The following is a 48,222-nucleotide window of genomic DNA, read 5'->3' as shown; positions in this document are numbered from 1 at the left end:
GCACAACCTTGCCAAGGTTGGGGTCGAGAGTTCGAATCTCTTCGCCCGCTCCAGTTTTCCGGTTAAAAGCAAACATGCGGCGCATGTTTGCCCGAAAAACTCCCGACGGCAAGGGAGGGTGGATCATCCAAATATCCCGCTGCGCTACCACCCGCGAGTTTCCCGTTCAAAAAATGGCAATCCGGCCGTTTGTCCTCCGAAAAACTTCCGCGGTGCCAGCAAGGGCGGCTTGCCCATTACAAAAAGATGTCGCATCCAGAGAGGTTTGGGCGCCGCATGCCCGGCTCGATTGCTTCGGCTCCCGCTCGCCGAGGAGCATCAAGCCAAAAAGCCGTGCGAAAATAGACTGAGCCATGATCAGTCTCCGGATAAGGCTGGGCAATTTACAGTTTTATTCATTCGCCCAGCCAAAAACAGAGTTGGCAACGGCAGCTCGAGGCTCATCGTTCAAAGCTTGGGCCCACTCCAATGTCGCGGCCCATTTATCGAGCATGGCAATCAAGTCATCCGCATCCTGCGTATCAGCATGGACATCTGCCAGATCGTAACGGAAGGAAACCGCAACGGAAGCCAGCGATCCCGCCTGTCCGTATAAATCGGCAGCAGTCGTTCGGTCGCCCGCAGCCGCACACTCGAGGGCTTGCTCGTGCAGCCGGGAGGCTTCGGCAATAAGGCCGGAAACATGATCAACCATAAGATAGCCGGATTCGGCGCTCAATTTCACTGAATAAGCCATGAGACCCCCCAGATTACCGCTATATCTCTCCTTGCATCAATAGCCCGTTGTCGGGGCGATATAGACCTGGTGATTATTGCGCCCGCGGTGAAAATTGCAACCGATTCGATTCTCAGCGTGGGTCATTGCGGGAAAGTCGATATTCCAGGCCAGTTCGCGATTCGGATATATCTGCCTGCGGGCTCATCAATTTATGTTCAATTGGCTATTATATTTGATGCTTTGTGCTTCAGCCGGGCTTGGTCTCTGCGTCAGGCAAAAAGCGGGCGTGGATTGTTCCGGCAAACCGCATTTGGATCACCCCTCCCGCCGCTCCAGTATCCCGGTCACCAGTTCCAGATCGTCCGGCTTGTCCACATCGATCGCGGCTTCCGCTATCGGCAATATGATCGGCTCTGCCTTCAGGGTCATGCGCCGGCCCGCGTCCGACATCGCGCCTTTGAAGCTGATCGTCCGGCTAAGCGCCCGAAACAGCAGCCAGGGGCCAAAGCGGGCGAATATTTTCCAGCCCTTCTTGCGGTCTTTCTCGACCGAAGACCAGAAAGCCACTGCCGGTTTTGCGGCTTCATTATGCAGCGCGAACAGATTGGCGCCGCTATAGGCGCCGCCGCGGAATTTCAGCCAGGTGCGGCGGGCATCGGGATAGGCGGCCAGCATCGTCTTGCGCTCGACGACCGCGACCGCGACATCCTGCCGGTTGTGACTGCGAAAGAAACTATCGAGTATTTCTGCCGTCAGCAGCGCATTGTCGGCGGTGGTTACCAGCACCGGCCATGGCGCGATAGCGGTGCCGATAACATTGTGGACGCTGGTGGCGATACCGTCACCGGATTCGACAAAGGAGATGCCTTCATGCTCTGCCAGATCAGGAGCCAGGCCGGATTGCAGATCTTCGGGCGACTGGGCCATGATGACGATGTTACCGACATCGGGAGAGGCCAGCAACGCGCGCGTCACCCGTTCGAGCATGGTCTGGCCGTTGATCGGAATCAGCGCCTTATATTTGACGTTGCAATAAACAGCCATCGGATCGCCCTCGGGGCGCTGGCCAGCCAATATGATCGCGGTCCACAGCGGTTTTACGTCTGGGTGTAAGTCACGGGGGGATATTTCGGGTTCAGTAACAGCGGTCACGGGCGTCCTTATATGATCTATCGCTTCCTGCGAAAACCGGTTGTGCCCACGACTGTTAGCCGCAGTGGCCGCTTTTGCAAAGTGGCCGTTCGATCCGGCCCTTTCCATTTGGTCGCGGGCTGTCCCGGATCGAGACTTCGTGGACTTTCGCAAAAAAACTGTCCAAGAACCGCGAAGGGGGGGGATCAATATGGTTGAAGGCTTGAGCGCTAATGAGGCTGGACATCCGATGGGAAGGAAATGACCTCCGACCCGTCGCCCCATCCACTGCGTATCGGCTTTCTGTTCAATCATGACGAATTGCACCAGGTTGCCCATACTGCGCCGATCATCTCCGCGCTGCAACGGCGGGCGCCGGGCGCGCATGTCGAAGTCATCACTTCCAGCGACCGGCAGGCCGAGGCGGTCAGGCAGTTTCTCGACCCCGCCTTGCCGCCGCCCGCCTTTCTGTCGATCCAGCCGAATAGCGGGATTCGGCTGGTCGAGAAGATGCTGGGCAACGCGGTTCCGCTCAGCCGGCTGAATAGTTTGAGGCAAAACGCCGAATTTTTCCGGCGTTTCGACGCATTGGTGGTGCCGGAAACCACCACGACTTTTCTCAAGAAGAACGGCCACTCCGACCGGCCAAAGCTGATTTACTTTCCCCACGGGGCTGGCGACCGGTCGATCGGCTTCTCCCCGGAAATCCGGCTGTTTGACTATGTGCTGCTGCCCGGCGAGAAAACCCGCGACCGGATGCTGGCGGAGGGCGTCATCCGCCCCGACAATCACCGCATCGTCGGCTATCCCAAATTCGGGGCTTTCGCGAACCGGCCACCGGTCAAGCTGTTCGACAATGATAAACCTGTTGTTCTCTACAACCCGCATTTCGATCCGATGCTCTCGTCCTGGTTTCGTTTCGGCGAAGAGATACTCGACTATTTCGCCAGTCAGAAGGATTATAATCTGATCTTCGCGCCGCATGTCATGCTGTTCCAGCGCAAGATATTGGCATCGGTCGAGCATCGCATATTGCGCTTTCGCCAGCGTATCGACCCGCGTTTCGCCGGGCTCGACCATATCCACATCGACACCGGCAGCGACCGCAGCGTCGACATGACCTATACCGCAGCCGCCGATATCTATCTTGGCGACGTCAGCAGCCAGATTTACGAATATATCCAGAACCCGCGCCCGGCGATTTTCCTCAATTCGCACGGCGCGGAATGGCAGGGCAATGCCAATTACGAACATTGGACATTCGGTCCGGTGCTCGATGAACTTGCCGGTCTCGGTGCGGCGCTGGACGCGGTTTCCCCGCTATCGGACGCATATCGGCAGGCGCAGACGGCGGCCTTTGCTTATTCCTTTGACATGAAGGACGGCGAATCTCCGGCGCAACGCGCTGCGGCCGCGATCGCCGAATTCATGGACCTTCCGCAATAGCGCCAGCCAAAGCGCGCTAAAAGTCGACGGCGATGCCCTTATGCTCCCAGTCGCCATAGCGGGTGGGGCCTTTTTTCCCGGCAATCTCCTCCGCTTTGTCGAGCGGATCAGGCTGCGGCACCGGCTTGTTCGGGGAAAGATGCGCGGGCGCCTTTACATGGGCTGGCCGCTCACCGGCTTTTCTATCGCTATCGGTCATATTTTTGCCTGTCCGCCAAATTGAATCGTCCCGCTTCTGACCCTATATTGAAGCTAAGACCGATATAATCAAGCGAGTGCAGACGATGAACTTCATGAAGACAACCATGCTATTGGCGGCGCTGACCGCGTTGTTCATGGTTCTGGGCTATTCGCTCGGCGGCAGCGGCGGTGCAATCATCGCCCTGGTGGTCGCGGCGGGCATGAACCTGTTCACTTACTGGAACGCTGACAAGATCGTGCTCAAGATGCACAATGCTGTCGAAGTGGATGCCACCAGCCATCCCGAATTCTACAATATGGTACAAAATTTGGCGAAAAGGGCACAATTGCCGATGCCGAAAGTCTATATTGTCGATCAGGCCCAGCCCAATGCTTTTGCCACCGGCCGCGATCCCGAACATTCGGCGGTTGCCGCTACCACCGGCCTGTTAAAGGCGCTCAGCCATGACGAGATTGAAGGCGTTATGGCGCATGAACTCGGCCATGTGAAAAACCGCGATACGCTCATCATGACGATGGTCGCGACGATCGCCGGTGCTGTCTCGATGCTGGCCAATTTCGGCCTGTTCTTCCGTGACCGCAACGCCGGAATTGCTGGCCTGATGGCGGTGCTGATCGCGCCCTTTGCGGCGATGATCGTGCAAATGGCGATCAGCCGCACCCGCGAATTCGGTGCCGACGCAGCGGCGGCGCAGATTAGCGGAAAACCGCTCTCGCTGGCCTCCGCGCTGGCCAAGATTTCCGGGCAGGCGGCGCGCATTCCCAATCCGGTCGCCGAGCGCAATCCGGCCGCGTCCCAGCTCTATATCGTGCCGGGCGGTGTCCGCCAGATGTTCTCCACCCATCCCGCCACCGAAGACCGGATCGCAGCGCTGGAAGCAATGGCACACGGCGGCGGTTCCGGCTCCGGCGGCTGGTCGAGCAGGGCCGATGAAATCGGCGACATGACTCGCTTGCGCAAGCCAAGCGCGCTGGATCCGACGCGATAGAGCTGCGGGGCCTGCAGTCCTGATGCACGCTTGGAAATAAAGGTGTGAAGCAAAATCCGGCGGCATCAATCCGCCGGCACCGATCTGGCAATGGCGCTCTGCTATTCTAGCCACCGACCCGCGTAATCTCTCTCTCCGCTTCCTCGATATGCATTTTATAATATTGAACGCTGACCACCTTCACCATGAGATATTCTCCGACAATCATGATGAACCAGTCGGCGACGATCGCCGCAAGCGCTGCCGCAAAAAGCCCTGCAAAAAATCCGATGATGCCGCCCATGACGGTGGCTGATCCAAGCGTGACGACAAACGCCAGAGCAGATAGGAATGTCGCAACGACGGGTAGCATCGCCTTGCACCAGAACAGGTGTGGAAAGTCCTTGTCCGTGACCAGAGCACCCGCTTTGGCAATCTTGCGGAGTTCGTGCGCCGCCAGATGGGCGGTCCTGATCGGCATGCTGAATATCGTTCGAAGCAGGATGAGGCAGCCCGATGCGATTCCCGGATCGCTGCTTTTGCTTCTCGTTGCTGATGGTGCGGTCGCCTCGGACTTTGGCAGGGCTTCGCCGCAATTGGTGCAATGAATAGCATCCGCCTGATTCTCTGTGCCGCATGATGTGCAGATCATTTTTCACCCCCTTATGACCTCGATCATGACCGCATATCATAAAAATTGATCAATTTTCACAAATGTTGAGCGCTTATCTCACGGAGAACAGGCCATCGGAAAGCGTGTCCGCGTGCACCAGTCCATTCCCGCTTCGAATATATAGCCTGAATTCAGCAAATCGGACCGCATCCACCAAGAGAATATGCACCAGGAAAAATTTCCAGCGGGCGCGCACAAAAAAGGCCGGATCCAGGTCCAGCCCAATTCATTCCCGCATGACAGCACGGCAGAGACTGATCCCTGCCGTGCTCTCGTTTGTCGGTTCTCGTTACCTTACTCGGCGAGCATCTCGTCATAGACAGCGCAAGCTTCGGCAATTCCAAAGCTTCCGTCAGCAGCGCCTGCCTGCATCTTCTCCTGAACTTCCTGCATCTTGCTGGTCATTTTCTGCATCGCTTCCGGATCGCCGGCCAGGGCTTGCATTTTTTCACCAAGCTTCGTTGCCTTGGCCATCATGGCGTCCTGGGTACATGCCTCCGTCGTCACAGCCTCTGCAGCTTCTTCAGTCGCGGCAGTTTCCGATGTTTCATTGCTGGTACCGCATGCACCGAGTGCAAAGGCGCTGGCTAAAACTGTCAAGGTTGCAATCGATTTTTTCATAGTTGTTTCCCGTTATTTTTATTGAATGCCGCCTTTGCTGGCAATGCGCCATCATCCGGCAGCGGACGTAGTCTTTTCACCGATCATACATCGGCGAAATCACGGATTGATCCATCAATATTCCTTGCCGATAGCTTTCTCGCGTCACGATCACGGCGACGAACAGAGCAGTAGTGTGAGGCGAGATAGGCATCGTTGAAGGAACTTTGATCAATCCAGATTTCGACCTAGCGAAACTCTCGAATGTCCGAGTGATGTAGATCACAACCCCACGGCCATGGTGGATTGCGGAGCGGGCTGGCGGATCGAAGCGAATGCTGGCGGTCAGCCTCCAAATCCGCGATTGCGCTTTCTTTGCCCGGCCCGCTTCCATCCAAAAGCTTGATCGAAACGCGGGAAGGTCTATGCGGTGGGGCAGAGCGAGCCACCCGGGTTCTGCAAGCCAAATCATCGCGGAATAAAAATGAACCAACCCAATAACGCTATCCCCGGCCTCGCTACGCGCCAGTCCGCCATTCGTCTGCTTGACGCCGTCTGCCGGCGCGGAGAGACGCTGGATCAGGCGATGTCCGCTGCTACGGGCAAATTGTCCAATCCGTCCGACAAGTCACTGGCACACAATATTGCCGCCAATGTTCTGCGCTGGATGACCGCGCTCGATGCGATGATCGACAGCGCGACTCGCAACCGGCTGGCCGACGATGCCAAACCGCGGATGGCGTTGCGCATCGCCCTGGCGCAGGTGCTGATCCTGGATACGCCGCAACATGCGGCGATTTCCACCGCATTGCCGCTGGTCCACGGCGGCCCCCGCCGGTTGGTCCATGGTGTATTCTCGACCGTCATGCGCGGTGTTGAATCGGGCGAGCTGAAACTCCCCGAATTTCCCGAAATCCCGGGGGAAACGCTGGATCGCTGGACCCATAATTGGGGCGAGGATGTCGCCAATGCAGCGAGCAAGGCATGGGCCAAGCCCGCGCCGCTCGACCTCAGCTTTCAATCCGATGATGCCGGCGCGCTGGAAGGCGAGAAGCTCGCTCCGAAACATCTCAGGATGCTTCCAAATCTTCCAATTACCGGCCTCGCCGGATTTGAAGAAGGCAGCTTCTGGGTGCAGGATCTGGCCGCCTCAATCCCCGCGCGATTGTTCGGCGAAGGCGAAGGCCGGACGATATTCGACCTCTGCGCAGCCCCCGGCGGCAAGACCATGCAGCTGGCCAGTGCCGGCTGGAAAGTGGTCTCCGTCGATAACTGCGCTAAAAGAATGGAACGGTTTCAGGACAATCTGAAACGCACCAATTTGCAGGCCGAAGAAGTGATTGCCGATCTGATGGACTGGGAACCGGCGGAACCTGCCGATGCCGTCCTGCTCGACGCGCCGTGCAGCGCTACCGGTATTTTCCGGCGGCACCCCGATGTGCTCCATTGTATCGGCTCCCGCCAGATCGCCGACCGGGTGGAGGTGCAGCGCGCCTTGCTCGACCGGACCGCTCGCTGGGTCAAGCCCGGCGGAACTCTGGTCTATGCGGTCTGTTCGCTGGAGCCAGAAGAAGGCGAAGAGCAGATCGAGGCGTTTCTCGAGCGGCATGACCAGTTTGCGATCGATCCGGTCACCCATGACGAGCTGCCGACCGGTCTGGCGCCAGCCGAATCCGGTTGCGTCCGCACGCTGCCGACGACGCTGGCCGAACAGGGGCATGTCGACGGATTCTTCATCGCGCGTCTGCGCCGAAAAGACTGATTTTCTATATATTGTGAACCTGTCCCCAATCTGTCCACAAGCGACTGTGGTATGGTCAGAAACGCGCCTTGCCTGCACCGGCCAAAAATTATAGAGGCTGGCGCAGATTAAGGAAGATCCATGTCCGACAGCATCCGTATTGCCCCATCTATCCTTTCTGCCGATTTTGCCCGTTTGGGTGAAGAGGTGCAGGCCATCGACAAAGCCGGTTGCGACTGGATCCATGTCGACGTGATGGATGGCCATTTCGTCCCCAATATCACCATCGGTCCCGCCGTGGTCAAGGCGCTGCGGCCGCACAGCGCCAAGCCGTTCGACGTCCATTTGATGATTTCGCCGGTCGATCAATATCTCGAAGCCTTTGCCGAAGCAGGCGCGGATATCATCTCCTTCCACCCGGAAGCCGGCGCGCATCCGCACCGCACGGTGCAGACTATCCACTCGCTTGGCAAACAGGCCGGCCTGGTGCTCAATCCGGCGACTCCGCTCGATATACTCGACTATCTGATCGACGATCTCGACCTGATCCTGGTGATGAGCGTCAACCCGGGCTTTGGCGGGCAGAGCTTCATCGACAGCCAGCTGCGCAAGATCGAAGCGATCCGCAAGCGGATCACCGACACCGGCAAGGATATCAGGCTGGAAGTCGACGGTGGTATCGATCTTAGCACCGCGCCGAAGGCGATCGCGGCCGGTGCCGATACTCTGGTCGCCGGAACCGCGACCTTCAGGGGCGGGCCGGATCAATATGCAGCCAATATCAGCGGCCTGAGGGGTGAATGACCACCGACAAGCCTGATCGGCTTGATCTCGGCGATAGCGACCCGGACGATCCGGCCCCCCATGATGACAGTGACACGGCAGGCGAAGGACGCAGCCTGACCCTTCGCCACGACCGCGATCGCGGCCAGTCGCTCGCCGAACAGGCGACGATGCTCTACTACCGGATGACATGGCGGATGCCGCTGCACCGGTTGCGCCTCTCGGGAAAATTGCCTTTGCGCCTGCTCGCCGTACCGGTCGATCCGGTCGACGGCGACAGGGTGCAGGGCATGGCTGTGCGCGCCGGATATTTTCTGTTCCGCGGTCTCAAGAAAAAGCACGAGAATATCGATTTTTCCGAGCTCAAACTGCCACCGCAATTTGAGGATTATGTCCACCGTTTCCAGTGGCTGCGCGACCTTGACACTGCCGCGTCGCGCGATCAGGCGGTGCCGGTGGCGGAAAAGCTGATGAACCAGTGGCTCGATGCCAATGGCGGCGTCATCCGTCAGCCGGCGTGGCGTCCAGATAACTGTGCCTGGCGGCTATTGATCTGGGCCAGCCATGCGCCGCTGATCCTCTCCTCCCGTGACCTGATCTACCGCTCGAAACTGCTCAACAATATCGCCCGTACCGCGCGCCATCTCGACCGGACAGCGGACAAGGCGCACTCCAGTCTTGGCCGTCTGGTGGCGTGGAGCGGCGTTGTTGCGGCTTCATTGTTGCTGCCCGAAGGCCGGGTGCGCCAGATTATCGGCGAAGCCGGCCTCGAAAAGGCGATGGGCGAATTTTTCTTTGCCGACGGCGGCACCGTGTCGCGTTCGCCGCTCAACCAGATCGACGCGGTGATCCTGCTGTCGATGCTCAAACAGGTCTATATCGCGCGCAAGGAAGACGCTCCGCCGTTTCTCGAGGAAGCGCTGAACAAGGCGGTCCCGCCGCTCACCGCGCTCACCCATTTCGATGGAACACTCGGCAATTGGCAGGGCAGCGGCGCGACGTCGGCGGAGCAGATCGCACAGGTTGTCGAAGCCAGCGGCGTTCGCGCCAGACCGCTGCGGCAAGCGCGCGAATGGGGCTATCAGCGGGTGTCGTCCGGACGCTCGGTGCTGATACTCGATGCGGCACCGCCGCCGATCGCGCGCATGGCGGTGGCCGGTTGCGCCTCGACACTGGCCTTTGAATTTTCCAACGGCGATTGCCGGATCATCAGCAATTGTGGTGGCGCAGGGCTGGTCGGGGCGACGATACCGGCGGCTCTGGCACGCGGTCTGCGGACCACCGCCGCGCACAGCACATTGTGCATCGCCGACAGCAACAGCACCTCGATACTGGCCGATGGCAAACTTGGCCGCGGGGTCAGCGAAGTGGAGCTTTTCCGCCGCGATGTCGAAAATGCCACCCGGCTCGAGGCCAGCCATGACGGCTATGCCCGGCGCTTTGGGCTGATCCACAAGCGGCTCTTGCTGCAGCGCTCGGACGGTCTGGAATTGCGCGGCGAGGATATGTTGATCCCCGATGGCAAGAAGCGTAGGCGCCGCAAGGACGATATCCAATATGCCCTGCGATTCCATCTCGGGCCGGATATCGAAAGCGATCTTATTTCGGAAGGCAAGGGCGTGCTCTTGCGTTTGAAAGACGGAAATCTATGGCAATTCCGCTCGACCAGCGGAGAAATTCAACTGGAGGAAAGCCTCTGGGTCGACGGTATGGGCATAGGCCATGAAGTCAGACAGATGGTGATCACCGGAGCAGTGGGCAGGGGCGGCGGCGCCACCGGCTGGCTGCTCAAACATATGGGGTAGAAATGACCGAAAATATCAAAATCAAACGCGCGCTTTTGTCGGTTTCGGACAAGAGTGGCCTCGCCGATCTCGGCAAGCAGCTGGCGGCAATGGGCGTCGCGCTGATCTCGACCGGCGGCACCGCCAAGGCTCTGCGCGAAGCGGGCCTCGAGGTTGCGGATATTTCCGACGTTACCAATTTTCCCGAAATGATGGACGGCCGGGTCAAGACCCTCCACCCCAAGGTCCACGGAGGCCTGCTGGCTCGCCGCGATGATGCCGGCCATGTCGCTTCGATGGAAGAACATGATATCGCCGGAATCGATCTGGTGATCGTCAATCTCTACCCCTTCGCCCAGACCGTTGCCAAAGGCGCGGAACGCGACGAGATTATCGAGAATATCGATATCGGCGGCCCATCCATGGTGCGCAGCGCGGCCAAGAACCATGATTTCGTCACCATCGTCACCGATCCTTCCGACTATGCGACATTGCTGGCCGAGCTGCAGCAAAATGACGGCGGAACATCGCTGGCATTCCGCAAGAATATGGCCGCCAAGGCCTTTGCCGCGACCGCCAGCTATGACAGCATGATCGCGCAATGGTTCGGCTTTGCCGATCAGGGCAAGATGTTCCCCGACACGCTACCTATCACCATGAGCCGTCCGGTCGAGTTGCGCTATGGTGAGAACCCCCATCAGAGCGCTGCGCTTTATCTGCCAGACGGTCCGTCCGCGAGCGGCATCGCGCAGGCGGAGCAGCTGCAGGGCAAGGCGCTGAGCTATAATAATTATAATGACGCCGATGCCGCGCTTGAACTGGTTAGCGAATTCCGCGACGGACCGCCGACCGTGGTCATCGTCAAGCACGCCAACCCTTGCGGTGTTGCGAGCGCCGACAATATTCTCGACGCCTATAAAGCGGCTCTGGCCTGCGACAGCGTCTCGGCATTCGGCGGTATTATCGCGGTCAACCGGCCACTCGATGGCCCTGCTGCCGAAGCGATGACCGGCATCTTTGCCGAAGTCGTCTGTGCGCCAAGCGCAAATGACGAGGCCAAGGCAATCTTTGCCAAGAAGAAAAACCTGCGCCTGCTGCTCACTGGCGAGCTTCCCGATCCGAAGCGCACCGGCATGGGTTTCAAATCTATCGCCGGCGGTTTCCTGCTGCAGTCCCGCGACAATGGCCAGATCGCCCAGGCTGATCTGAAATGCGTCACCAAGCGCCAGCCGAGCGAGCAGGAATTGGCCGATTGCCTGTTCGCCTGGACGGTCGCCAAACATGTCAAATCCAACGCGATTGTCTACGCCAAGGGTGGCTCGACCGCCGGCGTCGGCGCCGGGCAGATGAACCGGATGGAATCGGCACGGATTGCCGCATGGAAAGCCAAGGATGCTGCTGAAAAAGCCGGATGGAGCGAAACCCGAACCATCGGCTCGTCGGTTGCCTCTGATGCGTTCTTCCCCTTCGCCGACGGCCTGCTGACCGCAGTCGAAGCGGGCGCGACGGCGGTCATTCAGCCGGGCGGATCGATCCGTGATGATGAAGTGATCGCGGCGGCGGACGAGGCGGGTCTTGCGATGCTGTTCACCGGAATGCGCCATTTCCGCCATTAGCAATCCGGGACAGGGCGTGACCAGCCAACCGGACGTTAGCTTCGGGAATATTGGTTGGTGACGCCGGGTCTTCTGGTCGAGGTGGGTGCTTCAAAGCCTCGCCAGACTTCGTTCTCACTGGCCTGTGGAACGAATTGTTTCTGTTTGTTTTGATTCGAGAAATTGAACAGATCGACGTCAACGGGTTCGGCGAATAATATCCCGAAATTCACGCCTTCGGTCCACCGGACTTCGCCGGAAATTCGGCCATAGCCTTTTTTGATGATGGTGATCACTTCAAATGGCCGGAGATAACCCTCGGTATGGCCACCCATTCCGTGGCTCGACAAATTGGTTACAATAGCGGGAAACGCGGGGCTGTTTTCCCCTTCGAGATCGACGTGAATCAGCTTGTGTACCCGGGCTTCGCGCTCGTCCGGAGAAATCTGCTCGTGCGATTTATCATCGTTAACATTCGTCATGCTGCCATTAACGGTAAAATCTGACGGGCTTAAGTCAGAAATTGGGACCCCGGCGTTTCCGTGAAAATGCCTTTCTTCCATTTTCCGGATAGGGAGGCGACAACCAGCGCGATCACTGTGAAACCGTTAAACTATTCCGGTACGGGCCAGGAAAAGGACAGGCGGCTTTCGCCGGTGACGGCTCCCGACGACGCGAACCGCCGCTCAAGGAAGAGTCCCCGGCCGTTATGGTCAATGGCAACCACCGTGCTGCACCGTGTCCCGTACACCGGGTCGAGCATGAAAATGGCCGAGTGCTGTGGCTCGGGTCCCGACTGCGCCACGGGCCGGGCGCGGTCTTTCGGCTCGTAGCTGTTCCGGTCGAGCAGATCGTCAAACAGCAAAGCGGGATCATCGGACTCTGTTGCAATCCACTTGCCCAATGCGTGGTTGAGATGGGGCGACTTTTGCCATGGTTGATCGACCGGGCCGTTCGATAATCCGTGAATGCCATGATCCAGGATGGTGATGGTCTTGTCGGGCCGGTTGCTGTGGACCAGCGCTTCGTCCGGGGTCACGGTGATCAGGTTGAACGGGTTGAAATCCGCATAGTCTGCAGCGCCGATATCGGCATAGGGACCGCTGCCCGACAGATAGTCCTTCAGCAAATCGCCGCGCGATGCCCGGTCTGAATCCGGCGGGCCGAAACCGTATAAATTGGTAACCACCGCAAAACGGCCCTCTTCGGAAATGCCGAGCCAGGTCCCGCCCGCGAGCTTGTCTTTACCAGCCAGCAGATGATCAGCTTCGTCCCAACGGTGCGCGCCATCGGCCGGACGGGCATGTAGTTCATCGCGATTGCCGATGGCAATCAAGGGCCATCGAGGATGGGCTTTCCAGGCAAATGCAACGATACACACGGTTGGAATATTAGCCTGTTCTATCAAACTTGCGACCGAAATCTTGTCGCTCGCCGCCATGGGGCAGATCGTTGGCTCCCGCAGCCAGTCGGGTGTCTTGACCATCATGCCTGATAGTCGAAAATCCGGCGCGGTTGCTAAAACATTGCCCGATTGCTTTAAAGACTGTACGGCTTGCCACGCTTTTCGCGAATTATCGATGTTTAAGCCACATCACCCAATCAAGGAATAATAAACTCAGATGCCGCCATTTTCAGAACCGACTTTCCAAGAACGCACTCAAATGGCGGCCAAAGCCAAGCAGGCTGCACTCAAAAAACTCAAGGCAAAGGCTCCTCTCAGCCCCGAAGTGATTGCCGAACGCAAGGCAGCCGCGCTCGCGCGTGAGGAAAAACAGGCGATCGCACGCGAAGAGAAACGCGCTGCATTCGAGCAAATGAAGGCGGACCGGAAAGCTGCGAAAGAGCAGGTAAAGCCGAAGCTCGCGCTAGGACTGACGGAAACCGAGAAAAAAGCCGCCCGCGACGAACGTTACGCGAAACGGAAAAAACGCAAGAAATAGGGTACAGACGGCTTGCGGGGAAAGGATTCAGATCCAGTCGGTTAACCGGCTCCCCGTCAGGAAATATCGCAACTGATAGACCGGGCGTGCGCGCTGAAACTGTCCGCAGGAGCATATGGCAAAGAAGAACCATTTTCCGCCCCGGGACGAGATGCTGGCCCTGGCCAGCGACGGTGAGCTGACCGTGAAGGTCACGCCCAACGCCGGAGAAAACAGCATTGCCGTACCGAGAGAAGCCGGGCCGGCCAGTATATTATTGGTTCACGTTACCGCCACGCCGGAGGATGGAAAGGCCAATGCGGCCGTATTGAAGCTGCTGTCGAAAGCGCTCGGTTTTCCCAAAACATCGCTGAATATTGTACGCGGCGCCAATAGCAGAACCAAGGTTATCGCTATTCCGGACTAATATCCGCCGACGCCGGGTCCGGCATTGGGCATGGGTTCTTCTCCCTTAAGGGAGAGGCTTCCATCCAATCAATTCGCTTGAAATATCCTGCCCCTACGGGGGGCGATCATCCGTTAATTCGGTGTAGCTGCCTGCGCATTCTGTCCGTCACCTTCGGGTGCGGCGATGATGTCGCGGGTTACGCTGCCCTTGTCGACGGTGAACGTTTCGGGATCGCCGACCGATGTGCGAATCCCGGCATCGGAGGGACCGGCCTGGCCGACAATCGCCGATTCGGTGATGCTGCGCGCTTGTGGTCCGCCGAACAGCGCTTCCAGAGTCTGTTGCTGCAAACCACCGGTCTGGGGACGAGGCTGACCCGGCTGAGGCGGGGTCAGCGTGAAATCGGGCGGGATCACCAGCGGAGGCTGGCGCGAAACTGCGAATTCATCCGGCCGCTCACGGTCAAACAGCCCGCTGGAGCCGCAGGCGGTCAGGCTGGCCAGCGAAACGAGGCTGATGGCGACGGTGGATTTACGCATGATATTATCCCTTAAAAATCTCTTACGGAGCCTGATAGCGCGCTCCTGTCACAGGTCAACTTTCGTCAAGCTGAACATCGTCTTTTGTCTCGTCCTTCTTTTCGCGGATAAGCAGCGCGCGCGCAAGCAGGATAACGACCCCGATGCTGATCGAGGCGTCGGCGAGGTTGAAAATCAGGAAAGGACGGAATTCGCCGATATGCAGATCGGCAAAATCGGCGACATAGCCGAGCCGCGCGCGGTCGACGATATTGCCCATCGCTCCACCCAGCACCATGCCGAGCGCGATAATGTCCCATTTCGCCTTTTCCTTGTTCATCCAGATGAACACGGCAACGCCGATCAGAGCGGTCAGCGTGACCAGTGCCCAGCGCTGGAAGTCGGTCGAAGCGGTGAGAAAGCCCATCGAGACGCCGTAATTCTCTGCCCAGGTCAGGTTGAAAAACGGGATCAGCTCGATCGTGCCGCGGACCGGTAGCTGCAACAGCTGCATCACGACAAATTTGCTCGCCTGATCGATGAAGAAGATCAGAAAAGCGAGGATCAGGCCGATGCGGCGGTATTTCGTGATTGGGTCGGTCATATCAGCCCCCGTTCGTGTCGAGCGAAGTCGAGACACATGGATATTGGGTAACGCGTCTCTCGACTACGCTCGAGACGAACGGAGAGCCGCTCACGCCAAAACCTCCGTGCACCGGTCACAAAGCTCGCCATCTTCTTCCACTTCCGGCAACAGCCGCCAGCAGCGGCCGCATTTATGGTTGTCGGTTTTGGTGACAGCGATTTCCGCGCCATCGGTGACCTTCGCGACAATCGCCAGTTCAGCAAATTCTTCGGTGCTGATCGGCAGGTCGGCCATCGGGTAGACAACCTCCGCTTCAAGGCTCGACCGGATGGTCTTCTCGCGCCGCAACGGTTCGATGGCTTCGGTCACCTTTTCACGAGCAGAGCGAACGAGTTCCCACTTTTGAACCTCACTGTCGTCCCAGCGTAGGCTGGGGTCCAAACCGCTCGTCGATTGGTCTGGGTCCCAGCCTTCGCCGGGATGACCTGTAGTGAGGGCCTTGAAATCAGGCCATTCCTTGAGATGGATGCTGTCCGCCTCGTCCGGGAACCGGCTCTGCCAGATCTCTTCCGCCGTAAACACCAGCACCGGCGCGATATAGCGGGTGAGGGCGTGGAACAATATGTCCATCACCGTCCGGTAGGCCATGCGCTTCGGATCATCCTGCGCATCGCAATAGAGGCAATCCTTGCGGATATCGAAGAAGAAGGCGCTGAGGTCCTCCTGCGCGAACGCGTTCAATGTCCGCATATAGGGACCGAAGGCGAAGTCGTTCACATGCTGCTTCAGCTCCGCATCGACTTCGGCCAGCCGGTGCAGGATATAGCGTTCCAGCTCCGGCATATCGGCCACCGCTACGCGCTCGGCATCAGTAAAATCACCCAGACCGCCCAGCATATAGCGGAACGTGTTGCGCAATTTGCGGTAGCTGTCCGAAATCCCTTTCAGGATTTCGTCACCGATCCGGTGATCCTCGGTATAATCGACACTCGCCGCCCACAGCCGCAAGATATCCGCGCCCTGCACGTCGATGATCTTCTTCGGATCGAGCGTATTACCCAGCGACTTCGACATTTTCTTGCCACTCTTGTCGAGCGTCATCCCGTGGGTCAGCACGGCTTCATAAGGCGCATGGCCTCTGCTGCCGCAGCTTTCGAGCAGGCTCGACTGGAACCAGCCGCGATGCTGGTCGCTGCCTTCGAGATAGAGGTCCGCCGGACGCTTGCCATCGGTGCGGAGCAGGTCGGGCCAGTTGCCGCTTTCCAGCACAAACGCATGGGTGCAGCCGCTGTCGAACCAGACGTCGAGAATATCGGTAATCACCTCATAATCGTCGAGCGCATGGTCGTTGCCGAGAAAATCCTGATGATTGGCATTGAACCAGGCATCGGCACCGCCAGCCTTGAACGCCGCGATGATCCGCGCGTTTACAGCGGGATCGTTGAGATATTCGCCGGTCTTGCGGTTGACATAAAGCGCGATCGGCACACCCCAGGCGCGCTGGCGGGAGAGCACCCAGTCGGGGCGGCCCTCGACCATTGATTCCAGACGGCGACGCCCGCGTTCCGGCACGAAGCGGACATGTTCGCGGATTTCGTCCAGCGCGATGTCCCTGAGGGTTGCCCCATTTCCTCCCTGCGCCGAAGGCGTGGGGAGGGGGACCGCCGAAGGCGGTGGAGGGGCCTTGAGGGGCTCATCCATCGGCACAAACCATTGCGGCGTGCAGCGATAAATAATCTTAGCTTTCGAGCGCCAGCTGTGCGGATAGCTATGGGTAAAATCGGCGCTGGCCGAGAGCAGCGCGCCCGCCTCGCGCAGGTCCGAACAGATCGGGCCTTCCGGGCCGTTGAAATTCTTGTTGATCACCCCGCCGGCGCGCTCGTCGCCGCGCGGCAGCCATTCCCAGTCCTCGCGATAGACGCCGTCGGCATCGACCGCGAACACCGGATTGATGCCATTGGCCTTGCACAGGTCAAAATCATCCTCGCCATGATCGGGCGACATATGGACCAGCCCGGTACCCGCATCGGTTGTGACGAAATGCGAACCATCGAGGAACGGACGCGGCTTGGTGTAGAATTCGCTATCGGGGAACTTGTCCGCCATCGGGTGTTTGGCTGTGGCACCGGCTAATTGTGAGCCTTTGAATACATAATGCTTTTTGTCAAAAGGCGGCTTGATACCAACAGGCGGATAAGACAGCTCGATGGAAGGATTAATCGCTTGGGTAGAAGATATATCTAGCTTGCTTAACTGTACGTTAAGTCGCTTTTGCAGCTCTTCGACAAGATCACGGGCAACCAAAATTTGCACATCGCCAACTGGAAGACCTCCTGCCTCGGCGGCGTCAATTGTTGCAACTGCTCCAGCGTGAGGAGGGCTATTTCCCGGTGCTACTGCGTTGTAATTTAAATCACACAGAACATACTCAACATCCGCCCCATAAGCCAACGCCTGATTAACCGGTATCGTCCACGGCGTCGTGGTCCAGATCACCGCATGCGCACCGACCAGCTCCCGCGCATTCGGCGCATCGACAATCTCGAACGCCACATCAATCTGCGTCGAGACAATATCCTCATATTCCACCTCGGCCTCGGCCAGCGCGGTTTTCTCGACAGGCGACCACATCACCGGCTTGGCGCCGCGATAGAGCTGGCCGGCTTCGGCGAATCTCAGCAATTCGGTGACAATCGCCGCTTCGGCGTCATAGTCCATCGTCAGATAGGGCTTGTCCCACTGGCCCATCACGCCGAGCCGTTTAAATTCCTCGCGCTGCACATCCACCCATTGGTCGGCATAGGTCCGGCATTCGGCGCGGAATTCGCTGGCCGGGACCTCGTCCTTGTTCAGCTTTTTCTTGCGATATTGTTCCTCGATCTTCCACTCGATCGGCAGGCCGTGGCAATCCCAGCCCGGCACATAAGGCGCGTCCTTGCCGAGCAGGCTCTGCGAACGGACGACCAGATCTTTCAGCGTCTTGTTGAGGCTGTGGCCGATATGGATATTGCCATTGGCATAAGGCGGGCCGTCATGCAGGATGAATTTCTCGCGACCGGCGCGGGCCTCGCGCAGCTTTTCATAGAGACCGATCTTCTGCCAGCGCTCCAATATTGCCGGTTCCTTCTGCGCAAGGCCGGCTTTCATGGGAAAATCGGTTTTCGGCAGGAAAACCGTGTCTTTATAATCTGCTTTGGGATCGGTCATGATCGCGGGGATTAGGGGACGCGGCGCTTGGGTGCAAGCGGGATTTGTGCCACGCGAGAGCCTTGCAATCTGCTCGTCATTGCGAGGGCTGAAAGCCCGTGGCAATCCAGTGCGGCAGGCGACGGCCTGGATTGCTTCGCTTCAGTCGCAATGACGAATATCGCCGCTTACGCCAGCAATTCCCGCGCCTTGTCGCAATCCTTTTCCATCTGCACTTTCAGCGCATCCAGATCATCAAACTTCTGTTCGCCGCGCAGGAAATGATGCAACTCCACCTCGATCGTCTGGCCATAAAGGTCTTCAGCAAAATCGAAGAAAAAAGGTTCGAGCAACTCCTTCGGCGGATCGAAGCTCGGGCGAATGCCGAGATTCGCCGCGCCCTTGAGCACCCGCCCGTCGGGCAACAGGCCCTTCACCGCGTAGATGCCATATTTCGGACGCAGATATTCGCCGATATCGATATTGGCGGTGGGATAGCCCAATATCCGGCCGTTCTTGTCGCCGTGAATGACCTCACCCCGGATCGCGAAGGGACGGGTGAGCAACCGGTTCGCTTCTTCGCAAAGGCCTTCTTTCAGCGCCTTGCGGATACGGCTGGAGGAGATGACATCATCGCTGTCGCTGATCGCGCTGACCGCTTCGCTCTTCAGCCCGTGCGCCGCGCCGACTTCGCGCAGCACATCGACATTGCCTTTCGCACCTTGACCGAAAGTGAAATCGGCACCGGTAACCACGCCCGCCGCGCCAAAACGCTCGACCAGCAGCTTGGCGACAAAATCCTCTGCCGTTGTTGCAGCCAGTCCGGCGTCAAACTCGAAGACCAGCATCGCGCTGGCCCCGGCATCGGCGAACAGCCGCTGGCGCTGGTCCAGCGACGTCAGCCGGAAGGGCGCGACATCGGGCTTGAAAAAGCGCACCGGATGCGGATCGAATGTCGCGATAATCGCCGGACGGCCTTCGTCCCGCGCCCAGCTCAGCGCCTTGCCGGCGACCGCCTGATGCCCGAAATGGAATCCGTCAAAATTGCCCAGCGCGATAATCGCGCCGCGCAGGTCGCCGTCAATCCGCTCTTTTCCGTTCAGTCTTATCATCGAATCGCTATTGCGGGATTTTGCATTTCATTCAACAAATTCGTCATGCCAGCGCAGGCTGGCACCTAACCCGCATCCGAAGTGCGAGCATCGCTATCGGATTGACCCCCAGCCTTTGTCGGGGTGACGGCCTGAGATAAAGGCACAAGCCCCTGCCGGATCACCCGCAATGCATTCAGGCCCATCACCGCGCGGATTTCCGCCTCCGTGAATCCTGCATCCATCAACGCTTGGGTAATCTGGACAATGCCGCTGGTGTCAAAGCGCGTCGTCACAGCGCCGTCAAAGTCGCTGCCCAGCGCGACATATTCTATCCCGACCAGATCGCGAACATGCTTGACCGCCTTGGCGACAGTCGCCGGATCGGTATCGCACATCGCGCCGTCCCAATAGCCAAGGCCGATGACCCCGCCGGTCGCCGCCACGCCCCTGATCTCTGCGTCGGTCAGGTTGCGATTGACCCCGCACACCGCCTGCACGCCGCCATGGCTGGAGACCACCGGCCGCTTTGCCATTTGCAATATGTCGGCAACGGTGGCGTGGCTGCTGTGGGCGATATCGACGATCATGCCCATGTCTTCCATGTCCCTGATGATCGTGCGCCCAAATTCGGTCAGTCCACCTTTTTCAATGCCGTGCATCGATCCGGCCAGTTCATTGTCGAAAAAATGGACCATCCCCGCCATGCGCATGCCCGAGGCGTACAGTTTCTTCAAATTGGCGCGATCGCCTTCCAGCGTCTGCAGGCCCTCGGCGGAAAATAGCACGCCAATGGATTTGTCCAGCCGGTCAAAATCCTCGGGCTTGCTGATCGAAGCCAGCCTGCCACCCGACACGGCAACCGCCTTGTCCAGTTTCTGCGCGTGATAAAGCTGACGCTCGAGCAAGGAAAACCATGTCCGCACCGGTTGCAGCTGGGTGATGGCGAGCAGGGTGATATTGTCGGTGTCGCCGCTGTTGCTGTCGTAATTCTGGCCCTTGGGCGTCTTGGTCACGCTGGAGAATATCTGCAGCCCGACATTGCCCGCTTCCAACCGGTCGAGGTCGATATGACCATAATCCGTACTGTCGGTAATCTTGCGCTTCCATAATAATGTGTCGCCATGCAGATCGACAATCATCAGGCTGTCATGCAGCTTCTGCGCCTCGGCTCTGATCTCCGGCAGCGGCTCGCCGTCGACCATATTGGTTTGCTTGTCGAACCATGCCGGCGCGAAAATCAGGAAGGCGGCGAGGGCGATCCCGCCGATGCCCAAAAGCGCCAGCAGGAATTTCCTCATCCGGTTTTCCTTTTCAGAGTGACGAAGCTGTAACCGGGCTTGTCATTTTTCGGCTCGTGATCCTCGCGCATCGTCTCTTCCCAGACGGCATCGTCAAAAGCCGGCATCTTGATATTGCCTTTGGGCTTGAGATGCACTTCGGTCAGTTCAATCCGGTGCGCACGGTCGAGAAAGGCCTTGTAGATTTCCGCTCCGCCGATCACCGCGATATGCGGGGAATTGGCTATTTTCAGGGCGTTATCGATGCTGTTCGCGGTCTCCGCGTCATCGGTTTCCCAGTCCGTGTCCCGGGTCAGCACGATATGACGCCGTCCGGGCAACAGGCCGGGCAGGCTGTCGAATGTCTTGCGGCCCATGATCATCGGCTTGCCCATGGTCATGGTCTTGAAACGCCGCTGATCTTCCGGCAGGCGCCAGGGAATAGTGTCACCGTCACCAATCACGCCATTGTCGGCACGGGCGAGGAAGAGAATGATTTCAGGATGGTTCATGGGCGACGCCTAGCGCAGTTCCGGCAGACTGCAAATTAGAAATGCAATTTGGTGACATGACCCATTTTTCGACCGGGCCGGCTTTCGCCCTTGCCGTAGAGATGGAGGTGGTTTGCACCGTCGGATAACAGGGCCTGCCAGTCGTCAGCCTGCGCCCCGATCAGATTGTGCATCTCGACTTTTTTCGCGGCCAGTCCGGTGTCGCCGAGCGGCAGTCCGCAAATCGCCCTGATATGATTTTCAAACTGGCTGGTGACCGCGCCTTCGATCGTCCAGTGGCCGCTATTATGCACCCGCGGGGCCATCTCGTTAAAAACCGGTCCGTCTTTTGTGGCAAAAAATTCGCAGGTGAGGACCCCGACATAATCCATCGCTTCGGCCATTTTCGCGGCTAGCGAGCGGGCGTCGTCCTGCTGTTCCAATATCGCGACAGGGGCCGGAGCAACCGAAAGGGCCAATATTCCGTCTTCATGGATATTATGCGGCGTGTTCCAGAAACGGACCTCGCCATCCTGTCCGCGCACCAATATCACCGAAAATTCATGGTCGAAGGTGACAAAGCCCTCGGCCACGCAAGGCTGATGGGCGACGGCCTCCCAATGTTGGTCGAGATCGTCTCCCGGCCGGATACGCGACTGGCCCTTGCCGTCATAGCCCATGCGGATGGTCTTGAGAATCGCCGGTGCGCCTATCTCGGCAATTGCCTTGTCCAGGGTCGACCGGTCGGTGACTTCGGCAAATGGCGCCGTGGTCCCGCCATGGTCTCGGGCGAAAATTTTCTCGGCGATTCGGTTCTGAGCAATATCCAGCGCGGCAATCGGCGGATGCAGTGGCGCGCAGGATGCGATTCGGTGCAGCGGATCGACCGGAACATTTTCAAATTCGAATGTGATCACGTCGCAGCTCTCGGCAAAGCCGGTCAGCGAGGCGATGTCGTCATCTTCCGCGCAGGTGAATTCGGCAGAGACTTCGGCGGCCACGCTGTCGGCGTTGGGCGCATAGATATGGCAGCGATAGCCGAGCTGCGCCGCAGCCATGCTCAGCATCCGGCCGAGCTGGCCGCCGCCCAATATGCCGATGGTTGAACCTGGGGGAAGTGTCTGCATGGGCTCTCTTTATTCGGGCTGGTCGGCGACGGAATCGGTTTGCGCCGCCCGCCATGCATCCAGCCGTTCGGCCAGCGCCGGATCGTTATTGGCGAGGATGGCTGCTGCAAGCAGCGCCGCATTTTTGGCGCCCGCATCTCCGATTGCCAAAGTGCCGACAGGAACGCCGCCGGGCATCTGGGCGATGGAAAGCAGACTGTCCATGCCGCTCAGCGCCTTTGACTGGATCGGCACGCCGAGTACGGGCACGCGAGTCATCGAGGCGACCATGCCGGGCAGATGCGCCGCGCCGCCGGCGCCGGCGATGATCACTTTTAATCCGCGTTCGACAGCCGATGTTGCATAATCATAAAGCCTGCCGGGCGTGCGGTGTGCGGACACGATCTTGGTCTCATGCGCCACGCCAAGCTTATCGAGAATGTCGCTCGCGAGCTTCATCGTCGCCCAGTCGGACTGGCTACCCATGATTATTCCAACCGGAGGAGGTGCTTCGACCATTTTTGCCCCTGACAAATGCTACGGAAGCAATGCGGTTTAGTCATGAAATCGCGCAGACGCAATGCCACTTATTCGCGGTTGGAAATTTCACGGCGACAAATTGCTGTCCGGCTGTTTGATGCTGGACTCTCAAACCGAAATTGCACGAATGTTTACACTTGGATAGAATAATTATCTTGTCTTATCAACTAGATAAAAATATAGGCGCGTCGAAGAGTAAGAATGGAGGGTGATATGCATAAGAATAGTGCAAGCAATGACCAGCATTGTAGAAGTTGCGATGCCCTTCAGCGTGAAATAGACGCCCTAAAGCACGAGCTCGCGAAAATGGAGCAGCATGCTTATCATGATGTGCTGACCGGACTGCCAAACCGCCGGTTCTTTCTTCAGAGCCTTGAAAGCCGGGTCGGACGATGTCAGCGATATGGTGATAATTGTGCCGTGTTGTTCCTTGATGTCGACAATCTGAAAAAGATCAATGATAGCCATGGTCATGGTGCCGGAGATATTGTGCTGGCGCGTCTGGCCGAGATATTGCGGCTACACATCCGCGCGTCGGACGTGGCAGCGCGCATCGGGGGTGATGAATTCGGTCTTCTGCTCGACAATCTGGATGCCGACGAGGTCGAGAAAAAAATAGGATTTCTCGTCAACCAGTTCGCCAAAACAAACTGCAGCTATGCGGACCAGCCAGTGTCTTTTGGCGCCACCATCGGCTATTCTTTCGTCGGCCCCAAAGATACGGTCGAAGGCCTTATGTCCCGCGCCGACGCCGCGATGTACCGGGCGAAAGACAAGCCGGCATAGTCGCTGCAGTTTATCGGTCAGCCAGATAATAGCGCTCGATCTCGCCCAGATCATCGTCCAGTTCATAGACAATCGGTTGGCCGGTCGGGATTTCCAGGCTGGTAATCTCGTCATCCGGAATCTTGGAAAGATGTTTGACCAGCGCGCGCAGGCTATTGCCATGGGCCGAGATCAATACCCGTTTGCCATTTTGCAATTCCGGAGCGATGCGGCTCTTCCAATAAGGCAATACCCGGGCGATCGTGTCTTTCAGGCTCTCGGTCGCCGGAACTTCGATACCCTTGTAGCGCGGATCGTTGGACATTTGATATTCGCTGTCCGATGCCATGGGCGGCGGCGGTGTATCAAAGCTGCGCCGCCAGATATGGACCTGTTCGTCGCCGTGCTTGTCGCGGGTTTCCTGTTTGTTGAGGCCGGTCAGGCCACCATAATGGCGCTCGTTGAGGCGATAGTTTTTCTCCACCGGTAACCACAGGCGACCCATTTCTTCCAGGGCGAGGTTGAGTGTCTTGATCGCCCGCGTCTGGACGCTGGTAAAGCAGATGTCCGGATCGATACCCCGTTCCTTCATCAGCTGTCCGGCGGCTTTGGCCTCTTCGACGCCTTTTTCGGTGACATCGACATCCCACCAGCCGGTAAAGCGGTTTTCGAGATTCCATAGCGACTGGCCGTGGCGAAGAAGGATGAGTTGGGGCATTTATTGTCCTTGAGCTTGTGTTTCTCCTTCCTCTAGCGGCGATGGCGGGGGTCGCCAAGAGCGATTTCAGCAAGAAAGATTGTGCCGCCCGTCGCTTTACACCACCAAAGCGGGCAATCTCCGGTTTCTTTTCGCTATCAAGCGTTAACCAACATCACAAAACTCCGTCTAACCCTATGCGATATCATGGTAACATTCTGGCAGCAGGCGCAACCTGGTCGGTTACGGACCGGCTTGCCTCCTGATTGAATGTCGCTGGTAAAGATATGGCAACCAAATTGACGTAATGGTGTCATGCCAACCTCTCTCAACGCAAATAGACAGTTAGGGCTGCGCCTTAACCTGGAGAATATTAGTGAACAACATCGGTAGAATGCTCGCGGCTGCGCTGTGCACCACTGCAATGGCAACGCCCGCATTTGCACAAGACGGTGTGCAGGAAGCGGAATCATTCGACGAAAATGTCATCATCGTGACGGCCACACGCCGCGCGCAGGATGTGCAGGCTATTCCTCTGGCAGTGACTGCGGTCAGTCCGGTCGAACTGGAACGTCAGGGCGTTGTCAGTGTTGGCCAGATCACCAATGTGTCTTCCAGCTTCTCCGTGTCGAACGCCCAGCTGGCATCCGGTTCGGTGGTGCTGCGGATTCGCGGTGTCGGTACCACTTCCAACAATATCGGTTTTGAATCGGCTGTCGGTATTTTTATCGACGGTGCCTATCAATCCCGTCCCGGTGTTGCCCTTTCCGAATTTGTCGACGTTGAACGGGTTGAAGTTCTCCGCGGCCCACAAGGTACGCTCTTCGGTCGCAATACCTCTGCCGGCGCTCTGAACATTACCAATAAACGCCCGAACCTGAGTGAATTTGGCGGTTTTGCCAATGCAACTTATGGCAATCGCGATCTGATGGGCGTGCAAGGCGCGGTGAACGTGCCGATCGTCGAAGGCAATCTGGCGCTGCGTGTGACAGGTGCCTATCGGGAACGTGACGGCTATGTGACCGTAGTCGATGGCAGCGGCACCAAGATTGGGGATTCCAACGGTACCGACCAGTATCTCGTTCGTGGCCAGCTCGGTTTCGAAACCGACAGTGGCATCAGAGGACGGCTGATTGCCGACCATTCCAAAAGTACCGCTGGCTGCTGCGCGGCGGTAGAAGTCCTGCAATCGCCGCTGGAAACCTCCGGTCTTCTGGCCGCCGTAGGACTGGGCGCACGCGGGGGCATGGCCGGTCCGGTTGTCGCGCTTAATCCGTTCGACACGACCACTGCGGAAATTGCAGCCGACAACCGGATTGCAACCGCCAGCTTCGCTCCGCAGACCCGCTTTGACCAGTGGGGTATCACCGGCGAGGTGGAAGTGCCGCTGGGTGACAGCACCAACCTGATCTACATCGGTTCCTATCGCGAATATGACGCCACGGAAGCCTATGATAACGACTTCTCCGCGCTCGACGTGTTCAACGTCACCGACAATCGCACGTCCATCGAAACCATGACCCACGAATTGCGCGTTCAGGGCGACTTGTTCGGCGGCGCGCTGAAATGGCTCGTCGGCGGCTATTATTCCGAGGAAGATATTGCGCAGCAATTGTCTTTTGCGCTGGGTGCGGATTATGACCAGCTCGTGGGAGCCATTCTCGCCGGAGCTACCGGCGGTGCCAGCCTCAACCCGCTCAGCCCGATTTTCTTTGGCGCAACGCCATTGCAGAATATAACCGGCGTCAATCCGGCGACGATCACCAATATCAATCAATATGCGCAGAATAGTAAAAGCTGGTCGCTCTTCACCCACAATGTTCTGGAAGTGACCGACGGTCTGGAACTGACCGCGGGGCTGCGCTATTCGGACGAAAGCAAGAACGGCAGCTTCGCCAGCGGCGGTACCAATAATGCGGTCTGTCCGGCTATCGTCGGGGCGATATCGCCCGGTGGCGGTTTGAGCGGCTTGCCCGGCGCGCTGCAAAATGCGTTTTTCGGACTGGGCTGCTTTGCCTTCACCGCTCCGGTGGATGCGCCTTATGCGGCGCTGCTGCCAACCCCGCGCACGTTCAGCAACACGTTCAGCGATTCGGAACTGATCTACACCGGTAAAGTGGCTTATGCCTTTGTCGATCCGGTCAATATCTATGCAAGTTTCACCCATGGCTACAAGTCGGGCGGCTTCAATCTGGATTCGACGGCGGCTGCCGGTGGTACCGATCCGCGCTTCCTTTCCGAAGAAGTGAACTCCTATGAAATAGGTCTGAAGGCCAAGCTTCTGGACAATGCCGTGACGCTGAACCTGGCCGCTTTCCGGGAAATATTCTCGAACTTCCAGATCATCGAATATACCGGCGTGCAATTCCGCACCTTCAATGTTGCCAAAGCGGTAACCCAGGGTCTGGAAATCGAAACGATGCTTCGTCCGAGCGATCATTTCACGGTCAACGCCGCGCTGACGATCACCGATGCCTATTATCCGGATGATTGTGCCGGCACGCAGACCACGGTCAATGTGCTCGCCCTATGTGGCAATTCGCTGACCAATGCTCCGGACTTTGTCGGCATTGCCGGCGCAACCTATGCCAATGACATCGGAACGAACCTGGCCTATTTCCTCAACGGGCAAGTCCGGTTCGAGGGCGACCGCCGGACGTCGACCCAGGCAATCGATCCCGTTAACCTGACCGCGCTGCCGTTTGTCGTTCAGGACAGCAATATCAAGATCAACCTGCGTGCGGGTATCGGCAGTCAGGACGAAGCCTGGGGTATCGAGGCTTTTGTGACCAACCTGACCAACGAGGTGACTCGTGGCGTGACCTTCGCGACAATCTTGCGGTCTGGTTCGCAATCGGTCTTCGTGCAAGAGCCGCGCAGCTACGGTTTGACTTTGCGCAGCAAATTTTAACGCTGCACTGTCGGCTTCAAGCTGATGTCATAACAATGGATCATGAAGGGGCCGGATTGTCAGGCCCCTTCTTTCGGGACAGCTAGAACAGCTCCCGGCAAAAAGGCCTGTCCGGGCAACCGGCATGGCATCCGTCATATCGTCGTTTGCGACCGTCGATTTTCATTGCGGATTTTGCAACTGTGGCCGGCCAGCCACGGACATATGTATCATTTTTGCAACGATGGGTCCGAATTCGGCCAGATCCCGCCTGTCTCCGCTTGATTTAATGGCTCAATTAAACGACTGGCGCGTCCACAGCTGTCGTGGAAAAGCCATCCCCCTTGGTATGCGGCAATCATGACAGCCTGTTCAACGGAGTATATAAATGAAAACCTTCAATAAATTCCTCATGGCAGCGCTTTGTACATCAGCCATGACCACCCCCGCCTTTGCGCAAGACGAAGCGCAGGAAACAGAAGTTTTTGACGAGAATGTTATCATCGTGACGGCAACCCGTCGCGCACAGGATGTGCAGGATATTCCTCTCGCCGTGACCGCGGTCAGCCCGGTCCAGCTGGAACGTCAGGGTGTTGTCAGTGTTGGCCAGATCACCAATGTGTCTTCCAGCTTCTCCGCTTCGAACGCCCAGCTGGCGTCCGGTTCGGTGGTCCTGCGAATTCGCGGTGTCGGCACGACGTCAAACAATATCGGTTTTGAATCGGCCGTCGGTATCTTCGTCGATGGAGCCTATCAGTCCCGCCCGGGCGTCGCGCTTTCCGAATTTGTCGACGTTGAACGCGTTGAAGTGTTGCGTGGCCCACAGGGCACACTTTTTGGTCGCAATACATCTGCCGGTGCCTTGAACATCACGAATGTTCGGCCTGACCTGAACGATTTTGGCGGTTTCGCCAATGCCACTTATGGCAATCGTGACTTGATGAGCATCCAGGGTGCGGTGAACGTTCCTCTCGTTGAAGATACTCTGGCTCTGCGCGTTACCGGTGCTTATCGGGAACGTGATGGATATGTGACCGTGGTTGACGGTAGCGGCACCGAAATCGGTGAATCGAACGGTACTGACCAATATCTCGTGCGTGGCCAGCTCGGCTTCGAAACCGATGGCGGCATCAGCGGACGTCTGATCGCCGACTATTCCAAGAGCACGGCCGGTTGCTGTGCTGCGGTTGAAGTTCTGCAATCGCCGCTTGAAACCGCTGGCCTGTTTGCAGCCGTTGGACTGGGTGCCCGCGGCGGCATGGCAGCACCGGTTGTTGCGGTAAATTCTTCCGATACGACCAGCGCCGAAGCGGCAGCAAGTAATCGCATTGCAACGGCCAACTTTGCGCCGCAGACACGCTTTGACCAATGGGGCATCACCGGCGAAATCGAAGTGCCTCTCGGTGATAGCGCGGACCTGATCTACATCGGTTCTTATCGCGAATATGACGCAGCTGAAGCCTATGACTCCGACTTCTCGGCGCTTGATGTCTTCAATGTCACCGACAACCGTACGTCGATCGAGACCATGACCCACGAATTGCGTATTCAGGGTGAAGCTTTTGGCGGCGCTCTGAACTGGCTTGTTGGCGGATATTACTCCACGGAAGATATTTCGCAGAGTGTGTCTTTTGCGCTCGGTGCGGATTATGACCAACTCGTTGGAGCCATTATCGGCGGTGCAACCGGCGGTGCCAGCCTCAACCCTGCGAGCCCGATTTTCTTTGGTGCAACGCCACTTCAGAATCTCACAGGCTTTAATCCTGACGTGATCACCAACAACAACCAATATGCGCAGAACAGCAAAAGCTGGTCGATCTTCACCCATAATACGCTGGAAGTCACTGACGGGTTGGAACTGACATTGGGTCTGCGTTATTCGGATGAAAGCAAAGACGGCAGCTTCGCCAGCGGAGCAAACAACAACCCGGTCTGTCCGGCAATTGTTGGCCAAATCTCTCCCGGCGGTGCTTTGAGCGGCTTACCCGCTGCTCTGCAAAATGCGTTTTTCGGACTGGGTTGCTTCGCTTTTACCGCACCGGCGGACGCAGCATATGCAGCCGCGTTGCCGACACCGCGGACCTTCAGCAGCAAGTTCAGCGACACGGAACTGATCTATACCGGTAAAGTGGCTTATGCTTTTGCCGATCCGGTCAATATCTATGCCAGCTTTACCCATGGTTATAAATCGGGTGGCTTCAACCTCGATTCGACCGCTGCGGCCGGCGGCGCCGATCCGCGCTTCCTTTCCGAAGAAGTCGACGCCTATGAAATTGGTCTGAAAGCCAAATTCCTGGATAATGCGGTGACCTTGAACCTGGCGGCATTCCGTGAGGAATTCTCGAACTTCCAGGTACTGGAATTTACCGGTGCCCAGTTCCAGACCTTCAACGTTCCAAAAGCGGAAACACAGGGTGTTGAAATCGAAACGACGATCCGTCCGAGCGACCATTTCACGGTCAACGCTGCTATGACGATCATCGATGCCAGCTATCCGGATGATTGTGCCGGTACGCAAACCTCGTTGAACGTTCTTGCGCTTTGCGGAAATTCGCTGACCAACGCACCGGATATCGTCGGTATTGTAGGCGCTACCTATACCAATGACATTGGTAACAACCTGAAATACTTCCTGAACGCGCAAGTGCGGCTGGAAGGCGACCAACGGACGTCAACGCAGGCCGTGGATCCTTCCGATCTTGCGTCGATGATCCCGGTTCCGTTCGACACCCAGGATGGCAACGTCAAGATCAACCTGCGCGCCGGTATCGGTAGCCAGGATGACGTTTGGGGCATTGAAGCGTTCGTGACCAACCTGACCAACGAAGTGACCCGTGGCGTGACGTTCAACACGGTGTTGCGTTCCGGTTCGCGGTCGGCTTTCGTTCAGGAGCCTCGCAGCTACGGCCTGACGCTTCGCGGCAAGTTCTAGCATCAAAACAACGGCGGTGACCTGATGTCATCTTGCCGGATTATGAGGGGGTCGGATTTTCCGGCCCCCTTTTTTTGGCTGCTTGAATCACGCGTGGCGAAGATATGAGCGTAGGATTTCCCTTCCGCCGTAACCCGATAATTTCCCGATTGCGGCTCGCTCCACTCCACGCTCGTTGCGCGTTTCAATGTGCATTGCAGTTTCTATACATATGGTCTGCCAGCGACAAACAGGTGTCGCATTTTTGCAACGATATGGTTTGAATCGGCCCATTTCTGCCCTTGACGCTTGATTAAATTGTCCCGTTCAAGGACTTATTATGTGTAGCGCAGTCGTAAAAACAAGCCAGCCCCCAGGGAAAATGGCGATGACGGCAGCGATTCCAACGGGAGAGTATAAATGAAAAGCTTCAACAAACTTCTCATGGCGGCGCTTTGCAGCACCGCTATGACCACCCCCGCTTTTGCGCAGGATGCTGCTCAGGAAGTGGAAACATTCGACAATGATGTGATCATCGTGACGGCAACCCGCCGCGCACAGGACGTCCAGGACATTCCTATCGCCGTGACCGCCGTCAGCTCGGTTCAGCTCGAGCAGCAGGGCGTGGTGAACGTGCAGAATATCGGCAGCGTATCACCAAGCTTCTCGACCTCGAACGCGCAAACAGCGTCCGGAACGGTTGTGCTTCGTATTCGCGGTGTCGGTACCACTTCCAACAACATCGGTTTTGAATCCGCTGTCGGTATTTTTGTAGACGGTGCCTATCAATCGCGCCCTGGTGTTGCGCTTGGTGAATTTGTTGACGTGGAACGCGTCGAAGTTCTGCGCGGACCGCAGGGCACTTTATTTGGACGGAATACGTCCGCGGGTGCCTTGAACATCACCAACCGGCGCCCGGATCTCAATGATTTTGGCGGTTTTGTTAACGCGACCTATGGTAATTACGACCATATGAGTGTGCAGGGTGCGATCAACGCTCCGATCATTGAAGACACATTGGCGCTTCGCGTGACCGGCGCATATCGCAAGCGTGACGGTTATGTCACCGCCATCGACGCCACCGGAGCGACGAACGGTGAATCCAACAATAGCGATCAATATCTGATCCGCGGCCAGCTTGGTTTCGAAACCGAAGGTGGCATTAGCGGACGTCTGATTGCTGATTATTCCAAAAGCACTGCCAGCTGCTGTGCGGCGGTAGAATTATATCAGTCTCCTGTCGAAACGGCCGGATTTTTCGGTCTGGTCGGCCTTGGTGCCCGGGGCGGCATGGCTGGGCCGGATGTTGCGGTAAACCCGTTTGACACGACGACGATGCAGCGTGCTGTCGACAATCGCATTGCGACACAAAGCTATCAGTCGATGAACAGCAATGATCAATGGGGCGTAACGGCCGAGGTCGAAGTTCCCGTCGGTGACGCAGCCGATTTGATCTACATCGGGTCCTATCGCGAGTTCCGGGCAGGCGAATCCTATGATTCGGACTTCTCCGGTCTGGACATCTTTAACGTCCTGCCTGGCGGCGGAACGGCCATTGACACGATGACGCACGAATTGCGTCTGCAGGGCGATGCTCTTGATGGCGCACTAAGCTGGCTGGTCGGCGGATATTATTCCGACGAGGATATCAGTCAGGTCGTCAATTTTGGTCTCGGCGAAGATTATGACGCGCTGGTGGGTGCTTTATTTGGCGGCGCCGCTGGCCCGGCTCCGCTTGCGCTCTTCTCCGGCGGTGTCGACGCTGCGACCGTTCGGGCAACTAATGCTTATGCGCAAAGCAGCAAAAGCTGGTCGATCTTCACCCATAATACACTGGAAGTGACAGAGGGACTGAAACTTACAGTTGGTCTGCGTTATTCGGATGAAAGCAAGGACGGTAGCTTTTCCCAGCCGTCGGTGAACAATGCGCTCTGCCCGGCAATCCTGAGCAACCTGTTGGGCGCTCCGCCTGCTGGCGCTGCGCCGGCTCCGCCTTTGGCAGGCGGCTCTGCCCTGGCCAATGGCCTGTTCGGAACCGGTTGTTTCGCGTTCACCGCGCCGGCTGATCTGCCCCAGGCCGTTGCTGTCCCGCTTCCGCGTACATTTAACGGGACGTTCGGCGATGAAGAGCTGATCTACACCGGTAAGATAAGCTATGATTTTGCGTCTCCGGTCACGATTTATGCCAGCTTTACGCACGGGTATAAATCCGGCGGCTTCAATCTGGACTCCACCGCGGCGGTCGGCGGCAGCGACCCGAGCTTTCTGTCGGAAGAAGTCGATGCTTATGAAATCGGTTTCAAGGGCAAGTTCCTCGACAATGCTGTGACGGTGAATATCGCCGGTTTCCACGAAGAATTCAGCAATTTCCAAGTGCTGGAATTCACCGGGGCCCAGTTTACCACATTCAACGTTCCGATGGCCAAATCCACCGGTGTCGAACTGGAAATGCTGGCGCGTCCAAGCAATCATTTCACCATCAACGGTGGTCTGACTTACACCGACGCGCGCTATCCCGAGGATTGTGCCGGTACGCAAACGTCAGCCAACGTATTGTCGCTCTGTGGCAATTCGCTGACCAACGCGCCCAAATGGGTCGGCATCATGGGCGCAACCTATGATCGTGATCTCGGCAGCAGCATGAAGTTCTTCGTGAACGGTCAGGTGCGCATGGAAAGCGATCGCCGGACGTCTACTCAGGCAATTGTCGTCCCGAGCGCGACGGATATTGCTACAGCTGGCAGCGTTCAGGCTGCTGTCGCTGCGGCCCCATTGGTTCCGTTCGATGTCCAGGACGGCAATATCAAGATCAACATGCGGGCTGGTATCGGCGATATTGACGATGCATGGGGCATCGAAGCGTGGGTCACCAATCTGACCAACGAAGTGACGCGGGGCGTGACATTCAACACCGTACTTCGCGGCTCTGGAGCTGCAGCATCACGCTCGGCCTTTGTCCAGGAGCCGCGCATGTATGGCCTGACGCTTCGCGGCAAGTTCTAGAAGCGATCTAAATCCGGTGGCTTTTCGTCACCAGGCGAGCAGGGGCCGGAATTTCCGGCCCCTTTTTATTGCGTGGCAGAACCATAGGTGCAAAAGACTTGAGCCATGAAAAACTTTATATTCCAGACCGTCCCCGTGCTCCACTTTGGCGCAGGTTGCCTCGCCCAACTTCCCGGCCAGATCGCCGCCTTGCGGGCATCCAGACCGATGATCGTCACCGACAAGGGCATTGTCGATGCGGGCCTGATCACTCCGGTTGAGCAGACCTTGCGGACTGCCGGTCTCGAGGTCGCGATATTCGACTCCGTGATTGCCGACCCGCCGGAAGCGATTGTCTTGCAAGCCATCGAAGCGGCCAAAATCGCTGGTGCCGATATCGTTATCGGGCTGGGCGGCGGCAGTTCGCTTGATACTGCCAAGGTGGTCGCTGCCCTCGCGGTTGATGGCGCCCAAAAGCTTGCGGATATTTACGGCATCGGTTTGCTGGAACGCAAAGGCCTGCCGACCATATTGATCCCGACCACCTCCGGTACGGGATCGGAAGTCACCGCCATTTCGATCCTGACCACTGGTGAAACCACCAAGGCGGGCATCATCTCGCCGCATCTTGTCGCCGATGTCGCCTTGCTCGATCCGGCCCTGACCCTTGGCCTTCCCGCCAATGTGACCGCCGCGACGGGTATCGATGCGATGGTCCATGCGATTGAATCCTACACCAGCCGCAACGGCAAGAATCCGGTCTCCGATATGCTCGCGATCGAGGCATTGAAACTGCTCACCGCCCATATCGAAACCGCCTGCTCCGACGGGCAGAATATGCAGGCGCGCGAAGCGATGCTGCGCGGTTCGATGCTCGCCGGACAGGCTTTTGCCAACAGTCCGGTCGGCGCGATCCACGCGCTCGCCTATCCGCTCGGCGGCATTTATCATATCCCGCACGGCCTCTCCAACGCGCTGGTCATGCCCTATGTCATGCAGTTCAACCTCGAAGCCGCCGCGCCGCTCTACGCCGAGCTCGCCGATGCGCTCGACCTGCCGCGCGGCAGCGAGAACAGCAGCGAAGCGCGGGCGCAGCAATTGATCGACTATCTTGAGGCGCTGGCGGTCAAGGTCAAGGCACCGCGGAAGCTGCGCGAGATCGGTATCGCACAGGATGCGACGACCGAACTGGCCGAAGCGGCGATGCTGCAAGGCCGCTTGCTGGATAATAATCCCAGAGCGGTGACGCTGGCCGACGCGCAGAGGATCTATGATGCCGCCTGGTAAAGCCGCCAGAGTCGAACCACCGGTCCGCAGCGACTATCGCACCGGCTGCACGATTACCACGCGCTGGAATGACAATGACCCTTATGGCCACGTCAATAATGCGGTCTATTATCTCTGGTTCGACACTGCGGTAAACCGCTATCTGATCGAGCAGGGCGCGCTCGACATTACCGAGGGTGACACTATCGGTCTGGTCGTCAACACCGGCTGCGACTATTTCGCCCCCATCGCTTTTCCCGACGATGTGACCGCCCGTATCCGGGTCGACCGGCTGGGCAACAGCAGCGTCACTTATGGCGTCGGCTTGTTCCGCGGGGACGAGGACGTCGCTTCGGCCGCGGGCAGTTTTACCCATGTCTATGTCGACCGCGCTACAAGGCGACCGGTTTCTCTACCATCCCCCTTGCGCTTGGCGCTGGAAGCGATAGAAGTTTAACCAGACGATTAAATCGCTGGAGAGACACAGATGCTACGCCCCTTTGACAATGACGAGCGCCGACAATTCCGCGAAACCTGCCGCCGCTTTGCCGAGACCGAATTGCAGCCTTTTGCCAATGAGTGGGACGAAGCGGGCGAAATCCCCTGGGAGGTTCACGAAAAAGCCGGCGCGCTCGGCGTCTGGGGTTTTGGCGTTGACGAAAAATATGGCGGGCTCGGCATGGACGATATTTTCATGCGCGCTGCCTGGGGTGAGGAAGCGGCACGGGCGCATAATGGTGGCACGCTGGCGGCGCTCGGCGGCCGTTCGATCTCGATCGGCCCGATCCACAAGCTGGCGTCGCAGGATATCAAGGACCGCATCCTGAAGGATATCGTGCTTGGCAAAAAGGGCTCCAGCCTTGGCATCACCGAACCCGGCGGCGGGTCGGACGTCGCCAATATGCAGACCACCGCAAGGCAGGACGGCAATCACTGGGTGATCAACGGGGCCAAGACCTTCATCACCGGCGGCATGACCGCCGACCATTATGTCATCGGCGCGCGCACTGGCGGCGAAGGCCTGAACGGCATTACGCTGTTTCTGGTCGACGCCGACGCCGAGGGCTTCTCCCGCACCGCGCTCGACAAGAAAATGGGCTGGTGGGCTTCGGATCAGGCCTCGCTCTATTTCGACGAAGTGCGCGTCCCGGCGGAGAATATGCTCGGCGAGGAAGGGCGTGGCTTCATCCAGATCATGCATAATTTCAACCACGAGCGGCTAGGGATGGTTGCCCAGTCTCTCGGCATGATGCGGGTCTTGCTCGAATATTCGATCGACTATGCGCAGCAGCGCGAAACCTTCGGCAAGCGGATGATCAAGCATCAGGTGATCCGCCACAAGATCGCCGACATGTCGGCGCGGGTTGACCGGCTCGACGGCTGGCTCAACCAGATTTGCTGGCTCGCCGATCAGGGTGAAATGCCGGTTGCGCAAATCTGCAAAGCCAAGTTCAGCGCAACCAAGGATCTCGAGTTCTGCGCCAGCGAAGCAATGCAGATTCTCGGCGGCGCCGGCTATTTGCGCGGCAATCCGGTCGAGCGTTTCTACCGCGAGGTCAAGGTCATGGCGATCGGCGGCGGCTCTGAAGAAATCATGCGCGATCTCGCGGTCCGGCAAATGGGCCTCTGATCCCGCTTGCCATTTTCGATGATCCGGCGATAAGCATCGCGTCTTGAAATTCCGTTCGTGCTGAGCTTGTCGAAGCACTGCGTCCGGCAACAGCATCAGGCTGATGGAATGAAATATGCCCGATCTAATAGCAGCCGATAGCCAGCCAGAAAATGGTCCGATCCTGCTGCCGGCGGGTTCGGTGCTTTTCGGCCTGCTGACATTCGCGATGATGGACGTGGCGATGAAAAGCCTGTCAATAGAGCTGGGCGCCTATAACGCGATCCTCTGGCGGGTGCTGCTCGCGTTCGTGATCGTCTCGGTGGTCTTCTTTGCCCGTCGCCCGAGAATGCCCGGCAAGGCCGCCCGCAAGGTTCATCTGCAGCGCGGCATCATCATCGTATTCATGTCCTATCTATTCTTCTGGGGCCTGGCGCGGGTGCCGCTGGCCGAAGCCATCGCGCTGTCGTTCATTGCACCGATTATCGCGCTCTATCTCGCGGCGGTATTCCTCGGCGAGACCATCCACCGCAACGCCATCTACGCCTCGGCTCTCGGCTTTGCCGGGGTGCTGGTGATCGCGTGGGGCAGGGCGAGCGGTACGTTTGAAAAAGAGGCGCTGCTCGGTATCGGCGCGATACTTGTGTCGGCGGTACTCTATGCCGGCAATCTGGTGATCCAGCGGCAGCAGGCGCTGCTCGCCGGTCCGATCGAGATCAGCTTCGCGCAAAATCTCGTCGTCGGCGCGTCCTTCCTGCTGCTCGCACCGTTTTTTGCGGTTGTTCCGGACATGCAGTCGCTGCCCTATATCGGTGCCGCTGCCCTGTTGTCGATCATCTCGGCGGTGTTCATCGCCTGGGGCTACGCGCGGGCCGAAGCGCAGAATCTGATCAATCTCGAATATAGCGCTTTCATCTGGGCCGCGATCTTCGGCTGGCTGTTCTTCCGCGAACCGATCACGCTGACCACCGTTTCCGGCGCGGCGATGATCGTCATCGGTTGCATATTGGCCACCCGGCGCGACCGGAAAGTCGCGCATATCGAATCCACCGCGGTCTGATCGCGTGGTGCTGCGGATCGACAACCGGAAGGCGCGCTGGCTGTGGTTGCAGGCGCAGGGGCTGGCGGAGACGCCGACCGGGCCGCTGGACCTGCCGGAGATGATCCGCCGCCTCGGCTATGTCCAGCTCGACACCATCCAGAATGTCACCCGCGCTCATCATCACATATTGTGGAGCCGCAACCAGAATTACCGCGAACCGATGCTCGACAAGATGCTGGGCGAGGACAGGGCGGTGTTCGAGCATTTTACCCACGACGCCTCGGTCCTGCCGATAGAATTTTACCCGATGTGGCAACGCCAGTTCCGGCGGCTGGGCGACAAGGTCGCGCGCTATTCCTCTTTCAAAAAAGCGACGCGGGAAATTGGCGGCGAGGAGATAAAGGCGCGGATCGCGGCGGAAGGGCCGCTGTCGACACAGGCCTTTGATACCAAGGTCAAGGGCAAGAAGCAGATGTGGGACCGTCCGCCGCACAAGAGGGTGATGGACCAGCTCTGGTATGCCGGCGAACTGGCCACCTCCCACCGGCTCAATTTCACCAAATATTACGACCTCAGCGAGCGGGTAATTTCCTCGCATCATCGTGAACCAATCCATGACGACGAGGGTCAGATCGACTGGCTCTGCCGCAACGCGCTCGACCGGCTGACCTTCGGTTCGTTAGGCGAGATCCAGCGCTTCTGGGATGCGGTCGATGCAAAGGAAACCCGCATCTGGGCGCAATCCGCAAGGGACACGGTTGCGGTCGAGTTTGAGAATCACGAAGGGCAGTGGATCAAGGCGCTCGCTCCATCCGATATCGAGCAACGACTGTCTGACGCGCCCGAGCCAAGCGCGCGGCTGCGCATCATCAACCCCTTTGACCCGGCCGTGCGCGACCGGAACCGGTTGTTGGCGCTGTTCGGCTTTCACTATCGCAACGAGATGTTCGTGCCCGCAGCGCAGCGTCTATGGGGCTATTATGTTTACCCGATACTGGAGCGGGACCGCTTTGTCGGCAGGATTGAAATCAAGGCCGACCGCACGGCAGGCCATTTGCGGGTGACGCAATTCTGGCCGGAACCGGGAGCGCGCTGGTCAGCTGGTCGGAAAGCGAAGCTGGACGCTGAGCTGACGCGGCTGGCGCGACTGATCGGAGTCAGTGATGTGCTTTGGGAATGTGACCAGGGTTGAACGCAGCTAAGGCGCTATTTGACAACGCCGCGAAAGCGCAGTTCACCGGAAGCGCCGGGCGCAATGGGTGAAGCTAGAACCCAGCGGATATGCGTGACATCGGATGCGACTGCCGGACGTGTGGTCTGCACGGGGGCAGCCGTTTCTTCAGCTCCTTCTTCTGCGGCAGCAGTCACCATTTCCGTTACGCTGAGCTCGGACAATTTGCCGAAATTCGTGCCACCATCGACGGATACCAGAGCCCAGTCCTCGACAACTTCGATCAAGGCCACGGCGGAATGGACCGGGTTGTTGACGACGAATCCGGTCACTGCACTGTCGCCGGTGTTGCGATAGGTGTTGATGAACAGCAATTTGTCGCCAGGAATGACTTTAACGGTCGCTGGATCAACCAGCTTGGTCGCTGTTTTGCCGGATTCCGATGCATCGATCCGTTCGACCATTATCTTGCTGTCAATTTTGACATCGGCCCGCGGGTCGGTTGCAGCGGACTGGAGGGCGACCGAAAGCGGCGTTGCATTTGCCGCCTGAGATGCCGTCAATCCGGCCATTAATACACCGGTGACCATGGCGGCTTCGATCAAAATCTTACGCATATTCGACATTTTCAGCGATCCTGTTGAACAATGGCTGACCGGCCAGAAGCGACCAGTCTCTGTTAACCTGAAAATATGGGGTATCTTGGTTAATGAAAGATTAAAATGGGCTATGAAATTGGCAGCCGGATGGTGGCTTTACGGAATATCCCGCAAAAAGAAACGCTTGTCGGAAAGGGAACCTTATTCATTCTTATTCATTGGCTTCGCGATTCATCACCAGCTAAAGAGTTTGCAATGGGTCTGATCGCTTTTCGTAGCTGCCTCGGCATGCTGGTTATCTTGGCTATGGGTTCTCCCATCCGGCCAGTCTATGCACAATCGGACGACCAGTCGATCGCTGTCCTGCCAGATCAGCCGGACATTGAGGAGCCGCTCGACCCGGATCAGGCACTGACCGAATTCCCGGACTTCGGGGTCGAATGGCCCGATCTCGATCAGGTAGCGGACCCGGTTTTCGACGAGATCGATCAGGAAGCCCAAGAGGAAATCGTACAGGAAGGCGCAACAGACCTGTCGGCGACGGATGCGGACGATGATCCGGAGCAGCCCGCAAGCGATGAACTTCTGGCCGACGATTTGCGGCAGAACGAATTCCGGCCGACCGATGCGCTGGCAGAAACTGCCTATCGGGTCAGCTTCAAAGGCCTGCCCGAGACGATCGGCGAAGCCTTTGCTACCCGCTTCGACGCCTTGTCGGTTCTGGAACAATATCAGGACGACGATGCCAATTTCGCCCAGATAAGACGGCGCGCGCAAAGCGACGAAGAGCTTGTCGAAAGGCTGATGCGGATCGAAGGCTATTATGATGCCGTGGTCCAGACCCGGTTCGAGGCTGATGGTGCGGAGCGGTTGACCGTGGTGATCAACGTACAGCCGGGCCCGCAATATGAACTGGACGCTATCGCCTTGCCCGGGTTCGAAACAGCGGTCACGCCTGATCCCGAGACATTCCGGGAAAGCTTCGGGTTGCAGCCGGGCGATGTCATCAACAGTGACCGGATCATGGACGCCAAGGGCCGGCTCAATCTTGCCATGGCGGAAAATGGCTATCCGTTCGCGAAGACTGGCGAGCCGGAGCTGGAAATAGACCATGCCGAACGGCTTGGTGATCTTGCCGTGACGGTCGTCCCTGGTGGCAAATATAATTTCGGGTCCATCGTGCTGGCGCCGACCGATCTGTTCGATGCCGATCATGTGCAGATGATTGCCCGTTTCGATCCCGGCGATATTTATCAGGCGTCGGATCTCGAGGACTTGCGCAGAGCATTGATCGCGACCGGGCTGATTTCGACGCTCACTATCGACCCGATGGAGTCAGAAGATCCGGCCGCAGTGGATATCGCCGTTGCCCTGACCCCGGCCCCGCTGCGGACCATTGCCGGCGAAATCGGTTATGACACCGGCGAAGGAATCCGCTCGGAAGTCAGCTGGGAGCACCGGAATCTCTTTCCGCCGGAAGGGCTGATCCGGGTGACCGGCGTGCTGGCGACGCAGGAGCAATCGGGAAGCATCGCCTATCGCCGCAACAATTTCCGGCGGCGTGACAATATATTGAACGGACTCACCGCGTTGAGTTTTGTCGATAGCGCAGCCTATGATGCCAAGACATTTTCCGTCGCCGCGAATATCGAGCGGCAGAGCAATCTCATCTATCAGAAACGCTGGAGCTGGTCGGCGGGTCTCGAACTGCTGGCGTCGCGGGAAACGGATGTCACCGGAGTTACGGCTGCGAGCGGCGCGGAAACCTATTTTATCGGTTCGTTACCGGGACTGGTCACTTTCGACGCTAGTGACGACCTGCTCGATCCGACCCGCGGCTTCCGCTTAAGTGCCCGTGTTGCTCCCGAAGCATCGCTTCAGGGCGGCAGCTTTTTCTACGTTCGTAGCCAGGTTGATGGCAGCGCCTATTTCCCGGTCTCGGATAAAATTGTGCTGGCCGGACGCGCGCGTGTGGGAACGATTACCGGTGCCGGTACCAACCGCATCGCACCGTCCCGCCGGCTCTATTCTGGCGGCGGTGGTTCGGTGCGCGGTTACAGCTATCAAACGGTCGGACCGCTCGATGCCAATGATGATCCAATCGGCGGTCGTTCGCTGGTCGAATTTTCGCTCGAGGCACGCGTCCGGACCGGCTTGTTCGGGGGTAATTTTGGCGTCGTGCCGTTCATCGACGCGGGCAATGTCTACTCCAGCAGCACCCCGGGTTTGTCCGGCATGCAATATGGTGCCGGTCTCGGCATCCGCTATTATAGCGACTTTGGCCCAATCCGGATCGATGTCGGCACCCCGATAAATCCGCGAGCGGGTGACTCCCGGATCGCGGTCTATGTTTCGCTCGGACAGGCGTTCTAGATGACCGAAGGAGCCGCAAAACCCCGATCCGGACTGATGACATGGCGCTGGCCGATGCGCAGTCTTTTGGCATTGGGGGTGCTGGTGATCGCCGGTTTGATCGGCGCGGCGCTGTGGCTGGATAGCGATTCCGGACATCGCTATATCATCGATCAGGTCGAAGCGCTGGAACCCGACAGCGGTCTGCGCATCGGGATCGCGGATATTGACGGATCCATCTATGGTGAAGCGCTGGTGCAGGGGCTTGAACTGAGCGACCCGGAGGGGCGGTTTTTTTCCGCCGGAGCGGTCGCGGTCGACTGGAACCCGCTGGCGTGGATATTCAACGAGCTGAATATCTCGGCCGCGGTCATCTCAAAGGCCCGGCTCGACCGCTTGCCGACATTGATCGACAGCGGCGAAGACCAGCCGCTGCTCCCGGACTTTGACATTTATGTCGGCGCCTTTCGCGTCGACAATCTGGCGCTCGGGGAAGCTGTAGCGGGGTCGGAACAATATGCCGATCTGTCCGGTTCAGCCGATATCCGGGCGGGTCGCGCGATGGTGCATCTGGATGCTGCAACCACGCGCAGCGGTGACAAATTGCTGCTCGCCCTGAATGTCGAACCGGATCGCGAAAAGCTCGATATCGATGCGGAAGTCATCGCTCCGGCAGGCGGCGTGCTGGCGGCTATGCTCGGGCGGGATCAGGATCTGGTTGTCACCCTGAAAGGCGACGGTAGCTGGCAGAAATGGAATGGCGAGCTCAACGCGCTCGGCAATGGCGAACCGCTGGCGCAGCTCGCGCTCGAGGCGAAGGACGGCCTGTTTGCCTATGACGGCACCCTGACTGCCGCGCTAATGCCCGAAGGCATCGCCCAGAAAATGGCGTCGCCCGATCTCGCGATCAAGGGCAGCGCAAGTCTCGCGGACCGTCTCGTGACGCTGGATCTCGATGCCCGTTCGGCCGCTCTGTCCTTTACCGCAAAGGGCGGGATCGATCTCGGACGCAACAGTCTCGACGCGATGCGGCTGGAGACAAGGCTGCTCGATCCGTCCGCGCTGGCGGCCAATATGAAGGCGCAGGATTTCGAGCTGAAGGCGTTGCTGAACGGCAAATTTCCCGAACTGCGCTATCAATATCTGCTGACCGCGCCGCAACTCGCGCTGGGCAAGACCCTGTTGACCAATGTGCGCGGCGAGGGCGAGGGACAGCGCGATGCGACCGGCTGGGACATTCCGGTCGAGCTGTCTGTCGGGACGGTGATCGGCAATGGCGAATTGCTCAAACAATTGCTCTCCGGTTTCAGCGCGACCGCATTGCTGCGTTACGAACAGGATCTGCTGTTCGCCGAGCGCGCCCGCGTCGCGACCAATGTTGCAAAAGGGACACTGGATCTCGAACTGCGTCCCTCGACCGGTGATTTTGCTGTCAATATCGATGCCAATGCGCCCGGCTTTGCGGTGCAGGGCGTCGGGGTGGCCGATATCATCGCCCGGATCAATCTGGGCCCCGCGCCGTCGGGCCTGGCGGTTGACGGCGAGGTCAATGCCAAGCTGCGGCGCTTCGATATTGCTTTCCTTCGCGAACTGGCGGGTGGTCTGCCGGAACTGCAAACCGGGCTTGCCCTTGGTCCGGACGGACTTCTGCGATTTTCCGATCTGGCGGTAAAGGCTCCCAAAATCTCTTTCCGGGGTTCGGGCAAGCAGACCGGCGCGGCGACCTTTGCCTTCCAGGGCTCCGGCAGACAGGACAGCTATGGCCGCTTCGATCTGAAACTTGACGGACCGCTCGACCGGCCGAAGATCGCCTTGCTGCTCGACAGCCCGCTGCCTGCAGCCGGTCTGTCGGCGGTCAGCCTGAAGCTTGATCCGGTGAAGGCCGGATTTGCCTATGTCGCCGCCGGGGGCTCCACGCTCGGTCCGTTCACCAGCAACGGCACGATCCTGACCGTAGCGGGTCAGGATACCGCGGTACGGGTTGATCGCTTGCTGGTGTCCGAAACGCTGGCGACCGGCACGATCCGGTCCACCGCCCGGGGCCTTGCCGGAACGCTCGCTGTCAGCGGCGGTGGCGTGAACGGCGATGTGCTGTTCCGCCCCGGCGACGGACGGCAGTTGATCCGCGCCAATCTCAAGGCAGAAAATGCCCGGTTCGATGGCAACCCGCCGATCTTCATTCGCACCGCCGTGCTGGACGCCGATATTGTCCTGATCGACGGCAAGTCGAATATCGACGCGACCTTGCGCGCGCAGGGGATCAGCCGTGGCGAACTGATCGTCGGCCGCATCGCTGCCAATGCAAAGCTGACCGACGGCTTCGGCACGGCAACCTTCACCATCGCCGGGACACGGGGCAGCACGTTCGAATTCCAGGCAAAAGCCGATATTACGCCGGATCGCTATCAGATCACCGGCAACGGCAGGTTTGAAGGACGCAGCCTTCGTCTGACGCAGAAACTCGAACTCCGGCGGTCCGGCGACGGCTGGACGATTTCTCCGACGACCATCAACTATGGTAGCGGCAGCGCCCGTATGTCCGGACGATGGGGCAGCGGAAGTTCGAATCTGGTGATGGCGCTGACAAAAATGCCGCTGTCGCTGGTCGATATCGGCGTTCCCGATCTCGGGCTGGGCGGGACCGTCAACGGCACCGTCAAACTCAACCAGTCGGGTTCGCAAGTGCCGGTTGGCGAAGCCAAGCTGACGATCAAGGGGCTGACCCGATCGGGCCTGATATTGACCTCCGAACCGGTCGATCTCGGCCTGAATATCGCGGTCACCCAGCGCAATGCGGCGGCGCGTGGGATCATCAAGTCCCCGGCTGGAAAAACCATCGGACGGTTCCAGGGACGGGTGACCGGTCTGGGTGGCGGCAATTGGCAGAACGAACTGCTGAACAAGCCGCTGTTCGCCCAGGCCCGTTTCAGCGGCGGTGCGGAAAGTATCTGGCGGCTGACCGGTGTCGAGACCTTTGATCTGACCGGGCCGGTTGCGGCCAGCGCCGATGTCAGCGGCAGCCTTGCCAATCCGCAGATCAAGGGTCTGGTCCGGACCAGCAATGCCCGTCTGGAGAGCCCGCTGACCGGCACGGTCATTTCCAATATCAAGACGGTCGGCCGGTTTGACGGCTCCCGGCTGGTGCTGCCCAAATTGACCGGCACTACCGCCGGTGGCGGAACGGTCAGCGGCAGCGGCAGTTTCGATTTTGCCGTTGCGCCCGGTGAGGGCATCGGCATCGTGATGGACGTCAATGCCCAGCAGGCGGCGCTGATCGCCCGGGACGATTTCGCCGCAACCGTGACCGGACCGATCAAGATACGCAGCTCCGTCGACGGCGGTCTGATCTCCGGTGACGTAACCCTCAACCGCAGCTATTTCCGCTTCGGTCTGGCCAGTGCAACCGCCAATCTGCCGGATATCAAGACCCGCGAGTTCAATCGCCGTGCCGATGAGCGGCCGCCGCTAATCCGCAGTCGTCCCTGGCGTTTCGCGCTCACGGCGGATGTTCCCAACCGGCTGCGGGTCGAGGGCCTGGGACTGGACAGCGAATGGAATGCCAATCTCAAGATAACCGGACCGGTCGATAATTTCGCCATGGTCGGTACCGCCAATCTGGTTCAGGGCAATTATACCTTTGCCGGCCGGCGCTTCCGGCTCGAGCGGGGACGGATCCGCTTCGTCGGCAACCAGCCGGTCAATCCGATATTGGATATCGAGGCGGAGGCCAATCTGACCGGTCTGAACGCAACGATCAACGTGACCGGCACCGGCAACCAGCCCGAAATTGCTTTTACCAGCGTCCCGGCTCTGCCCGAAGACGAGTTGCTGTCGCGGGTCCTGTTCGGTGCATCAATCTCCGATCTGTCTGCCCCCGAGGCGGTCCAGCTGGCCGCCGCGGTAGCATCGCTAAACAGCGGCGGCGGGCTTGATCCGATCAACCAGTTGCGCAAGGCGGTCGGGCTGGATCGCCTGCGGATATTGCCGTCCGATACCACCACCGGTGCGGGCACCTCGATTGCCGCGGGCAAATATATTACCCGCCGCGCCTATGTCGAGCTGATCACCGACGGCAAAGGCTATAGCGCGACCAGCCTCGAATTCCAGATCACCCGCTGGCTATCTATCCTGTCGAGCATCTCGACGCTGGGCCGGCAAAGCGCAAACGTGCGGGTTAGCAAGGATTACTGAGGACTCCGGCTGAGGGCGGACAAGGGCGATCGCGGATGTAGCAGCTGTCAATCTGCTTTCACCTCAATTGCGGACGTTTAGCCATTTTCCTTGTAAACCTGATTGCTAACCTTATGAAAACACGCCAGAACGCACGCAACGGGAGTAATCAGGATGAGGCCAAAGCTGATGCGCAGAATATACTGTCCGATGATGGCGTGCAGTTCCGCCCTCGCGGCGATAGCCCTCGCCCAAGCGACTCCCGCCCTTGCTACCGAAGCGCCGGACATCTCCATTTGCGACGACCTGCCGAGTGATCCGGATATCACAACAGACCGCGTAGAACCCGTCGCCCTGCCAGCCGACTGGCAGGGCATTGCCACATCTTCGCGCAACTGGATCGCGATATGGACCGAGCACAGCAGGACCTATTGCGTGGAAACCGCGTGGATGTTCGAGGCCACCAATCTCGAGCGATTTGGCGAGCGTTTCCTCGGCTTCGACTGGATCGGTCTTGAGGCCTTCGGCTATGTACTGATCGACCGGGCCCGCCAGGGTCGCGAGATCGATACAGGCTCCAGACCGCTTTTTTCGCCCGACGGCAGCAAATTTGCGACGTTACAACGGTCCGATGCAAATTATGGCGGTTTTGAAGGCTTTGCGATCTGGCAAACCCACGGAAACATGCTCGAGCCCTATATTGTCAATGCCGGGCCGCCGCTCTATCCGATGTACGATTGGCGGATAGACCGCTGGGAAGGGGAGCATTGCCTCCATATTTCAGCGGTCCCCTATGACCGTTTTCAAGGCAAGTGGGAAATCCTTCCAGGTGTCACACGAGACCACTATGTGTCCAGCGCTTCCAATGACTGGCGTATCCTGGAAGGAGCGAAATGTGAAATGGGGAATCGACCTTGAACGCTTCGCTGACGTTTCGCAGCTGGTTCATCGCCACTGCCGCCGCCGCAGCGCTATCCGCCGTCGCAGTGTCGGCTAGCGAACCTGCGGCGCTTGACTGGGAAACTGCCATAGCCGGCTTCGCCGAAGGCGAGCAGAGGACTCCGATGGTCTTCAACATGAAGGACGCAGCGCGGTGCAGCGGTCGTTGGATGGTCCACGCGGGTGCGTTGCGTTACGGCATCTTCCCGGAACCCGCTGCGGATGCCTTCATAGAGCAGTTGCAGCTCCCCGCCGCTATGAATGCGGTCGATTTTTTCATCACGGAGGATCGCGACCATCCCGCCTCTCGCGATGGTGCCGACGAGGCCGATCGCCTGCTGGGGCTGGCATTGGCGGGCGATGCGGCGGCAGCGCGGACCTATTTCGACAATCTCGGCCTGTGTTCGACCCGGCCTGAAATGGTGCAAGATGTGACCGCCATGGCGGTAGATGCGGCAGCGACGCCCCAACAGCAGACAGACGCATCGCCAGTCGAGCTTCCATCAGACGATTTCGACGAGCCCGTAAATCAGCAAAGGCTCGCCTTTGTCGAAATATTTGCGGGCCGATTGCGCGACAGCGCGCCAGTGGCCGACCTGCTGAAACCGCAGATTTCCTTCGTCTATTCGGTCGAAAGCGAGTGCTCAGCCGTCACGACCGGGCATGTTGACCTGCTGCCCGCCAGCGATGTCGACACCGGGTTTCCATTTGAAGCCACGTACAATTGGGAAAACCCGGATTGCACAGTGCCGCCTGAGCTCGATTCAATTGAAGCATTCAATCTGAAGGCAATAATGTCCCGCTGGAATATGATAAAAATCCAGGTCGAGGACCATAATTTTGATGTTTTCTACTTCAAGGATGAAAGGAGGGAAGATTATCTCCTGATCAGCATCGAGCCTCATGGCGATACCTATGCAGTCTCGCAGATCGAATATCGTTTGGAAATGTTCTGAGAGCCGAAATGAGCGAACATTGATCGCCAATAGGCCTGTCGAACACACGCGCATGTCCGCGACCGGGGCCGCGAGCTAAACATCTGCTTTCTTTGTGACGCAGGCCAATAGCAGCCGGATTGCTTCCTACCCAGTTTCGGTCATTCGAACCAAATGGACGGAACACCAAAACGGACGTTCCGGAAATGCCGCAGTTTCTGTCGTCTAGCGCGAAGTTTCTATCTCCTGAATTCCGCCATTTGATCGGATGGAATATAAAGGACAATGTCGCTGTCTTCAGGCCTAAACATCAATGAACAAACTCAGATTGATCAATAACGACTTGGTTTCGACCATTTTGCTTGGCCGAGTATAAAGCGGCGTCTGCTCTTCGGAGCATAAGACGTGAATTGCCATCGCCCGCTAGCGAAGCAATCCCAGCAGAAAAACTTATAGATCCGATTCTTTCATTCGTTTCGCGATTCATAAAATTATGTTCAGCAAGTTCAGATCTTGCATTGTCTATTATTTCGAAAACTTGGCGCGAGGTTTTATCAAGAAATAGTATAACAAACTCTTCTCCGCCGTGCCGCGCCAAATGGCATTTATTGTCAGACATAGCGTCAAGACATTTTGCCACCCGCTGAAGAACCCTGTCGCCTGCCTCGTGACCATGGTTGTCGTTTATCAGTTTGAAGTTGTCGATGTCGATGAATGCGACCGTCAGGGGTTCAAATGCTTCTTTCGATCGTAGAAGCGCATTTTTCAGATAATCTTCAAATGCCCAGCGATTGGGTAGTCCGGTTAGTTGATCTGTCTCCGCTTGTTGCGTTACTTCATTTAGTTTCTTCCGCATTTCGGCAATTTGAGTTTCCGCTTCCTTCAACTGCCGCTCAGCTTCTTGTGATTTTTCGACGATTGTATTCGTCAGATTGATCAAAGTTTTCAACTGATTCTGACCTGCTTGCGTACTATCAATTTTCCCGACTTCTTGTTCCATTGCATGGCTATAATCGCGATTTTCGTTTCGATTGTTAGAGATTATTTTGTGCCCGTTCCGCAAGACGCGTTTCCCGCTGGAAATCAGTTCGGATAATTCTGAAGTACTCCAGACATCGAGATAAG

General features: G+C 58.1%; 39 protein-coding genes. 21 read left to right on the top strand and 18 right to left on the bottom strand.

Going from position 1 to position 48,222, the window contains the following annotated elements; translation table 11 throughout:
• Positions 1–391: 391 nt before the first annotated feature.
• Together AACZ86_RS15050 and AACZ86_RS15045 are read right to left on the bottom strand one after the other, a co-directional pair.
• Positions 392–736: a hypothetical protein gene (locus tag AACZ86_RS15050; RefSeq protein WP_339693961.1), complete on the bottom strand. Its 345-nt coding sequence runs from the start codon at positions 734–736 to the stop codon at positions 392–394.
• A gap of 297 nt (positions 737–1,033) precedes the next feature.
• On the bottom strand, positions 1,034–1,870 hold the full coding sequence (locus AACZ86_RS15045) for an NTP transferase domain-containing protein (protein WP_339693958.1): 837 nt from the start codon (positions 1,868–1,870) through the stop codon (positions 1,034–1,036).
• Between the two features lie 240 nt (positions 1,871–2,110).
• On the opposite strand from AACZ86_RS15045, the gene AACZ86_RS15040 reads away from it, so the two are divergent.
• The gene (locus tag AACZ86_RS15040) at positions 2,111–3,295 is read left to right on the top strand and encodes a hypothetical protein (RefSeq protein ID WP_339693955.1); all 1,185 of its coding nucleotides are present in this window, start codon (positions 2,111–2,113) and stop codon (positions 3,293–3,295) included.
• 16 nt (positions 3,296–3,311) lie between these two features.
• Here AACZ86_RS15040 and AACZ86_RS15035 read toward each other — a convergent pair whose 3' ends face one another.
• Complete coding sequence (locus AACZ86_RS15035; protein ID WP_339693952.1) at positions 3,312–3,494, bottom strand: DUF1674 domain-containing protein; 183 nt, start codon at positions 3,492–3,494, stop codon at positions 3,312–3,314.
• 85 nt (positions 3,495–3,579) lie between these two features.
• Between AACZ86_RS15035 and AACZ86_RS15030 the strand changes: the two genes are divergently transcribed.
• Positions 3,580–4,485: a M48 family metalloprotease gene (locus tag AACZ86_RS15030; RefSeq protein WP_339693950.1), complete on the top strand. Its 906-nt coding sequence runs from the start codon at positions 3,580–3,582 to the stop codon at positions 4,483–4,485.
• 106 nt (positions 4,486–4,591) lie between these two features.
• Here the strand turns inward: AACZ86_RS15030 and AACZ86_RS15025 are convergent, their stop codons facing one another.
• The gene (locus tag AACZ86_RS15025) at positions 4,592–5,116 is read right to left on the bottom strand and encodes a zinc ribbon domain-containing protein (RefSeq protein WP_339693947.1); all 525 of its coding nucleotides are present in this window, start codon (positions 5,114–5,116) and stop codon (positions 4,592–4,594) included.
• Positions 5,117–5,431: 315 nt separating this feature from the next.
• Entirely contained in the window at positions 5,432–5,758 is a 327-nt protein-coding gene (locus AACZ86_RS15020; RefSeq protein WP_339693944.1) for a hypothetical protein, read from the bottom strand.
• Positions 5,759–6,221: 463 nt separating this feature from the next.
• Between AACZ86_RS15020 and AACZ86_RS15015 the strand changes: the two genes are divergently transcribed.
• The 4 genes from AACZ86_RS15015 to purH all read left to right on the top strand — a co-directional run bounded on the left by AACZ86_RS15015 (position 6,222) and on the right by purH (position 11,661).
• A complete protein-coding gene (locus AACZ86_RS15015; RefSeq protein WP_339693941.1) occupies positions 6,222–7,499 on the top strand; it encodes an RsmB/NOP family class I SAM-dependent RNA methyltransferase in 1,278 nt (425 codons plus the stop codon).
• A 120-nt stretch (positions 7,500–7,619) separates the two neighbouring features.
• Entirely contained in the window at positions 7,620–8,282 is a 663-nt protein-coding gene (gene rpe / locus AACZ86_RS15010) for a ribulose-phosphate 3-epimerase (protein WP_339693938.1), read from the top strand.
• On the top strand, positions 8,279–10,066 hold the full coding sequence (locus AACZ86_RS15005) for a heparinase II/III family protein (protein ID WP_339693935.1): 1,788 nt from the start codon (positions 8,279–8,281) through the stop codon (positions 10,064–10,066). The genes rpe and AACZ86_RS15005 overlap by 4 nt, the downstream gene beginning before the upstream one ends.
• A gap of 2 nt (positions 10,067–10,068) precedes the next feature.
• Positions 10,069–11,661 carry a bifunctional phosphoribosylaminoimidazolecarboxamide formyltransferase/IMP cyclohydrolase gene (purH, locus tag AACZ86_RS15000; protein WP_339693932.1) on the top strand — a complete coding sequence of 531 codons (1,593 nt, stop codon included), beginning with the start codon at positions 10,069–10,071 and terminating at the stop codon, positions 11,659–11,661.
• A 35-nt stretch (positions 11,662–11,696) separates the two neighbouring features.
• Here the strand turns inward: purH and AACZ86_RS14995 are convergent, their stop codons facing one another.
• Entirely contained in the window at positions 11,697–12,122 is a 426-nt protein-coding gene (locus AACZ86_RS14995) for a hypothetical protein (protein WP_339693929.1), read from the bottom strand.
• 131 nt (positions 12,123–12,253) lie between these two features.
• Complete coding sequence (locus AACZ86_RS14990; protein WP_339693926.1) at positions 12,254–13,129, bottom strand: NRDE family protein; 876 nt, start codon at positions 13,127–13,129, stop codon at positions 12,254–12,256.
• Between the two features lie 133 nt (positions 13,130–13,262).
• Here AACZ86_RS14990 and AACZ86_RS14985 point away from each other — a divergent pair, with 133 nt between their 5' ends.
• Together AACZ86_RS14985 and AACZ86_RS14980 are read left to right on the top strand one after the other, a co-directional pair.
• Positions 13,263–13,583 carry a DUF6481 family protein gene (locus AACZ86_RS14985; protein WP_339693924.1) on the top strand — a complete coding sequence of 107 codons (321 nt, stop codon included), beginning with the start codon at positions 13,263–13,265 and terminating at the stop codon, positions 13,581–13,583.
• A gap of 115 nt (positions 13,584–13,698) precedes the next feature.
• Positions 13,699–13,989, top strand: coding sequence for a DUF167 domain-containing protein (locus AACZ86_RS14980; protein ID WP_339693921.1), 291 nt, complete (start codon positions 13,699–13,701; stop codon positions 13,987–13,989).
• Positions 13,990–14,102: 113 nt separating this feature from the next.
• Here AACZ86_RS14980 and AACZ86_RS14975 read toward each other — a convergent pair whose 3' ends face one another.
• From AACZ86_RS14975 to purE, 8 genes are all read right to left on the bottom strand, one after another.
• Entirely contained in the window at positions 14,103–14,510 is a 408-nt protein-coding gene (locus AACZ86_RS14975) for a DUF3035 domain-containing protein (RefSeq protein ID WP_339693919.1), read from the bottom strand.
• Positions 14,511–14,565: 55 nt separating this feature from the next.
• Complete coding sequence (gene lspA / locus AACZ86_RS14970) at positions 14,566–15,093, bottom strand: signal peptidase II (protein ID WP_339693916.1); 528 nt, start codon at positions 15,091–15,093, stop codon at positions 14,566–14,568.
• Between the two features lie 90 nt (positions 15,094–15,183).
• Entirely contained in the window at positions 15,184–18,282 is a 3,099-nt protein-coding gene (locus AACZ86_RS14965; protein WP_339693914.1) for an isoleucine--tRNA ligase, read from the bottom strand.
• Positions 18,283–18,449: 167 nt separating this feature from the next.
• Positions 18,450–19,373, bottom strand: a complete 924-nt coding sequence (locus AACZ86_RS14960) for a bifunctional riboflavin kinase/FAD synthetase (protein WP_339693911.1) — start codon at positions 19,371–19,373, stop codon at positions 18,450–18,452.
• Positions 19,374–19,438: 65 nt separating this feature from the next.
• On the bottom strand, positions 19,439–20,653 hold the full coding sequence (locus AACZ86_RS14955; protein ID WP_339693908.1) for a dipeptidase: 1,215 nt from the start codon (positions 20,651–20,653) through the stop codon (positions 19,439–19,441).
• A complete protein-coding gene (locus AACZ86_RS14950) occupies positions 20,650–21,144 on the bottom strand; it encodes a dihydrofolate reductase (protein ID WP_339693906.1) in 495 nt (164 codons plus the stop codon). Before AACZ86_RS14950 ends, AACZ86_RS14955 begins: the two co-directional genes overlap by 4 nt.
• A 35-nt stretch (positions 21,145–21,179) precedes the next feature.
• On the bottom strand, positions 21,180–22,250 hold the full coding sequence (locus AACZ86_RS14945) for a 5-(carboxyamino)imidazole ribonucleotide synthase (protein WP_339693904.1): 1,071 nt from the start codon (positions 22,248–22,250) through the stop codon (positions 21,180–21,182).
• A 9-nt stretch (positions 22,251–22,259) separates the two neighbouring features.
• Positions 22,260–22,748: a 5-(carboxyamino)imidazole ribonucleotide mutase gene (gene purE / locus AACZ86_RS14940; protein WP_339693902.1), complete on the bottom strand. Its 489-nt coding sequence runs from the start codon at positions 22,746–22,748 to the stop codon at positions 22,260–22,262.
• Between the two features lie 327 nt (positions 22,749–23,075).
• On the opposite strand from purE, the gene AACZ86_RS14935 reads away from it, so the two are divergent.
• Positions 23,076–23,555 carry a GGDEF domain-containing protein gene (locus AACZ86_RS14935; protein ID WP_339693899.1) on the top strand — a complete coding sequence of 160 codons (480 nt, stop codon included), beginning with the start codon at positions 23,076–23,078 and terminating at the stop codon, positions 23,553–23,555.
• Between the two features lie 10 nt (positions 23,556–23,565).
• On the opposite strand, the gene gpmA is transcribed toward AACZ86_RS14935, so the two are convergent.
• Positions 23,566–24,252: a 2,3-diphosphoglycerate-dependent phosphoglycerate mutase gene (gene gpmA / locus AACZ86_RS14930; RefSeq protein ID WP_339693896.1), complete on the bottom strand. Its 687-nt coding sequence runs from the start codon at positions 24,250–24,252 to the stop codon at positions 23,566–23,568.
• A 355-nt stretch (positions 24,253–24,607) separates the two neighbouring features.
• On the opposite strand from gpmA, the gene AACZ86_RS14925 reads away from it, so the two are divergent.
• The 8 genes from AACZ86_RS14925 to AACZ86_RS14890 all read left to right on the top strand — a co-directional run bounded on the left by AACZ86_RS14925 (position 24,608) and on the right by AACZ86_RS14890 (position 38,123).
• Positions 24,608–27,142, top strand: coding sequence for a TonB-dependent receptor (locus AACZ86_RS14925; RefSeq protein WP_339693893.1), 2,535 nt, complete (start codon positions 24,608–24,610; stop codon positions 27,140–27,142).
• A gap of 367 nt (positions 27,143–27,509) precedes the next feature.
• Positions 27,510–30,053, top strand: coding sequence for a TonB-dependent receptor (locus tag AACZ86_RS14920; protein ID WP_339693890.1), 2,544 nt, complete (start codon positions 27,510–27,512; stop codon positions 30,051–30,053).
• Positions 30,054–30,452: 399 nt separating this feature from the next.
• Positions 30,453–33,035: a TonB-dependent receptor gene (locus tag AACZ86_RS14915; RefSeq protein WP_339693887.1), complete on the top strand. Its 2,583-nt coding sequence runs from the start codon at positions 30,453–30,455 to the stop codon at positions 33,033–33,035.
• A gap of 105 nt (positions 33,036–33,140) precedes the next feature.
• Positions 33,141–34,301 (top strand): iron-containing alcohol dehydrogenase, encoded by a 1,161-nt coding sequence (locus AACZ86_RS14910; RefSeq protein WP_339693884.1) that lies wholly within the window; start codon positions 33,141–33,143, stop codon positions 34,299–34,301.
• Positions 34,288–34,737 carry a thioesterase family protein gene (locus tag AACZ86_RS14905; protein WP_339693881.1) on the top strand — a complete coding sequence of 150 codons (450 nt, stop codon included), beginning with the start codon at positions 34,288–34,290 and terminating at the stop codon, positions 34,735–34,737. The genes AACZ86_RS14910 and AACZ86_RS14905 overlap by 14 nt, the downstream gene beginning before the upstream one ends.
• Before the next feature lie 30 nt (positions 34,738–34,767).
• On the top strand, positions 34,768–35,910 hold the full coding sequence (locus tag AACZ86_RS14900; protein ID WP_339693878.1) for an acyl-CoA dehydrogenase family protein: 1,143 nt from the start codon (positions 34,768–34,770) through the stop codon (positions 35,908–35,910).
• Positions 35,911–36,025: 115 nt separating this feature from the next.
• Positions 36,026–36,949 (top strand): DMT family transporter, encoded by a 924-nt coding sequence (locus AACZ86_RS14895; RefSeq protein ID WP_339693875.1) that lies wholly within the window; start codon positions 36,026–36,028, stop codon positions 36,947–36,949.
• 7 nt (positions 36,950–36,956) lie between these two features.
• Positions 36,957–38,123 (top strand): crosslink repair DNA glycosylase YcaQ family protein, encoded by a 1,167-nt coding sequence (locus AACZ86_RS14890; protein WP_339693872.1) that lies wholly within the window; start codon positions 36,957–36,959, stop codon positions 38,121–38,123.
• A gap of 14 nt (positions 38,124–38,137) precedes the next feature.
• On the opposite strand, the gene AACZ86_RS14885 is transcribed toward AACZ86_RS14890, so the two are convergent.
• Positions 38,138–38,728 carry a hypothetical protein gene (locus AACZ86_RS14885; RefSeq protein ID WP_339693869.1) on the bottom strand — a complete coding sequence of 197 codons (591 nt, stop codon included), beginning with the start codon at positions 38,726–38,728 and terminating at the stop codon, positions 38,138–38,140.
• 228 nt (positions 38,729–38,956) lie between these two features.
• Between AACZ86_RS14885 and AACZ86_RS14880 the strand changes: the two genes are divergently transcribed.
• The 4 genes from AACZ86_RS14880 to AACZ86_RS14865 all read left to right on the top strand — a co-directional run bounded on the left by AACZ86_RS14880 (position 38,957) and on the right by AACZ86_RS14865 (position 47,118).
• Positions 38,957–41,074, top strand: coding sequence for a BamA/TamA family outer membrane protein (locus AACZ86_RS14880; RefSeq protein WP_339693866.1), 2,118 nt, complete (start codon positions 38,957–38,959; stop codon positions 41,072–41,074).
• Entirely contained in the window at positions 41,075–45,244 is a 4,170-nt protein-coding gene (locus AACZ86_RS14875) for a translocation/assembly module TamB domain-containing protein (protein WP_339693863.1), read from the top strand.
• Between the two features lie 168 nt (positions 45,245–45,412).
• Complete coding sequence (locus tag AACZ86_RS14870) at positions 45,413–46,141, top strand: hypothetical protein (protein ID WP_339693860.1); 729 nt, start codon at positions 45,413–45,415, stop codon at positions 46,139–46,141.
• Positions 46,138–47,118, top strand: coding sequence for a hypothetical protein (locus tag AACZ86_RS14865; RefSeq protein WP_339693858.1), 981 nt, complete (start codon positions 46,138–46,140; stop codon positions 47,116–47,118). The genes AACZ86_RS14870 and AACZ86_RS14865 overlap by 4 nt, the downstream gene beginning before the upstream one ends.
• Positions 47,119–47,407: 289 nt before the next feature.
• On the opposite strand, the gene AACZ86_RS14860 is transcribed toward AACZ86_RS14865, so the two are convergent.
• Positions 47,408–48,222: GGDEF domain-containing protein (locus AACZ86_RS14860; RefSeq protein ID WP_339693855.1), on the bottom strand; the 815-nt coding region annotated here is incomplete at its 5' end.

Origin of the sequence: uncultured Parasphingorhabdus sp., from assembly GCF_963975735.1 — a bacterium.
GTDB lineage: Bacteria > Pseudomonadota > Alphaproteobacteria > Sphingomonadales > Sphingomonadaceae > Parasphingorhabdus.
This window is presented reverse-complemented; position numbering and strand designations above follow the sequence as displayed.

Coding starts and splice junctions, on each gene's coding strand:
- AACZ86_RS15050 (WP_339693961.1), bottom strand. CDS start 736: ATGGCTTATTCAGTGAAATTGAGCGCCGAATCCGGCTATCTTATGGTT.
- AACZ86_RS15040 (WP_339693955.1), top strand. CDS start 2,111: ATGACCTCCGACCCGTCGCCCCATCCACTGCGTATCGGCTTTCTGTTC.
- AACZ86_RS15035 (WP_339693952.1), bottom strand. CDS start 3,494: ATGACCGATAGCGATAGAAAAGCCGGTGAGCGGCCAGCCCATGTAAAG.
- AACZ86_RS15030 (WP_339693950.1), top strand. CDS start 3,580: ATGAACTTCATGAAGACAACCATGCTATTGGCGGCGCTGACCGCGTTG.
- AACZ86_RS15025 (WP_339693947.1), bottom strand. CDS start 5,116: ATGATCTGCACATCATGCGGCACAGAGAATCAGGCGGATGCTATTCAT.
- AACZ86_RS15020 (WP_339693944.1), bottom strand. CDS start 5,758: ATGAAAAAATCGATTGCAACCTTGACAGTTTTAGCCAGCGCCTTTGCA.
- AACZ86_RS15015 (WP_339693941.1), top strand. CDS start 6,222: ATGAACCAACCCAATAACGCTATCCCCGGCCTCGCTACGCGCCAGTCC.
- rpe (WP_339693938.1), top strand. CDS start 7,620: ATGTCCGACAGCATCCGTATTGCCCCATCTATCCTTTCTGCCGATTTT.
- AACZ86_RS15005 (WP_339693935.1), top strand. CDS start 8,279: ATGACCACCGACAAGCCTGATCGGCTTGATCTCGGCGATAGCGACCCG.
- purH (WP_339693932.1), top strand. CDS start 10,069: ATGACCGAAAATATCAAAATCAAACGCGCGCTTTTGTCGGTTTCGGAC.
- AACZ86_RS14995 (WP_339693929.1), bottom strand. CDS start 12,122: ATGACGAATGTTAACGATGATAAATCGCACGAGCAGATTTCTCCGGAC.
- AACZ86_RS14990 (WP_339693926.1), bottom strand. CDS start 13,129: ATGATGGTCAAGACACCCGACTGGCTGCGGGAGCCAACGATCTGCCCC.
- AACZ86_RS14985 (WP_339693924.1), top strand. CDS start 13,263: ATGCCGCCATTTTCAGAACCGACTTTCCAAGAACGCACTCAAATGGCG.
- AACZ86_RS14980 (WP_339693921.1), top strand. CDS start 13,699: ATGGCAAAGAAGAACCATTTTCCGCCCCGGGACGAGATGCTGGCCCTG.
- AACZ86_RS14975 (WP_339693919.1), bottom strand. CDS start 14,510: ATGCGTAAATCCACCGTCGCCATCAGCCTCGTTTCGCTGGCCAGCCTG.
- lspA (WP_339693916.1), bottom strand. CDS start 15,093: ATGACCGACCCAATCACGAAATACCGCCGCATCGGCCTGATCCTCGCT.
- AACZ86_RS14965 (WP_339693914.1), bottom strand. CDS start 18,282: ATGACCGATCCCAAAGCAGATTATAAAGACACGGTTTTCCTGCCGAAA.
- AACZ86_RS14960 (WP_339693911.1), bottom strand. CDS start 19,373: ATGATAAGACTGAACGGAAAAGAGCGGATTGACGGCGACCTGCGCGGC.
- AACZ86_RS14955 (WP_339693908.1), bottom strand. CDS start 20,653: ATGAGGAAATTCCTGCTGGCGCTTTTGGGCATCGGCGGGATCGCCCTC.
- AACZ86_RS14950 (WP_339693906.1), bottom strand. CDS start 21,144: ATGAACCATCCTGAAATCATTCTCTTCCTCGCCCGTGCCGACAATGGC.
- AACZ86_RS14945 (WP_339693904.1), bottom strand. CDS start 22,250: ATGCAGACACTTCCCCCAGGTTCAACCATCGGCATATTGGGCGGCGGC.
- purE (WP_339693902.1), bottom strand. CDS start 22,748: ATGGTCGAAGCACCTCCTCCGGTTGGAATAATCATGGGTAGCCAGTCC.
- AACZ86_RS14935 (WP_339693899.1), top strand. CDS start 23,076: ATGGAGCAGCATGCTTATCATGATGTGCTGACCGGACTGCCAAACCGC.
- gpmA (WP_339693896.1), bottom strand. CDS start 24,252: ATGCCCCAACTCATCCTTCTTCGCCACGGCCAGTCGCTATGGAATCTC.
- AACZ86_RS14920 (WP_339693890.1), top strand. CDS start 27,510: ATGAAAACCTTCAATAAATTCCTCATGGCAGCGCTTTGTACATCAGCC.
- AACZ86_RS14915 (WP_339693887.1), top strand. CDS start 30,453: ATGAAAAGCTTCAACAAACTTCTCATGGCGGCGCTTTGCAGCACCGCT.
- AACZ86_RS14910 (WP_339693884.1), top strand. CDS start 33,141: ATGAAAAACTTTATATTCCAGACCGTCCCCGTGCTCCACTTTGGCGCA.
- AACZ86_RS14905 (WP_339693881.1), top strand. CDS start 34,288: ATGCCGCCTGGTAAAGCCGCCAGAGTCGAACCACCGGTCCGCAGCGAC.
- AACZ86_RS14900 (WP_339693878.1), top strand. CDS start 34,768: ATGCTACGCCCCTTTGACAATGACGAGCGCCGACAATTCCGCGAAACC.
- AACZ86_RS14895 (WP_339693875.1), top strand. CDS start 36,026: ATGCCCGATCTAATAGCAGCCGATAGCCAGCCAGAAAATGGTCCGATC.
- AACZ86_RS14885 (WP_339693869.1), bottom strand. CDS start 38,728: ATGTCGAATATGCGTAAGATTTTGATCGAAGCCGCCATGGTCACCGGT.
- AACZ86_RS14880 (WP_339693866.1), top strand. CDS start 38,957: ATGGGTCTGATCGCTTTTCGTAGCTGCCTCGGCATGCTGGTTATCTTG.
- AACZ86_RS14875 (WP_339693863.1), top strand. CDS start 41,075: ATGACCGAAGGAGCCGCAAAACCCCGATCCGGACTGATGACATGGCGC.
- AACZ86_RS14870 (WP_339693860.1), top strand. CDS start 45,413: ATGCGCAGAATATACTGTCCGATGATGGCGTGCAGTTCCGCCCTCGCG.